This window comes from Micromonospora wenchangensis (assembly GCF_002210435.1).
In the GTDB taxonomy this organism is placed as follows: Bacteria; Actinomycetota; Actinomycetes; order Mycobacteriales; family Micromonosporaceae; genus Micromonospora; species Micromonospora wenchangensis.
The window spans coordinates 57,672-114,167 of record NZ_MZMV01000019.1; the positions used below are offsets into that span (position 1 = coordinate 57,672).

At 73.6% G+C, this 56,496-nt stretch carries 48 protein-coding genes and 1 pseudogene (1 of these 49 cut by a window edge); 20 read left to right on the top strand and 29 right to left on the bottom strand.

Features of this window, described 5'->3' with window-relative positions; all coding sequences use genetic code 11:
• Positions 1–64, bottom strand: the start of a protein-coding gene (locus B5D80_RS13700; RefSeq protein ID WP_088644240.1) for an MFS transporter. Its footprint begins 1,214 nt before the window's first position; 64 of the gene's 1,278 nt are visible here — the first part of the coding sequence; the start codon lies at positions 62–64; its stop codon lies off the left edge, out of view.
• Positions 65–295: 231 nt separating this feature from the next.
• Here B5D80_RS13700 and B5D80_RS13705 point away from each other — a divergent pair, with 231 nt between their 5' ends.
• The 3 genes from B5D80_RS13705 to B5D80_RS13715 all read left to right on the top strand — a co-directional run bounded on the left by B5D80_RS13705 (position 296) and on the right by B5D80_RS13715 (position 2,063).
• Positions 296–1,270 (top strand): helix-turn-helix domain-containing protein, encoded by a 975-nt coding sequence (locus tag B5D80_RS13705; RefSeq protein WP_088644284.1) that lies wholly within the window; start codon positions 296–298, stop codon positions 1,268–1,270.
• A 73-nt stretch (positions 1,271–1,343) separates the two neighbouring features.
• Entirely contained in the window at positions 1,344–1,562 is a 219-nt protein-coding gene (locus B5D80_RS13710; protein WP_088644241.1) for a DUF397 domain-containing protein, read from the top strand.
• A 234-nt stretch (positions 1,563–1,796) separates the two neighbouring features.
• Positions 1,797–2,063, top strand: coding sequence for a hypothetical protein (locus tag B5D80_RS13715; RefSeq protein ID WP_088644242.1), 267 nt, complete (start codon positions 1,797–1,799; stop codon positions 2,061–2,063).
• 132 nt (positions 2,064–2,195) lie between these two features.
• Here B5D80_RS13715 and nudC read toward each other — a convergent pair whose 3' ends face one another.
• The 4 genes from nudC to B5D80_RS13735 are packed head-to-tail and all read right to left on the bottom strand — an operon-like array spanning position 2,196 to position 6,912.
• Entirely contained in the window at positions 2,196–3,143 is a 948-nt protein-coding gene (nudC, locus tag B5D80_RS13720) for an NAD(+) diphosphatase (protein WP_088644243.1), read from the bottom strand.
• Positions 3,140–4,465 (bottom strand): M16 family metallopeptidase, encoded by a 1,326-nt coding sequence (locus B5D80_RS13725; RefSeq protein ID WP_088644244.1) that lies wholly within the window; start codon positions 4,463–4,465, stop codon positions 3,140–3,142. Before B5D80_RS13725 ends, nudC begins: the two co-directional genes overlap by 4 nt.
• On the bottom strand, positions 4,462–5,772 hold the full coding sequence (locus B5D80_RS13730; RefSeq protein ID WP_088644245.1) for a M16 family metallopeptidase: 1,311 nt from the start codon (positions 5,770–5,772) through the stop codon (positions 4,462–4,464). Before B5D80_RS13730 ends, B5D80_RS13725 begins: the two co-directional genes overlap by 4 nt.
• A 54-nt stretch (positions 5,773–5,826) precedes the next feature.
• On the bottom strand, positions 5,827–6,912 hold the full coding sequence (locus B5D80_RS13735) for an LLM class flavin-dependent oxidoreductase (RefSeq protein WP_088644246.1): 1,086 nt from the start codon (positions 6,910–6,912) through the stop codon (positions 5,827–5,829).
• Between the two features lie 188 nt (positions 6,913–7,100).
• Here B5D80_RS13735 and B5D80_RS13740 point away from each other — a divergent pair, with 188 nt between their 5' ends.
• Genes B5D80_RS13740 through B5D80_RS13755 form a run of 4 tightly spaced genes read left to right on the top strand, consistent with a single transcriptional unit; the run spans position 7,101 to position 10,317 of the window.
• Positions 7,101–8,168: an ABC transporter substrate-binding protein gene (locus B5D80_RS13740; protein WP_088644285.1), complete on the top strand. Its 1,068-nt coding sequence runs from the start codon at positions 7,101–7,103 to the stop codon at positions 8,166–8,168.
• Positions 8,165–8,944: an ABC transporter ATP-binding protein gene (locus B5D80_RS13745; protein WP_088644247.1), complete on the top strand. Its 780-nt coding sequence runs from the start codon at positions 8,165–8,167 to the stop codon at positions 8,942–8,944. Before B5D80_RS13740 ends, B5D80_RS13745 begins: the two co-directional genes overlap by 4 nt.
• Positions 8,934–9,818: an ABC transporter permease gene (locus tag B5D80_RS13750; RefSeq protein ID WP_088644248.1), complete on the top strand. Its 885-nt coding sequence runs from the start codon at positions 8,934–8,936 to the stop codon at positions 9,816–9,818. The genes B5D80_RS13745 and B5D80_RS13750 overlap by 11 nt, the downstream gene beginning before the upstream one ends.
• 1 nt (position 9,819) lies before the next feature.
• Positions 9,820–10,317: an RrF2 family transcriptional regulator gene (locus B5D80_RS13755; protein WP_088644249.1), complete on the top strand. Its 498-nt coding sequence runs from the start codon at positions 9,820–9,822 to the stop codon at positions 10,315–10,317.
• A gap of 80 nt (positions 10,318–10,397) precedes the next feature.
• Here the strand turns inward: B5D80_RS13755 and B5D80_RS13760 are convergent, their stop codons facing one another.
• From B5D80_RS13760 to B5D80_RS13790, 7 genes are all read right to left on the bottom strand, one after another.
• Positions 10,398–10,598, bottom strand: coding sequence for a hypothetical protein (locus tag B5D80_RS13760; protein WP_088644250.1), 201 nt, complete (start codon positions 10,596–10,598; stop codon positions 10,398–10,400).
• Between the two features lie 315 nt (positions 10,599–10,913).
• The gene (locus B5D80_RS13765) at positions 10,914–12,311 is read right to left on the bottom strand and encodes a DEAD/DEAH box helicase (protein WP_088644251.1); all 1,398 of its coding nucleotides are present in this window, start codon (positions 12,309–12,311) and stop codon (positions 10,914–10,916) included.
• Between the two features lie 225 nt (positions 12,312–12,536).
• Complete coding sequence (locus B5D80_RS13770; protein WP_067374184.1) at positions 12,537–12,740, bottom strand: cold-shock protein; 204 nt, start codon at positions 12,738–12,740, stop codon at positions 12,537–12,539.
• 200 nt (positions 12,741–12,940) lie between these two features.
• Positions 12,941–16,438, bottom strand: a complete 3,498-nt coding sequence (locus tag B5D80_RS13775) for an ATP-dependent helicase (RefSeq protein ID WP_088644252.1) — start codon at positions 16,436–16,438, stop codon at positions 12,941–12,943.
• A complete protein-coding gene (locus B5D80_RS13780; RefSeq protein ID WP_425437208.1) occupies positions 16,435–20,193 on the bottom strand; it encodes an ATP-dependent helicase in 3,759 nt (1,252 codons plus the stop codon). The genes B5D80_RS13775 and B5D80_RS13780 overlap by 4 nt, the downstream gene beginning before the upstream one ends.
• A gap of 147 nt (positions 20,194–20,340) precedes the next feature.
• On the bottom strand, positions 20,341–20,886 hold the full coding sequence (locus tag B5D80_RS13785) for an LOG family protein (RefSeq protein ID WP_088644253.1): 546 nt from the start codon (positions 20,884–20,886) through the stop codon (positions 20,341–20,343).
• 4 nt (positions 20,887–20,890) lie between these two features.
• Positions 20,891–21,814, bottom strand: coding sequence for an LOG family protein (locus tag B5D80_RS13790; protein ID WP_245854549.1), 924 nt, complete (start codon positions 21,812–21,814; stop codon positions 20,891–20,893).
• A 155-nt stretch (positions 21,815–21,969) separates the two neighbouring features.
• Here B5D80_RS13790 and B5D80_RS33350 point away from each other — a divergent pair, with 155 nt between their 5' ends.
• On the top strand, positions 21,970–22,137 hold the full coding sequence (locus B5D80_RS33350) for a hypothetical protein (RefSeq protein WP_158224170.1): 168 nt from the start codon (positions 21,970–21,972) through the stop codon (positions 22,135–22,137).
• A gap of 276 nt (positions 22,138–22,413) precedes the next feature.
• Here B5D80_RS33350 and dapE read toward each other — a convergent pair whose 3' ends face one another.
• Positions 22,414–23,487, bottom strand: a complete 1,074-nt coding sequence (gene dapE / locus B5D80_RS13795) for a succinyl-diaminopimelate desuccinylase (RefSeq protein WP_088644254.1) — start codon at positions 23,485–23,487, stop codon at positions 22,414–22,416.
• Between the two features lie 81 nt (positions 23,488–23,568).
• On the opposite strand from dapE, the gene dapD reads away from it, so the two are divergent.
• Positions 23,569–24,525, top strand: a complete 957-nt coding sequence (dapD, locus tag B5D80_RS13800; RefSeq protein ID WP_088644255.1) for a 2,3,4,5-tetrahydropyridine-2,6-dicarboxylate N-succinyltransferase — start codon at positions 23,569–23,571, stop codon at positions 24,523–24,525.
• 76 nt (positions 24,526–24,601) lie between these two features.
• Here dapD and B5D80_RS13805 read toward each other — a convergent pair whose 3' ends face one another.
• Positions 24,602–27,943, bottom strand: coding sequence for a S8 family serine peptidase (locus B5D80_RS13805; protein ID WP_088644256.1), 3,342 nt, complete (start codon positions 27,941–27,943; stop codon positions 24,602–24,604).
• Between the two features lie 204 nt (positions 27,944–28,147).
• On the opposite strand from B5D80_RS13805, the gene B5D80_RS13810 reads away from it, so the two are divergent.
• Both B5D80_RS13810 and B5D80_RS13815 read left to right on the top strand, forming a co-directional pair.
• Positions 28,148–28,705, top strand: coding sequence for a sugar O-acetyltransferase (locus B5D80_RS13810; protein WP_088644257.1), 558 nt, complete (start codon positions 28,148–28,150; stop codon positions 28,703–28,705).
• Between the two features lie 91 nt (positions 28,706–28,796).
• Positions 28,797–31,367 carry a hypothetical protein gene (locus B5D80_RS13815; RefSeq protein WP_088644258.1) on the top strand — a complete coding sequence of 857 codons (2,571 nt, stop codon included), beginning with the start codon at positions 28,797–28,799 and terminating at the stop codon, positions 31,365–31,367.
• Here B5D80_RS13815 and B5D80_RS13820 read toward each other — a convergent pair.
• The 5 genes from B5D80_RS13820 to fdxA all read right to left on the bottom strand — a co-directional run bounded on the left by B5D80_RS13820 (position 31,350) and on the right by fdxA (position 35,232).
• Positions 31,350–31,991 (bottom strand): nucleoside/nucleotide kinase family protein, encoded by a 642-nt coding sequence (locus tag B5D80_RS13820; protein WP_088644259.1) that lies wholly within the window; start codon positions 31,989–31,991, stop codon positions 31,350–31,352. The two genes, B5D80_RS13815 and B5D80_RS13820, sit on opposite strands and share 18 nt — an antisense overlap.
• The gene (locus tag B5D80_RS13825) at positions 31,991–32,629 is read right to left on the bottom strand and encodes an SIMPL domain-containing protein (protein ID WP_088644260.1); all 639 of its coding nucleotides are present in this window, start codon (positions 32,627–32,629) and stop codon (positions 31,991–31,993) included. Before B5D80_RS13825 ends, B5D80_RS13820 begins: the two co-directional genes overlap by 1 nt.
• Positions 32,630–32,676: 47 nt before the next feature.
• On the bottom strand, positions 32,677–33,681 hold the full coding sequence (locus B5D80_RS13830; protein WP_088644261.1) for a prephenate dehydrogenase: 1,005 nt from the start codon (positions 33,679–33,681) through the stop codon (positions 32,677–32,679).
• A 10-nt stretch (positions 33,682–33,691) separates the two neighbouring features.
• Positions 33,692–34,843 carry a succinyldiaminopimelate transaminase gene (dapC, locus tag B5D80_RS13835; RefSeq protein ID WP_088644262.1) on the bottom strand — a complete coding sequence of 384 codons (1,152 nt, stop codon included), beginning with the start codon at positions 34,841–34,843 and terminating at the stop codon, positions 33,692–33,694.
• A 62-nt stretch (positions 34,844–34,905) separates the two neighbouring features.
• Positions 34,906–35,232 (bottom strand): ferredoxin, encoded by a 327-nt coding sequence (gene fdxA / locus B5D80_RS13840; RefSeq protein WP_007072862.1) that lies wholly within the window; start codon positions 35,230–35,232, stop codon positions 34,906–34,908.
• Between the two features lie 79 nt (positions 35,233–35,311).
• On the opposite strand from fdxA, the gene B5D80_RS13845 reads away from it, so the two are divergent.
• A complete protein-coding gene (locus B5D80_RS13845; protein ID WP_088644263.1) occupies positions 35,312–36,325 on the top strand; it encodes a GNAT family N-acetyltransferase in 1,014 nt (337 codons plus the stop codon).
• Positions 36,326–36,464: 139 nt separating this feature from the next.
• On the opposite strand, the gene B5D80_RS13850 is transcribed toward B5D80_RS13845, so the two are convergent.
• From B5D80_RS13850 to mshB, 3 genes are all read right to left on the bottom strand, one after another.
• Positions 36,465–36,929 carry a hypothetical protein gene (locus B5D80_RS13850; protein ID WP_088644264.1) on the bottom strand — a complete coding sequence of 155 codons (465 nt, stop codon included), beginning with the start codon at positions 36,927–36,929 and terminating at the stop codon, positions 36,465–36,467.
• Positions 36,930–37,010: 81 nt separating this feature from the next.
• Positions 37,011–37,454 carry a hypothetical protein gene (locus B5D80_RS13855; protein ID WP_088644287.1) on the bottom strand — a complete coding sequence of 148 codons (444 nt, stop codon included), beginning with the start codon at positions 37,452–37,454 and terminating at the stop codon, positions 37,011–37,013.
• A 17-nt stretch (positions 37,455–37,471) separates the two neighbouring features.
• A complete protein-coding gene (mshB, locus tag B5D80_RS13860; RefSeq protein ID WP_088644265.1) occupies positions 37,472–38,482 on the bottom strand; it encodes an N-acetyl-1-D-myo-inositol-2-amino-2-deoxy-alpha-D-glucopyranoside deacetylase in 1,011 nt (336 codons plus the stop codon).
• An 86-nt stretch (positions 38,483–38,568) separates the two neighbouring features.
• On the opposite strand from mshB, the gene B5D80_RS13865 reads away from it, so the two are divergent.
• A complete protein-coding gene (locus B5D80_RS13865) occupies positions 38,569–40,713 on the top strand; it encodes a S9 family peptidase (RefSeq protein ID WP_088644266.1) in 2,145 nt (714 codons plus the stop codon).
• Positions 40,714–40,778: 65 nt separating this feature from the next.
• Here B5D80_RS13865 and B5D80_RS13870 read toward each other — a convergent pair whose 3' ends face one another.
• Positions 40,779–41,543 carry a class I SAM-dependent methyltransferase gene (locus tag B5D80_RS13870; RefSeq protein WP_088644288.1) on the bottom strand — a complete coding sequence of 255 codons (765 nt, stop codon included), beginning with the start codon at positions 41,541–41,543 and terminating at the stop codon, positions 40,779–40,781.
• Positions 41,544–41,756: 213 nt separating this feature from the next.
• Between B5D80_RS13870 and B5D80_RS13875 the strand changes: the two genes are divergently transcribed.
• Positions 41,757–42,188, top strand: coding sequence for a DUF5980 family protein (locus tag B5D80_RS13875; protein WP_144081660.1), 432 nt, complete (start codon positions 41,757–41,759; stop codon positions 42,186–42,188).
• A 249-nt stretch (positions 42,189–42,437) separates the two neighbouring features.
• On the opposite strand, the pseudogene B5D80_RS33355 reads toward B5D80_RS13875, so the two are convergent.
• From B5D80_RS33355 to B5D80_RS13900, 6 genes and pseudogenes are all read right to left on the bottom strand, one after another.
• Positions 42,438–42,563 (bottom strand): annotated as a pseudogene (locus B5D80_RS33355) (type II toxin-antitoxin system RelE family toxin); the annotation flags it as partial.
• Positions 42,564–42,565: 2 nt separating this feature from the next.
• Entirely contained in the window at positions 42,566–44,308 is a 1,743-nt protein-coding gene (locus B5D80_RS13880; RefSeq protein WP_088644268.1) for an ABC transporter substrate-binding protein, read from the bottom strand.
• Positions 44,309–44,427: 119 nt separating this feature from the next.
• Positions 44,428–45,414, bottom strand: a complete 987-nt coding sequence (locus B5D80_RS13885; RefSeq protein ID WP_088644269.1) for an ABC transporter permease — start codon at positions 45,412–45,414, stop codon at positions 44,428–44,430.
• Positions 45,415–45,426: 12 nt separating this feature from the next.
• Positions 45,427–46,431 carry an ABC transporter permease gene (locus B5D80_RS13890; RefSeq protein ID WP_088644270.1) on the bottom strand — a complete coding sequence of 335 codons (1,005 nt, stop codon included), beginning with the start codon at positions 46,429–46,431 and terminating at the stop codon, positions 45,427–45,429.
• Positions 46,428–47,486, bottom strand: coding sequence for an ABC transporter ATP-binding protein (locus B5D80_RS13895; RefSeq protein WP_245854551.1), 1,059 nt, complete (start codon positions 47,484–47,486; stop codon positions 46,428–46,430). Before B5D80_RS13895 ends, B5D80_RS13890 begins: the two co-directional genes overlap by 4 nt.
• Positions 47,483–48,526 carry an ABC transporter ATP-binding protein gene (locus B5D80_RS13900; RefSeq protein WP_169733057.1) on the bottom strand — a complete coding sequence of 348 codons (1,044 nt, stop codon included), beginning with the start codon at positions 48,524–48,526 and terminating at the stop codon, positions 47,483–47,485. The genes B5D80_RS13895 and B5D80_RS13900 overlap by 4 nt, the downstream gene beginning before the upstream one ends.
• Positions 48,527–48,841: 315 nt before the next feature.
• Here B5D80_RS13900 and B5D80_RS13905 point away from each other — a divergent pair, with 315 nt between their 5' ends.
• The 6 genes from B5D80_RS13905 (at position 48,842) to B5D80_RS13930 (ending at position 56,370) form a co-directional block, all read left to right on the top strand.
• Positions 48,842–49,390 (top strand): Uma2 family endonuclease, encoded by a 549-nt coding sequence (locus tag B5D80_RS13905; protein ID WP_088644272.1) that lies wholly within the window; start codon positions 48,842–48,844, stop codon positions 49,388–49,390.
• 32 nt (positions 49,391–49,422) lie between these two features.
• Positions 49,423–50,859, top strand: a complete 1,437-nt coding sequence (locus B5D80_RS13910) for a TldD/PmbA family protein (protein ID WP_088644273.1) — start codon at positions 49,423–49,425, stop codon at positions 50,857–50,859.
• The gene (locus B5D80_RS13915; protein ID WP_088644274.1) at positions 50,856–52,298 is read left to right on the top strand and encodes a TldD/PmbA family protein; all 1,443 of its coding nucleotides are present in this window, start codon (positions 50,856–50,858) and stop codon (positions 52,296–52,298) included. Before B5D80_RS13910 ends, B5D80_RS13915 begins: the two co-directional genes overlap by 4 nt.
• 271 nt (positions 52,299–52,569) lie before the next feature.
• Positions 52,570–53,376: a hypothetical protein gene (locus B5D80_RS13920; protein ID WP_088644275.1), complete on the top strand. Its 807-nt coding sequence runs from the start codon at positions 52,570–52,572 to the stop codon at positions 53,374–53,376.
• Positions 53,377–53,389: 13 nt separating this feature from the next.
• Complete coding sequence (locus B5D80_RS13925; protein WP_088644276.1) at positions 53,390–55,303, top strand: fumarate reductase/succinate dehydrogenase flavoprotein subunit; 1,914 nt, start codon at positions 53,390–53,392, stop codon at positions 55,301–55,303.
• Positions 55,303–56,370, top strand: coding sequence for a succinate dehydrogenase/fumarate reductase iron-sulfur subunit (locus B5D80_RS13930; protein ID WP_088644277.1), 1,068 nt, complete (start codon positions 55,303–55,305; stop codon positions 56,368–56,370). Before B5D80_RS13925 ends, B5D80_RS13930 begins: the two co-directional genes overlap by 1 nt.
• The last annotated feature ends 126 nt before the right edge of the window (positions 56,371–56,496 follow it).

Here is a 56,496-nt window from a genome sequence, read left to right on the forward strand (position 1 = left end):
CCATGCTGGCCAGCAGCGCGACGAAGAGCAGACGGAAGTCGGGGCGGCGCAGGACGGTGCGCATGGGTTCCCTCCGGCGGGGGTGGCGTCCGGCTGGACGCGTACGGGGGAACTGCCGCCGGTGGGGACGGCGTCGTCCCGGCCCGGCTGACACGTTCCACAGTCGTCTTTCTGTCGCAAGACACGCCCTCGCCGGGACCTCCGACGCCGGTCGCGCCGTCCATACTGACCGTGGGGGTCGAGTTTCATACAGTTACCGTCGCGTCTCGTGGCGGTCTACGGAATCGAGGACACCGTGCCTCCTGCCGTACCGAGCCCGATCCTGCGTCGCCGCAGGCTCGGCACTGACCTGCGTCGCCTGCGCGAGGCGGCGGGACTCACCGGCGACCAGGTGATCGAGCGGATCGGCTGGGCGTCGGCGTCGAAGCTGTCCCGGCTGGAGAACGGCCGCAGCCGGCCCGACCCGGAGGACGTGGCCGTCCTGCTCGACCTCTACCGGGCCGCCCCCGCCCTGCGGGAGGAGCTGCTGGTCATCACCGAGGAGGCCGGCGACATGCGCGCCTGGCGCAAGTCGTACCCGGTGATGACCCAGCAGCAGCTCGGCTGGGCGGAGCTGGAGGCGGGCTGCGCCCAGATCCGCGAGTACAACCCGGTCCTGGTGCCGGGGCTGTTGCAGACCGAGGGGTACGCCCGGCTGCGGATCGTCTCGGCCAACGCCGCGGCGGCGTCGGCCGACCCGTCCGCCGGGGACGATCCGGAGACCGAGGTCAAGGCACGGCTGGGCCGGCAGTCCCTGCTGGACCGCCCGGACGGTCCCCGCTACACGGCGGTGCTGGAGGAGGCGGCGCTGGGTCGCCGGGCCTGCCCGCCGGACGTGCTGCGGGACCAGCTCGCCCACCTCTGCGAGCTGGCCATGCTGCCGAACGTGACGCTGCACCTGCTGCTGCGCGACACCCGGATCGGCGAGTTCTACCTGCCGCCGACGGCCTTCTCGCTCTACCGGTTCACCGATTCGCAGGACCCGGAGACGCTGGCGATCGAAGGAGGCTTCATCGACGTCATGTCGACCGAGGCATCTACGGTAAATCGCTATAAAGTGACCTTTGAGTGGCTATGCTCGGCGGCGCTCTCCGCATCGGACACCCTTACCTGGCTCTTCGCGGCGACGGGACGGCTGACCGACACGGCGGCCTCGTCCGTGGTGGTTCCGGGTCCGACAGCAGCGCCGGCCCAACGCCGCCGACAACCTGGGCGCCTGACGGAGCGGTGACACACCGACCCGCCGGGGCCGGGCGACCGCCGCTCGTTTCGTCGAAGCAGTTCCAGGAACCAGGAGCAGAGCCATGAACGAGATCCAGACCGTGCCCGCCGACCTGCGCTGGCACAAGAGCAGCCGTAGTCAGACCTCCAACTGCGTGGAGGTCGCCCGGCTGCGTACCGCGACGACCGAGGTGGCGTTGCGGGACAGCAAGGACCCGGACGGCCCGGTGCTGCTGTTCCCGCGGGCCGACTGGCTCGGCTTCCTCCGGGGCACCCGGGACGGCCAGTTCACCCTGGACTGATCCGGTCACCGAGCGGGGTCGTCGGCAGCCTGCCGGCGGCCCCGCGTCGTCGCGCCACCACCCCCGTCACCTCCGCCCGACGACCCGCCTGAGCAGGCATCGGATGATCGGACAGGACCCGGTCGAAGGCCGGCGTTTCGCTTGCCGGGAACACCGGCGGGCGTAACATGACGATCCAGTGACATGGAAGTTCCACAACGTACCCGGCCACCCGCGGTCCGTCCGGAGACCACCATGCGTTACCTGATCGTCCGTACCGACATCCGCACCGCCGCCGACATCGACCTCGCCGCCGCCTGGGCGGGCGGAGGTTGCCTACGCAACGAGACCACCACCCCCGAACTGCGCCGCCAGACCGTGCACGCCGAGGACCGGGACGCGGCCCTGCTGCTGGCCCGGGCCCTGTCCACCGTGGGCGCGGTCCGCGCCGGCCGGCAGCGGATCAAGGTGCTGCCGCTCGGCGAACCCGGCCGACGGCACCGGAACCGGCCACCCGGCTGACCGACGTCCGTCGTGGTCGCCACCGGCCCCCGCCGGGTCGACTCCCCGTCCGGCCACGACGGCCCGTGTTCCCGGCCCGGGGCCGTCGCGGCAACGACGGCCCGGGGCCGGGACCGCAGCCGCCCCGGGCGGTCAGCAGTGGCCGTCGAGCCAGCGGTGGATCAGGAACAACGCGATCGACGACGGCGGCGGCAGGATCACCCGGTCGCCGTCCCCGGCGTCCACCGCCCGACCGGCCAGCACCGCGCCGATCTCCCGCCTGGTGAACCAGCGCGCGTACGCGATCTCCGTCGGGTCGACCCGCACCGGCTCCCCCGGGTCCGCCTCGGCCAGGTAGCCGAGCATCAGCGAGCCGGGGAACGGCCAGGCCTGGCTGCCCGCGTACGTGATCCGCTCGACCCCGACGCCGACCTCCTCGCGGACCTCGCGCAGCACGGCCGCCTCGGCGGACTCCCCCGGCTCGACGTACCCGGCGAGGCAGGAGAACCGCCGCTGCCCCGGGGTCCGTGGCCAGGTGGCGTTGTTGCCGAGCAGGCAGCGCCCGTCCGGGCCGTCCACCCCGTCGTGCACCAGGACGATCATCGCCGGGTCGGTACGCGGCCACATCCGGTGGCCGTCCGCGCCCACCCGTGACCAGCCGCCCTCGGCGACCTCGGTCCGGTGCCCCGACCGGGGCGACCAGCCGTGCCCCAGGTGCCAGTTGACCAGGGCGAGCGCGGTGGTGAAGATGCCCGCGTCCCGGTCGTCGAGCAGGTGGCCGACCTCCCGCAGGTTGGCCTCCCGGGTGCCCGGCAGCTCCGGCAGCGGGGCGTCCACCGCGAAGACCGGCACCCCGTCCGGCTCCACCCCGAGAAAGAGCGGGTACGCTTCCCCCGGCGGGCCCAGCTCGGCGGCGTCCCGCAACACCAGCACCGGCGGGTTAGCGTCGGCACGGACCAGCGCCCGCCCGTCCCGGGTCGAGTCCAGCACCAGCACCCGGGCCCGCTGCCACGCCTGCGCCAGCCACTGCGGGTCGGTACGCCGGTGCGCCGCCCGGTCCAGGGTGGACCGGGCCAGCGGCGGCGCGGTCTCCCCGCTCACACCGGCTCCGTCCGGACCGGGGTGAGGGCGGACAGCGGGCCGGCGATCCGTTCGGCGTCACCGAGCACCACGAACACCGCCCGCGCCGGGGCGAGGTAGCGGGCACCCACCTCGGCGACGTCGTCGACGGTGACCTTCGCCAGCCGGGCGGCGTGCTCGGCGAGGAAGTCCAGCCGCAGCCGGTTACCCGCGTACGCACTGGTCAGCGCGGCCAGCCCGGCCTGGGTGGAGATGCCGAGCTGGAGGGTGCCCAGGGCGTACTGGCGGGCCTGCTCCAGCTCGTCCGCCCCGGGCGGCACCGACGCCAGCCGGCCCAGCTCGTACGTGGTCTCCAGCAGGGCCGGCCCGGTCACCTCGGTGGCCACCTCGGCCCCGGCGACCAGCACCGACCCGGCCACCGAGTGCTCGACCGACGAGTGCGGGCCGTAGGTGTACCCCTTGTCCTCCCGGATGTTCTCCGTCCAGCGGGACGAGAAGTACCCCCCGAAGATCAGGTTCGCCAGTTGCAGCGCGGCATGGTCCGGATGGGTACGCGGCACCGCCGGCAACGCGATCCGCAGCGAGGACTGCACCGAACCGGGCCGGTCCACCAGCAGCAGCGGACCGGGTTCCAGCGGCGGCGCGGGCGGCAGCTCGACGCCCCGGCTGTCCCCCGTCCAGGCGCCCAACGCCTTCTCCGCCGCGTCCAGCGCGCGTTCCGGCTGCACGTCGCCGACCAGCACCAGCACCGCCTCGGCCGGGTGCACCCGCTCGGCGTGCAGCCGGCGCAGCGCCGCCGGCCGGACCGCGCGCACCTGGTCCGGCTCCGGGGTCTGCACCGCGTACGGGTGCCGGCCGTACATCCGCCGCAGCAGCGCCGTCCGGGCCAGGTGGGCGGGCTGGCTCAGCGCCACCTGGATGCGGTCCACCAGCCGGTCCCGCTCGGTCTGCACCCAGTCGGCCGGGTAGCTGGCGTCGGTCAGCACGTCGGCCAGGATCTCCAGCATCCGGTCCAGCCCGGTGACCAGGCCCGCGCCGGAGAGCATCAGCCGGTCCGGGTCCGCCCCGGCCGAGAGCCCGCCGCCGACCTTCTGCAACTCGGCGGCGATCTCGGTGGCGGTACGGGTGCCGGTGCCGGCCAGCACCGTCTCGGCGAGCATCGCGCCCCGGGCCAGGTGGGTCCGGCCGAACGGCATCCACAGCCGCAGCTCGACCAGGGGTACGGCGGGCCGGCGGACCGCGATCACGGTGAGCCCGTTCGGGAGCCGCCGCTCGGCCTGCCGGGGCAGCTTCAGCCGCCGGTTCGGACCCAACGGCGGAAGTGCCCGGTTGGCGGTGGTCATTTGGCACCTCCGGGGATGACCTCGATGGAGGCGCGGCGTTCCGGGCGCAGGGTGGCGGCGGCGGCGCGAACCTGGTCCTCGGTGACCTCGCCGACCAGCCGGGGCAGGTCGTTGAGCAGGCCCGGCTCGCCGCGCTGCTGTTCCAGCACCGCCATCCGCAGCGCCCGGCCGAGCACCGCGTCGGTGTCCCGGAGCAGGTGGGTGGCCATCCGTGCCTGGGTGCGGGCCAGTTCCCCGTCGGTCAGCCCGTCGGTGGCCAGCCGGTCCAGTTCCTCGTCGATGGTGCGCAGCGCCTTGTCCACGTCGCCACCGGGCGGCAGGTGCGCCTGGAGCAGCAGCGCGGTGGGGTCGCGGACGTCGAACGGGTCACCCATGAAACCGAGGTAGCCGCCGAGACCGGTGACGCTGCGGTCCCGCTGCACCATCCGCTCGACCAGCCGGGAGGCGTCCCCGTCGGTGAGCACCTCGGCGAGCACCACGTAGGGCAGGTAGCCGGCGAAGTCGCCGACCGGGTCGGGCACCCGCCACGCCGAGGCCACCGCCGGCAGCGGCGCCAACTGGTCGGTGTACGAGGTGCGCCGTTCGACGGTCAGGTCGGGCTCGGTGAAGTCGGGGCGCTCCGGGGCGGGCCGGGCCGGCACGTCACCGAAGTGCCGTTCGACCAGGGTGGTCGCCTCCGCGACGTCGACGTCCCCGCTCACCGCGAGCACGGCGTTGCCGCTGGCGTAGTAGCGGCGGAAGAAGTCGGCGGCGTCGGCGACGGTGGCCGACTCCAGGTCGTCGAAGGAACCGTAGCCGTCGTGCGCGTTGGGGAAGGTGTCGAACATCACCGGCGGTAGGGTCAGCCAGGGGAACCCGCCGTACGGCCGGTTGAGCACGTTGACCCGGATCTCCTCCTTGACCACGTCGACCTGGTTGCGCAGGTTCTCCTCGGTCAGCCGGGGGCCGCGCATCCGGTCGGCCTCCAGGAACAGCGCCCGTTCCAGGGCGTTGCCGGGCAGCGTCTCGTAGTAGTCGGTGTAGTCCAGGTGGGTGGAGCCGTTGAAGGTGCCGCCGGCACCCTGCACGTGCCGGAAGTGGGCCAGCTTCTCCAGGTTCTCCGAGCCCTGGAACATCAGGTGCTCGAAGAGGTGGGCGAAGCCGGTACGGCCCTGCGGCTCGGAGCGGATGCCGACGTCGTAGACCACCGCCACGCCGATCACCGAGGCGCTGCGGTCCGGGGTGAGCACCACCCGTAGGCCGTTGTCGAGGGTGAACCGCTCGACCGGGTACTTCGTCGCTGGGATTCTCGCTCTCCGGGTCGGCACGTGATCGACCCTAGCGTGTCGTCACCGGTGACACGGCCGTCCTCGGCCTGCGTCTCAGTGCGACACCGCGACGGGCAGCGCGGTGACCCGGGGCAGCACCTCCGCGCCGACCCGTTCCGCCTCCTCGCGGTGCGGCCAGCCGGAGAGGATGAACTCGTCGACGCCGTTGTGGGCGTACTCGTCGATCCGGGCCGCGACCTCGGCGTAGCTGCCGACCAGGGCGGTGCCCGCGCCCTCGCGGACCAGGCCGATGCCGGCCCACAGGTTGGTCGCGACGGCGAGGCGTCCGCTGCCGCCGCCGTGCAGCGCGGTCATCCGGGCCTGGCCGACGGAGTCCATCCGGCCGAACCGGGCCTGGGCGGCGGCGATCCGCTCCGGGCTCATCCCGGCCCGCAGCCGGTCGGCCTCGGCCCACGCCTCGGCGGCGGTGTGCCGGGCGATGACGTGCAGCCGCAGCCCGGTGCGCAGGGTGCGCCCCAGCTCGGCGGCGCGGGCCCGGACCCGGGCCACCCGGGTGGCGATCGCCGCCGGCGGCTCGCCCCACATCAGGTACGCGTCGGCCTGCCGGGCGGCGACCGCCTCGGCGGCCGGGGACGCGCCACCGAGGTAGACCGGTGGCGGGTCGGTCAGCGGGCTGGCGAGCCCGCCGCCGTCGACCCGGTAGTGCTCGCCGGCGAAGTCGAATGGGCCGCCGCGCCAGGAGCGGCGGAGCACCTCGATGAACTCACCGGTGCGGGCGTAGCGGGCGTCGTGGTCGAGGAAGTCGCCGTACGCCCGCTGCTCGGTGGGGTCGCCGCCGGTGACGACGTTGAGCGCGAGCCGCCCGCCGGAGACCGCCTGGAACGCCTCGGCCTGCTGGGCGACCAGGGTGGGCAGGGCGAAGCCGGCGCGTACGGCGACCAGCAGGCCGATCCGCCCGGTGTGCTGGGCGACCGCGGCGCAGATGATCCACGGATCGGGGCAGCCGGAGCCGACCGGGGTGAGCAGCGCGCTGAACCCGCCCGCCTCGGCGGCCCGGGCCACCTCGGTCAGATATCCGACGGTGGCGGCCCGTGTGTGCCGGGCCGCGCCGGCGGTGACGGTGGCCGCGCCGACCTGGTCGCCGTCGCCGGAGGTGGGGAGGAACCAGTGGAAGGTCATGTCGGCCGCCCTCTCGCCGTGTCCCGCCCGGTCTACCTCGCCGGGGGCAGCTAAACCTATCAAGAAGGTAGGAAAACCAGGAATATCCGAGAACCGACCTCCCACGATGTGGACGGCGCTTGACGCCACTGGACCCCTGGCCCACTCTTCCTACCAACTAAATAGGAATACTGCGGATTGGACAGATGATGAGACGGCTCCCCTTCCGTCGGCTGATCTCCCTCGCCACCCTCGCCGCCGTCGGCGTGGCCACGATGGGAACCACCGCGGCGTGCGGTGACGACGACAGCGCCACCGGCGGCGGCGACTCCGGCCCGGTCACCCTGCGGCTGGGCTACTTCCCCAACATCACGCACGCCCCGGCCGTGGTCGGCGTCGAGAAGGGCATCTTCGCGGAGAAGCTCGGCAGCGACGTCAAGCTGGAGACCAAGACGTTCAACGCCGGCCCGGCCGCCATCGAGGCGATCTTCTCCGGCGCGCTGGACGCCACGTACATCGGCCCGAACCCGACGGTGAACGCGTTCTCCAAGTCCAAGGGTGAGGCCGTCCGGGTCATCTCCGGCGCCGCCTCCGGCGGGGTCGCCCTGGTGGTCAAGCCCGGGATCACCTCGGTCGAGCAGCTGCGCGGCAAGAAGATCGCCACCCCGCAGCTCGGCAACACCCAGGACGTCGCCATCCGCTACTGGCTCAAGGAGAAGGGCCTCAAGACCACCAAGGAGGGCGGCGGCGACGTCAAGATCGTCCCGCAGGAGAACGCCCAGACGGTCGAGACCTTCTCCAGCGGCTCGATCGACGGCGCGTGGGTGCCTGAGCCGTTCGTCTCCCGGCTGGTCAACGCCGGCGGCACGGTCCTCGTCGACGAGCGGGACCTCTGGCCGGACAAGAAGTTCGTCATCACCAACCTGATCGTCTCCACCAAGTTCCTCAAGGCCCACCCCGAGACGGTGAAGAAGCTGGTCGAGGGGCAGGTCGCGGCGAACGACTTCGTCAACACCAAGCCGGACGAGGCCCAGCAGGCCATCTCCGACCACATCGGCAAGATCACCGGCAAGCCGCTGGACCTCAAGCTGATCAAGCAGGCGTGGCCCACCCTGCTGTTCACCAACGACCCCATCGCGTCCTCGCTCAAGACCGGGCTCGACCACGCCGTCGCGGTCGAGTTGACCCAGCCGGTCGACCTCGACGGCCTCTACGACCTGAAGTACCTCAACGAGGTGCTCAAGACGCAGGGCCAGGCCGAGGTCACCCAGCCGTGACGTCGACCACGACGCCGCCGCAGAGCGCGACCGCCGCGGTCGCGCTCTCCGGCGTGACCAAGGTGTACGGGCGCGGGACGAACGCCGTCCTCGCCCTGGACGGGGTCAGCCTCGACGTCCGGCCCGGGGAGTTCGTCTGCCTCGTCGGCGCGTCCGGCTGCGGCAAGAGCACCCTGCTCAACCTCGTCGCCGGGCTGGACCGGGCGCAGGGCGGCACCATCACGGTGGCCGACGACGCCCACCCCGGCCTGATGTTCCAGGAGCCGGCGCTGTTCCCCTGGCTGACCGTCGAGGCCAACGTCGAGGTGCCGTTGAAGCTGCGCGGGCTGCCCCGGGCCGAGCGTCGGGAACGGGTGGCGGAGCTGCTGCGCACCGTCCACCTGTCCGACTTCGGCCGCAAGCGGCCGCACGAGCTGTCCGGCGGCATGCGGCAGCGGGTCGCCCTGGCCCGCACCCTCGCCCTGGACACCCCGGTCCTGCTGATGGACGAGCCGTTCGGCGCGCTCGACGCGATGACCCGGGACATCCTGCACGACGAACTCGAACGCATCTGGGCGGAACGGCAGCTCACCGTGCTGTTCGTGACGCACAACGTCCGGGAGGCGGCCCGGCTCGCCGACCGGATCATCCTGCTCAGCAGCCGGCCCGGGCGGATCATCTGGTCCACGGAGGTGAACGTGCCCCGACCCCGGCGCATCGACTCCCCCGAGGTCGCCGCGATCGCCTCCGAGGTCACCGACCGACTCCGTACCGAGGTGGGCCGCCATGGCAAATGACACCCTGACCGGCGCGGCCCGTACCGACGCGGAGATCTCCGGGCTCGACGCCCTGGAGATCGCCGGCCGGGAGAAGGAGGTCTCCCGGGGTGCCCGGCTCTGGGCGTCCACCTGGCCCAAGCTCGCCGCGCTCGCCATCGCCATCGGGCTGTGGCAGGTGGTGGTCTGGAGCGGGTGGAAGCCGCCGTACTCGCTGCCCGGCCCGGTCACCGTCGCCGAGGAACTGGCCCGGCAGGCCGGCGGGCGGCAGCTCTGGGACGGGCTCGCCACCACCCTGCAACGGGCCGCGCTCGGCTACGTCTTCTCGGTCGCGGTCGGCCTGCTCGTCGGCCTGGCGGTGGCCCGGTCGAAGGTGCTGCGGGCGGCGATCGGCTCGATGATCACCGCGTTGCAGACGATGCCGTCGATCGCCTGGTTCCCGCTGGCCATCCTGCTGTTCGAGCTGAGCGAGAAGGCGATCTTCTTCGTGGTGGTGCTCGGTGCCGCGCCGTCCATCGCCAACGGGGTGATCAGCGGCGTCGACTACGTGCCGCCGCTGCTGGTCCGGGCCGGACGCAACCTCGGCGCGCGCGGGCTGAACCTCTACCGGTACGTCATCGCGCCGGCCGCGCTGCCCGCCATCGTCGCCGGGCTCAAGCAGGGCTGGGCCTTCTCCTGGCGCAGCCTGATGGCCGGTGAGCTGCTGGTGGTCGGCATCTCGCAGACGTCCCTGGGAGCCCAGCTCACCTACTCCCGGGAGTTGTCCGACGCGCCCTGGCTGCTCTCCACGATGATCGTCATCCTGGTCGTCGGGTTGGTGGTCGACGCCGCGTTCGGGGCGGCCGACCGGGCGATCCGCCGCCGCTGGGGCGTACTGGACCAGGCTGGTCAGTGACGTGTACATCTCCGCGCGCAGCGACTACGCGCTCCGGGCCATGCTCGCCGTCGCCGCGGGCGGCGGCGGGACCACCCGCCCCGACGGCGGGACCACCCGCCCCGACGGCGGCGACGGCAGCCGACCTGACGGCGGTGGGGAACTGGTCAAGGCGGCGAGCCTGGCGCGGGCGCAGGGCATCCCGCTGAGCTTCCTGCAGGGCATCCTGCTCGACCTGCGCCGCGCCGGCCTGCTGCACAGTCACCGGGGCACCGAGGGTGGCTACGCGCTGACCCGTCCCGCCTCGCAGATCAGCGTCGGGGACGTGCTGCGCGCCGTCGGTGGTTCCCTGACCACCGTACGGGGGCTGCCCGCCGAGGACGCCGGCTACCACGGGGTGGCCGCCGGCCTGCGCGACGTGTGGCTCGCGGTGGACGGTGCGATCGCCGTGGTGGTGGACCGGACCACGCTGACCGACCTGCTCACCCACCAGGAGCAGGAGCAGGCCCCGGCCCGCTGACGGGTTGCCCGTCCGGCCGTCGGTCCCCCAGGACCCGGCGGTCGGACGGGACGCCCGGACCTAACTCTCCCGCGGGAGCCTCAGCCGGCGGTCAGCTCGACCGTCGGCGGACGCCCCTCGTCGGGGCTGTGCAGTTCGACCAGCCCGGCCGGGGCGGCGCGCCCCGGCCTCGGGTGCCAGGGTGCGAACGCCGCGACCATGGCGAGCAGGAGCCCGGCACCCGCCACGGCGAACACCACCAGTAGCTCGCGCCCCGCCCCCGACTCGGCGTCGCCCCCCATGGTCACCCCTCCCGTGCCCGACCGTGCCGGCCGGTTCTTCCCCCGGGAGCAAGCTTCGACCAGCCGGACCGCATGGAACAGTCACCGATCGGACGCAATAGAGCCGGCAAGCCGACCCAACCCGACGCATGATCACCGAGGGTCCGCACCCGACCCCGCACCGTCCCCGAACTGCGACGACACGCGACCGCACCGACTCAGGTGAGCCGATGTCGCGGCATCCGCAACACGCCTACACCCGCAACATCGGCCCCGTTGAGTCGATCTCCGCCGAGCGGTCGCGGTGCCGCCAGCGGCGGACCGGGAACGCGACGGTCAGGCGGTACGGGGGCGACGCGGGCGACGGGACCGGCCCGACGTCCGGTGCGGGCGGCCACCCTCGCCGCCACCACCGACGGCGGCCCGCGAACGGCCGCCCTCACCACCGGCAGCGTGAGACCGACCGCCCTCACCGCCGGCGGTACGGGACCGACCGCCCTCGCCACCGGCACGGGACCGGGCGGCCGGGGCGGGCGTCGGGGCGACGATGGTCACCGGCACGCCGGACGGCTCACGGGCCCCGGTCACCCGGGCCAGCGCGCCGTCGCCGAGGCGTACCTGGGTCGACTGCGGGGTGATACCGGCGACGCTCATCAGCCGGGAGACGTCCCGACGCTGCTCCGGCAGGACCAGGGTGACCACCTGACCGGCCTCACCGGCCCGCGCGGTCCGGCCACCCCGGTGCAGGTAGTCCTTCGCCTCGGTCGGCGGGTCCACGTTGACCACCATGTCGAGGCCGTCGACGTGGATGCCCCGGGCCGCCACGTCGGTGGCGACCAGCGCGGTCACCTGGCCGGTGCGGAACTGCTCCAGGATGCGGGTGCGCTGCGGCTGGGACTTCCCCCCGTGCAGCGCCGCGGCACGTACGCCCTTGGCGAGCAGTTGCCGGGCCATCCGGTCGGCGCGGTGCTTGGTCGCCATGAACAGGATGGTGCGGCCCTCACGGGCGGCGATCTGGGTCAGCGCGGCGGGCTTGTCGGCCGCGTCGACGTGCAGGACGTGGTGGGTCATCGCGGTCACCGTGGCGGTGCCCGGGTCCACCGAGTGCGACACCGGGTTGCTGAGGAACCGGCGCACGAGGCGGTCCACCCCGCCGTCGAGGGTCGCCGAGAAGAGCATCCGCTGGCCGTTCGGGGCGACCTGCTCCAGCAGCTTGGTCACCTGCGGCAGGAAGCCCATGTCGGCCATCTGGTCGGCCTCGTCGAGCACGGTGACGGCGACCTGGTCGAGCCGGGCGTCACCCCGGTTGATCAGGTCGTGCAGCCGGCCCGGGGTGGCGACCAGCACCTCGGCCCCGGCGCGCAGCGCGTCCGCCTGCCGTTGCAGGGACAGGCCACCCACGACGGTGACACAGCGCAACCCCAGCGCCCGGGCGTACGGGGTCAGTGCCGTGGTGACCTGGGCGGCCAGCTCCCGGGTGGGGACCAGCACCAGGGCGAGCGGCCGGCCGGGGCGGGCCCGGTGTCCGGCGGTGCGGTGCAGCAGCGGGAGCCCGAAGGCGAGGGTCTTGCCGGAGCCGGTGCGGCCCCGGCCGAGCACGTCCCGGCCGGCCAACGAATCCGGCAGGGTGGCCGCCTGGATCGGGAACGGCTCGGTGATGCCCTGCGCGGTCAGCTCGGCGAGCAGCGCCGGCGCGAGGCCGGTCGCGGCGAAGGTGGGAACGGTCATGGTCATGCGGAAATGGCCTTCCTCGACGCGGCACGTGTCGAGGGAGGGCGCCGGGAGCCGGCGCGGTCGCCGACGGAGCTGTCCGTCGGGGACTCACAAGCACGAACCGATGGGTTACGGGAGCCGGTCCGCCGCAGCACGCCGCGTCCCGCCGGAGCGGGGGGCGGCGCGGCGGACCGGTCCGTCACCGGGTCCGGAGGACCCGGAGGGTGTTACCGGACGATCCGAAGATCAGAGCGGACGGATGTTCTCCGCCTGCGGGCCCTTCTGGCCCTGGGTCACCTCGAACTCGACCCGCTGGTTCTCGTCCAGGCTCCGGTAGCCGGAGGTCTGGATCGCCGAGAAGTGGGCGAAGACGTCGGCGCCGCCGCCGTCCGGGGTGATGAAGCCGAAGCCCTTGTCAGCGTTGAACCACTTGACGGTGCCAATTGCCATCTGTTTCGTCTCCTTGACGGAACGTCGGACCCGCACCTGTTGCGGGCCCGAAGAGTAGCGCTCCGCGCGGGATGCGCGAATCGCCTGTTGTTTTTGGTCGCCCCGCCCGGAGAACTCCGGACACAACAAAGAGCGCCTGGGGCCACAATCCGCCAGGCGCACACAGAGTCTCTGGAAACCAAAACTGCAACAAGAGCAACTTACCACGGATCTGCCGCCGCGCCACCCCCCACCTGATTTTCCGGCAACCCGGCGATGATCGCGGTCAGCCCGTCGGCGTCCAGCAGGTCGGCCGGGCGCACCGTCACCCCCTCCCGGACGTAGTGGAAGGCGGCCCCCACCCGGTCCACCGGCACCCCGGCCAGCTCCGCCCAGGCCAGCCGGTAGACGGCGAGCTGCACCGCGACCACCTCGGCCTCCGCGCCGGTCGGCTGCCGTCCGGTCTTCCAGTCGACCACGTCGTACCGGCCGCCGGGGCGGGAGAAGACGGCGTCCATCCGGCCCCGGACCACCACCCCGGCCAGCACCGTGGCGAACGGCACCTCCACCTCCACCGGCACCCGATCGGCCCACTCGCTGGCCAGGAAGCGTTCCTGGAGCTCGGCCAGCGCCCCGTCGGGCGCGGCGTCCGCGTCGGCGGCACCCGGCAACTCGTCCACGTCGAGCAGCCGGTCGATGCCGAACCGGGACTCCAGCCAGGCGTGGAAGGCGGTGCCCCGCCTGGCGTACGGGCTGGGTGGGGTGGGCATCGGCCGGCGCAGCGTACGGGCCAGTTGGGCCGGGTCCCGGCGCAGGGCCACCAGCTGGGTCACCGACAGGTGGTCGGGCAGCGTCACCTCGACCGCCTCGGCCTGCCGCAGCAGCTCCGCCCGCTCGGCCAGCAGCAGGTCCGCCTCCCGCCGCCACCGCACCACCTCCGGATCGGGCTCCGGAGCAGCCCCTTCCCCGCCCGCCGGCTGCGGATCAGCCGCCTGCGCACCCGTCGCCGGTGGGCCCGCAGCCGCCTGGTCCACCGACTGTGGACCCGTCGCCGCCGGGGTGCCGGGGGCGGGAGCACGGTGGGCCGCGTCGGGATCGGCGAGGAAGCGGCGGACCAGGGCCGCCGCCTCGGTCAGCGCCGGTCGGCGCGGGCCCAGCGGGTCGGCCGGCCACTCCGCCCGCAACACCAGCGCGGTGGTCGGATTGACCGCGTCACCCGCCGGTTCGGGCGCCCACTCGTCGATCAGCAGGCCGTCCCCACCGGCCAGGCAGGCGTCGTACACCTCGCGGAGCAGCACCGACGGGCCGCGGAACCGCTTGGTCCCCTCCCCCCACCAGTACCCGGAGCAGAGCAGCAGCCGCCGGGGCCGGGTCACCGCCACGTACGCCAGCCGGCGTTCCTCGCGTTCGTCGTGCGCCCGCCAGGCGTCGGTGAAGTCGGTCACCGCCCGCGCCACCCCGCGCTGGTCGGTCACCTCCGCGAGGTCGAGCACGGGCAGCCCGTCGGCGTCGCCGCGCAGCGGGAACGGCAGCACCCCGAGCCCGCCCAGCCAGTGGTCGGAGTTGCGGACCTGACCGGGCCAGCCGCCCCGGGTCAGCCCGGCGACCGCGACGACGTCCCACTCCAGGCCCTTGGCGGCGTGCGCGGTGAGCACCTGCACCGCGCCGTCGACCACCTCCACCTCGCCCGGGGACAGCCCCCGCTCCTCGTCCTCGGCGGCGGCCAGGTAGGCCAGGAAACCGGCGAGCGTCGCCGCCGGGGTCTCGCCGCTGAACCGGGCCGCCACGTCACCGAGCGCGTCCAGGTGCCCCCGGGCCAGTCCGGCGTCGCCGGTGCCGTCCCGGCCGGCCCGGACCGCCACCTCGACGTCCAGCCCGATGGTGCGTTCCACGTCCGCGATCAGCTCCGGCAGCGTCTGGTCCAGCCGGTAGCGCAGCAGGGCCAGTTCCATCCCGTACGACCGCAGCCGCGCGTAGCCCTCCGCCGAGTACGCCTGCGCCGGCCCGAGATCGGCCAGCGCCTCCACCAGGGTCGCCTCGTCGAGGGCGTCCACCACGATCTCCGGCCCGTCGTCGCCGGTCACCTCCCGGCGGGCGCGGGCGATGGCGCGCGCCCGCCGGTGCAGGGCCACCAGGTCACGCGGCCCGATCCGCCAGCGCGCCCCGGTCAGCAGGCGCAGCAGCGCCGCGCCGTCGGTCGGGTCGGCGAGCACCCGCAGGGTGCAGACCACGTCCCGTACCTCGGGAGTGTCCAGCAGCCCGCCCAGGCCGACCACCTCGACCGGCAGCCCCCGGGCCCGCAGGGCCGCCTCGATCGCCGGGATCTGGCTGCGGACCCGGACCAGCACTGCGGTGGAGGGGCGCTGCGGCACCGGGATGTGCTCGGGCAGCGCGCCGGGCATCCGGGCCGCCCCCCGCCAGGCGGCGAGCACGCTGTCGGCGATCCAGTCCGCCTCGTCGACGTACGTGGGCAGCAGCGCGCAGTGCACGGTGCCGGCGGCCCGCCCGCGCGGGCTGCGGTGCGGGATCGGGTCGCGGACGCTCAACGCGGCGTGCAGCTCCGGCACCCGGGCGCCGGCCGCCCGCAGCGGCACCGACAGCGCGTTGGCCACCCCGAGGATCTCCGGCCGGTTACGCCAACTGGTGGTGAGGCTCATCGCGTCGGCGGGGGTGCCGTCGGCGCGGGCGAAGTCGGTGGGGAACCGGTCGAGCGTGCCGGCGCTGGCCCCCCGCCAGCCGTAGATCGACTGGCAGGGGTCGCCGACGGCGGTGACCGGGTGACCGCCGCCGAAGAGGTGGTTGAGCAGCACCACCTGGGCGTGGCTGGTGTCCTGGTACTCGTCGAGCAGCACCACCCGGTAACGGTCCCGCTCGACCGCGCCGACCGCCGGGTGGTCGCGGGCCACCCGGGCGGCGCGGGCGAGCTGGTCGGCGAAGTCCATCGCCTCGAAGTCGTCCTTGCGCCGGGCGTACGCCCGCACCAGCGGCAGCAGCTTGAGCCGGGTCCGCTGGAGCTGGAGCGCCCTGCGCACGTCGGCGTAGACGCGGCCCGGGTGGGACTGCACCTCGGCGAAGAACCGGCCCGTCCAGGCGGCCAGCGTGTCCGGGTCGACCAGGTGCTCGTCCAGCTCGCCGGCCAGCGCGAGCACGGCGTCGGTGATGGTGCTGGGCATCCGGTCGACCTCGGACATGTCGCCGTCGTAGTTGCGGACCAGCAGGTCGACGAGCTGCCAGCGGGACGCCTCGGTGAGCAGCCGGGTGGTCGGCTCGTAGCCCGCCCGCAGCCCGTGCTCGGTGACGATCCGCCCGGCGTACGAGTGGTAGGTGGCGACGGTGGGCTCGCCGGCCAGCGGATCGTCGAGCGGGTTGCGGGCCCGCCGGCCGAGCCGCCGCACCAACTGGTCCAGCCGGGTACGCACCCGGTGCGCCAGCTCACCGGCCGCCTTGCGGGTGAAGGTCAGCCCGAGGATCTGCTCCGGGCGCACGTACGAGTTGGCGACCAGCCAGACCACCCGGGCGGCCATCGTCTCGGTCTTGCCCGAACCGGCGCCCGCCACCACCAGCAGCGGCGCGACCGGCGCCGCGATGATCGCGGCCTGTTCGGCCGTGGGGGCGGGCAGTCGCAGCAGCCGGGCCAGCTCCACCGGCGTGTAGCGCGGCCCGGCGTCGGCGGCGCGCGGCGCGGGGGTGGCGGCGCTGAACAGGGTCGGCTGGGTCACCGCTGCACCTCATGGCCGGTGGCCGGCGGCTCCACGACCTGCCGGCCCTGCCCGGAGACCGGGCAACTGGTCCGCACCGGGCAGACCCGGCACTTCGCGTTGGCGACGGCGGCGAAGGTCGAGGCGGCCATCGTATCGGCGGTGCGCCGGACCAGGGCGGTGGCCCAGCCCGCCTCGGGACCCTGCCCGGCGGCGGGCTGGGTCTGCTCGCGCGCGTCCTTCGCGCCGGTGCCGAGCTGCACCAGCGCCGCGCCCCCGGCCTCGTCGCCGAACTCGGCGAACCCGCCCGCCTCCACCGCCGCCTGGTACGCCCCGAGCTGCGGATGCTCGGCCATCTCCCGCTCGGTGACCGCCGTCGACTTGCCGGTCTTGAGGTCGATCACCACGAGCCGCCCGTCGGCGTCGACCTCCAGCCGGTCGACCCGGCCGGTCAGCTCGACCGGGCGGGTCGGGTCGTCGAGGCGGACCGCGAACTCGTGCTCGATGGCGAGCAGCCGGCGCGGGTTGCCGGCCAGCCAGCGCAGCAGCTTGTCCACCATGGCCTCGGCGCGTTCCCGTTCCGGGCCGACCATCCAACGCGCGGCCAGCTCGATCGCGTCGAACCGGGCGGCCACGTACTCCAGCAGGGCCGTCCGGTCGGCGCTGGCGTCCTCGGCCAGCATCGCGGCGGCGTGCACCAGGTTGCCGACGCCCTGCGCGGCGCTGGCCGGCCCACTGCCGCCGTGCCGCTCCAGCAGCCAGCGCAGGCTGCACCGCAGCGCGCTCTCCATCCCCGACGGGGTGACCCGCACCGGTTCACCCTCATCCACCAGCGGCCGGTCGTCGGAGAGGCTGCGCAGGCCCCACCAGTCGTCCGGGTGCGCGCCGGGGATGCCGGCGGCGGCCAGCCGGGCCAGTTCGGCCGCCGCCGCGCGCCGCCGGGCCACCGACGCCGCCGGATCGACGATCGCGGTACGCAGCTCCGCCACCAGCGCGGAGAGGGTGAGCGCCCGGGGCGGCCGCCCGACGGGAAGTTCCCGGGACGCCCCCTCCCCCGGTTCCCCGGACACGTCCTCACCCGGCTCCCCGGGTTCCCCGTCGGATGACCGGCCCGCTTCGCTCCCGCCACGGTGGGCAGCACCCGGATCCTGGAGGGAAAGTGCCCCTCCGGGGGCCGTTTCCTGCCAGGATCTCTGATCCTCCACGCCGACGGCGGCGACAGCGGGGCCGGGTGGGGTGGTGGGGCCACCGTCGGGGGTGACCGGGGTGGGGCCGATTCCGGCAGGGCCGTCTCCGGTGGGGCCGTCTCCGGTGGGGCCGTCTCCGGTGGGGCCGTCTCCGTCCTGGTCGGTGACGCCGAGTTCGTGCAGGAAGCGGCTGGGCTGCTCCTCGTGGTCGTCGCCGCCGACCGCCGCCGAGGCGACGGCGGTGACCAGCAGCCGCCGCCGGGCCCGGGTCACCGCGACGTGGAACAGCCGGCGTTCCTCGTCGAGCAGCGCGGAGGTCTGCCCGACCAGGCTGGCCCGGGTGCCGGTGCCGTCCGCCCGGCCGACCAGCACGTCGACCAGCCGTTCCGAGCCGAGCAGGCTGCCCCGCAGCCGCAGGTCGGGCCAGACGCCCTCCTGCACGCCGGCCACCGCGACCAGGTCCCACTCCAGGCCCTTGGCGGCGTGCGCGGTGAGCAGGCGCATCGCCTCGCCCCGGTCGGCGCTGGCCGCCAGGGTGTCGGCCGGCAGGTCCTGGCCGAGGACGTGGTCGAGGAAGACCTCGGTCCGCGCGCCGGGCAGCCGGTCGACGAACCGGGCCGCCGCGTCGAAGAGCACGAGCACCGCGTCGAGGTCCCGGTCGGCGGCCTCGGCCCGCCAGCGCTGGGCGGTCTCGTGCTCCCCGGTGGCCGCCCGCCCCCGGTTGATCGCCCCCGCCCAGCGTTCGGCGAGCCCGCTGGCGTCCCACACCGCCCACAGCACGTCCTCGGCGGTCGCCCCGGGCACGGCCGCCGCCGTCCGCGCGGTGGCGAGCAGCTCAGCCACCGTACGGGCCGGTTCGACCCAGCGCCGTTCGATGCCGGCCAGCTCCGCCGGGTCGGCGAGCGCCTCGACGATCAGCTCGCCGGAGGGCCGCCGGTCGCCCCGGGCCAGCGCGAGCGCCCGCAGCCCCTGGCGCAGCCGCCGCTCGGCGAGCGGGTCGGCCCCACCCAGCGGCGAGTGCAGCAACGCGATCGCGGACTCCTCGTCGAGCCGGGCCGGTTCGAGCGCGCAGCGCAGCAGGAGCAGCAGCGGGGCGACCGCCGGTTGCAGGTGCAGCGGCAGGTCCTCGCCGTGCACGACGGTGGGCACCCCGGCGGTGTGCAGCGCCCGGCGCAGCGACGGCAGGTGCAGGTGGGTCGAGCGGACCAGCACCGCCATCGCCGACCAGGGCACCCCGTCGAGCAGGTGGGCGGAGCGCAGCGCGTGGGCCAGCCAGGCGGCCTCGCTGGTGGCCGAGCGGAAGGTGCGCACCTCGACGCTGCCGGGCGGCGCGTCGGGCAGGGGTCGCAGCCGCCGGTGCCCGGCCGGGCCACGCAGCCGCCGGGCGAGTCGACCGGTGGCACCGAGCAGCACCGCACCGGCCCGGTACGAGGTGGTGAGGGTGACCTGCGCCGCCGGTGCCCCCGAGGCCGTCCGGAACCGGTGCGGAAAGGCGGTCACCACGGCCGGGTCGGCACCCCGGAAGGCGTACGTGGAGGAGTCCGGGTCGGCGAACGCCACCAGGGAACGGCCGCCCCCGGCCAGGACGGCCAGCAGGTCCTGTTGGGCCGGGTCGGTGTCGGCCAGCTCGTCGACGTAGACGTGGGCCAGCCGACGACGCTCGGCCGCCAACAGCTCCGGATCGTCGAGGAGCATGCCGGTGGCCGCCCGCACCAGCTCGGCCGGGTCGTACGCCACGGAACCCCGGTTGCCGACGTCGCGCAGGGCGAGGACGGCGACGTACTCCCGCAGGAACCGGGCGGCGGCCGGCCAGTCGGCGCGGCCCAGCTTCTCCCCCAGCCGGGCCAGCTCGACCGGTCCGACGCCGCGTTCGGCGGCCCGCATCAGCAGGTCACGCAACTGGGCGGCGAACGCCCGGGTACGCAGGGCGGGGAGCAGGTCGTCCGGCCAGCCGACCGGGTCGTCGTCGGATTCGCCGCCGACGACGTCGAGCAACTCCCGGATGATCAGATCCTGTTCGGGGCCGGTGAGCAGCCGGGGGGACGGTTCACCCCGCTCGGCGGCGGCCCGGCGCAGCAGCCCGAAGGCGTACGCCGGGAAGGTGCGGACCAGCGGCTCCCGCAGCACCCGGTGGCCGTCGGCGGCGATCCGGGCCTCGATCCGGTGCCGCAGCCCGGTGGCCTGCCGGCGGCTGAAGGTGAGCACCAGCAGGCGTTCCGGGTCGACCCCCTCGGCGACCCGGGCGGCGACCGCCTCGACCAGCGTGCCGGTCTTGCCGGTGCCCGGCCCGCCGAGGACCAGCATCGGCCCGTCGGTGTGCGCCACCACCTGCGCCTGGAGCGGATCGTGAAGTCGCCCGTCGGGGCGCAGGTCGTCGCCCGCCGGACCCCGGACCGGTGGCCTCTCCTCGGGGCGCGCGACATCACCCGCCGACCCCCCGGGCCGCGGCTCCCCCTCGACGCCCGCACCGGCCCGCACCGGCCCCTCGGCCGGCCCGCCGTGCCGACCGTCCCCCCGAACGCTCGCGGCGGACCGCCCGTCGTGCGGGCCCGGTCCGGCAGGTCGGCGCACCAGCCGGTACCCCTGCACCCCCACATCCCACCATGTCGGTACGACACCACCCACCGCACCACCCCGCCAGGTTCCGACGCGGCGCGGCCCGGCCTGTCCCGGCGCGGACCGACGCGGCGTGACCCGGCCCGGCCCGGCGTGACCCGCCCCGGCCCGGCCCCTCGGTCAGGGCAGCCGGGCTTCCAGGGCGTCGATCGCGGTGGCGACGGTCGGGGTGACCGCGAGCAGGTCCAGGCCGGCCGGCTTCAGGAAGGTCTGGTCGGTGATCGTGCCCAGCCAGTCGAGCAGCGGGCGGTAGAAGCCGTCGGTGTCGACCAGCACCATCGGCTTGGCGTGCATGGCCAGGGTGGCGGTGGTCCAGACCTCGAACAGCTCGTCCAGGGTGCCCAGGCCGCCGGGCAGGGTGAGGAACGCGTCCGACTTCTCGATCATGACGGTCTTGCGGCTGGCCATGCCGTCGGTGACCAGCAGTTCGTCCGAGGCCAGGTCGGCGACCTCCAGGTCCACCAGCGCCTGCGGGATCACCCCGACGGTACGCCCGCCGGCCGCCCGCGCCCCGTCGACGAGCGCGCCCATCATGCCGACGCAGCCGCCGCCGCTGACCAGCGTGTGCCCGCGCCGGGCCAGCTCCGCCCCGGTCTCGGCGGCCAGATCCAGCCAGCGCTGGTCGAGGGTGCGGGAGGACGCGCAGAACACACAGATCGCCGCCACCGGCTCAGTCCTCCCCACCGTCGACGACGCCCCGGCCCGCGCCGCCGGACCCGGTGCCGTTGGACGCCGTACCCGGGGAGGGGGTGGCGGTGTCGGCGGCCCGGCGGGCGGCCTGCTGGTCGGCGGCGGTACGCGCCACCGCCGCCTCGCGGACCGCCTCCTGGTCGGCGGCGAGCGCCGCCTCGGCCTCGACGATGTGCCGGACCGCGGCGTCCACGTCGTCGGTGAGGCAGATCAGCTCCAGGTCCACCGGGCCGATCTTGCCCTCGGCGGCCATGCTGTCCCGCAGCCAGTCGAGTAGGCCCCGCCAGTAGTCGGTGCCCATCAGCACCACCGGGAACCGGGTCACCTTGCCGGTCTGCACCAGCGTCAACGCCTCGAACAGCTCGTCCATGGTGCCGAACCCACCCGGCAGCACGACGAACGCCTGGGCGTACTTGACGAACATGGTCTTGCGGGCGAAGAAGTAACGGAAGTCGATGGCCAGGTCGACCCAGTCGTTGAGCCCCTGCTCGAAGGGGAGTTCGATGCCCAGCCCGACGGAGAGGCCGCCGGCCTCGCTGGCCCCCCGGTTGGCCGCCTCCATCACACCGGGTCCACCGCCGGTGATCACCGCGTATCCGGCCCGGGCGAGACCCGCGCCCAACTCCTCGGCCAGCCGGCACTCCGGACTGTCGGGTTTACTACGCGCGGAGCCGAAGACGCTCACGGCGGGCGGCAGGTCGGCAAGCGTGTCGAAGCCCTCGACGAACTCGGCGAGGATGCGCAGCGCGCGCCAGGCGTCCTTGGTCTTCCAGTCGCTGCGTCCCCGGGAGTCGAGCAACCGCTGGTCAGCCGTGCTGGTGGGGATCGCGCCACGGCGCAGCGTGACCGCCCCCCGGTGCCGCTCCGGATCGCGGCCAGACTGCCGCCCGTTGGTCTGACTCATGACAGCCACCGTAGTGGAGACGCACGTCAGGGCGGTGCCGGCCGACGGGTCGGAGAAAAAGTTCGCGATCTTGGGCAACTAATTCTGTCGCCCGTACGTCTTACTATTCACATACCGGGTATGGCCCGGCGCGCGCCTTCGGGGGAGGAGCAAGCGTGATCAGCAACAACGAACGGATGCGGATCCGTCGGCAGATGCAGCGAAGGATCAACGAGGTGGTGGCCGAGCGCCGCCGCGCCCGACAGTTGGAGGTGCCGGTGGAGCCGGCAGCCCCGTCCGTCGAGCCCACCGAGCCCGACAGTCCCCGTCTCACCACGGTCTGACAGCACCGGCCCGACCCGCGTCACCCGGCCGGCCGCCGCCTCACACCCCTGGCCGGCCATCCGGACCTTCACCCGTACGAACCGAGGCCCCCGCGGTCCCCCGACCCCGGGGGCCTCACCACACCCACCGCACCCTGCCGGCCCCGCCGCCCGACGCCGTTGCCCCCCGGTGATCAAGAGGTTTGCGTCACGGGAGAGCGCTCTCGATGACGCAAACCTCTTGATCACCGGGGCCGGCCGAGGCCGGGCGGGGCGGGACCGGCCGGGGTGGGGTGGTCAGGCGGGGGCCAGCCAGCGGTGGAGGGTGGCGGCGCCGTCGCGGATCTTGGTGAGTTCGACGTGTTCGTCCCTGTGGTGGGCGAGGTTGGGGTCGCCGGGGCCGAAGTTCAGCGCGGGGATGCCCATCGCCGCGAACCGGGCCACGTCGGTCCAGCCCAGCTTGCCGATCGGGGCGGCACCCACGGCCGCCAGGAACTCCTGGGCCACCGGCGCGTCGAGTCCCGGGGCCGCGCCGGCCGCCGCGTCGGTGATCGCCAGGTCGTAGCCGGCGAAGACCTCCCGCAGGTGCGCCTCGGCCGCCGCCGGGTCACGGTCCGGGGCGTACCGGTAGTTGATCTCGATCTCGCAGCGGTCGGGGACGACGTTGCCGGCCACGCCGCCGTCGATCCGTACCGCGTTGAGGCCCTCGCGGTAGTCGCAGCCGTCGATGGTGACCCGCCGGGCCCGGTACTCGCCGAGGCGGCGGAGCACCTCGCCCGCGCCGTGGATGGCGTTGACCCCGCGCCAGGACCGGGCCACGTGGGCGCGTTCGCCCGGCACCGTGACGATCGCCCGCATGGTGCCCTGGCAGCCGGCCTCGACGATGCCGTACGTCGGTTCCAGCAGCACCGCGAAGTCGGCCCGGAGCCACTCGGGGTGGGCCTCGGCGACCAGGGTGAGCCCGTTGTACCGGGACTCGATCTCCTCGGCCTCGTAGAAGAAGTACGTCACGTCGTACCGGGGGTCGGGCAGGGTCACCGCCAGGTGCAGCGCGAAGGCCACCCCGGACTTCATGTCGGAGGTGCCGCAGCCGTACATCAGGTCCCCGCGCATGGTCGACGGGAAGTTGTCGTTGTGCGGCACCGTGTCCAGGTGCCCGGCGAGCACCACCCGCGAGGACCGGCCGAGATCCGTCCGCGCCATCACGGTGTTGCCGTGCCGGAAGGTGCTCAGGTGCGGCACCCGGCGCAGCACCTCCTCGACACAGTCGGCGATGGCCTTCTCGTCGAGGGAGACGGACTCGATGTCGACGAGGGCGCGGGTCAGTGCCACCGGATCGGCCAGGACCTCGGGGGTCAGCGGGTTCTCCATGATTCGCACGGTACCGTCCTGGACGGTGGGTGTGAGGGGTGAGCCCACCGGCCCCGCAGCCGCGAACGAGAGGGTAGAACAGTGACGTCCCAATCCGCCTGGGGTATCGGCCTGGCCACCGTGACCGCCGCCGAGCAGGTGCTCGACACCTGGTACCCGACCGGCAAGCTCGGTCTGGGTGAGCTGCCGCTGGTCCCCGGCGAGGACCAGGCCGACGTGCTGGACCTGCCGCCCGGCGCGATCGGCGAGCGGGCCCTGCCGGGTCTGCGTACGGTGCAGGTGGTCACCGTGATCGGCGCGCTGGACGAGCCGATCAAGGACGCCGCCGACGCGTACCTGCGGCTGCACCTGCTCTCCCACCGCCTGGTGCGGCCCAACGAGCTGAACCTCGACGGCATCTTCGGCCACCTGGCGAACGTCGCCTGGACCTCGGCCGGCCCGTGCCCGCCCGGCCGGGTGGACGAGCTGCGGGTGATCGAGCGGGCCGCCGGCCGCCACCTGGCCGTGTACGGGGTGGACAAGTTCCCCCGGATGACCGACTACGTGGTGCCCGCCGGGGTGCGGATCGCCGACGCGGACCGGGTCCGGCTCGGCGCGCACCTCGCCGCCGGCACCACCGTGATGCACGAGGGCTTCGTCAACTTCAACGCCGGCACGCTTGGCGCCTCGATGGTCGAGGGCCGGATCGTGCAGGGCGTGGTGGTCGGTGACGGCTCCGACATCGGCGGCGGCGCGTCGATCATGGGCACCCTCTCCGGCGGCGGCACCGACCGGGTGCGCATCGGGGCACGGAGCCTGATCGGCGCGAACGCCGGGGTCGGCATCTCGCTCGGCGACGACTGCGTGGTCGAGGCGGGCTGCTACGTCACCGCCGCCTCGAAAATCACGCTGCCGGACGGTCGGGTGGTGAAGGCCCGCGAGTTGTCCGGCGTCGACGGCCTGCTGTTCTGGCGCAACTCGGTGACCGGGGCGCTGGAGGCGAAGCCGCGCACCGGCCAGGGCATCACGCTCAACGCCGCCCTGCACGCCAACGACTGACCGGGGTCGGGGCGCACGCGCCCCGACCCCGGCCACCCCGCCGGGCCCGCCTGGGAGCGGACCCGGCGGTTCCGGCTCACTTCAGGCGGTACGCCTGGATGATCCGGGTGCTCGCGGTGTTGCCCTCGGTGTCCCGGGCGGTCGCCCGCAGGGACGCGTAGCCGGCCCCCGCCGGGTGCCTGACCAGCGCCACCGTGCCCTGGCCCGGCACCTTCACCACGGTCGCCCGTCGCCAGGTCCTCCCCCCGTCGTACGACACGTCGACGCCGAGCTTCGCCAGCTTGGCGGTGCCGGCGCCCGGCTGCCGTCGTACCTGCACCGGGACGGCGAAGACCTGCCCGGCCGGGGCGGTATTGTCGGCCCTGAGCTGCGGGGTAAACCGGATCTCCGACAGCGGCAGCGGCTTCGGCGTGTCACCTGCCACGTGCCCGGAGCGGAACGTCCAGCTCGCCTCCACCTCGGTGCCGAGGTCGGTGAGGCTCCGCGTCGCCGCGACGGTCAGCTTGTAGTCGCCGGCCGCCTTCGGCACGGTGAACTCGCCGTACCCCGGGTTGTCGGTCTCCTCCACCAGCGTGCCGTTGCGCCACAGCGCGGTACGTGCGCTGTCGGTCAGTGACCCGCCGGGGTGCCCGGCCGCGTCGGCGTGCAGCGCCACGCTCACCAGGATGGTGTCCCCGGTCCGGGTGACACCGTCCCCCGGCCAGCGCGGGGCGGGCAGGGACGGCCCGAGCGGCGCCGCACCCCAGGTCTCGGTGGCCCGCCGGCCGGGCTGGTACTTCGTGGGCGGGGTCACCAGGACCGCCTGGACGTCGAGCCAGCCCGCTTCCGGGTCGCGGACGCCGAAGTCCAGCTCGGACTCCCAGCGCATCCCCCTGGTGCTGTAGTGCTCGGTGCGCTGGCCGGGCAGGTCGGTGGGCAGGACGACCGCCCAGCCGCCGAGGTTGTAGCCGCTGTCCGGGAAGACCAGCCGCTCGGCTTCCATCTTGGGGTACGGGTCACGGAACTTGTGCACCACCGTGGCCAGGTCGCCCCGCCGGTAGTCGCGTACCAGCCCGCTGGGCAGCTTGCCCGGCACGACCTCGCCCAGCGCGTACAGGTAGGGGCTGACCTCGGCCTCCCGGTCGGCCCACTGGCTGTTGAAGGTGGCGACGAACTCGTCGGCCGGCACCGCCCTGCCGAGTTGCCCGGTGGACAGCCCGTCGAAGGTGTCGAAGGAGACGATGCCGAAGCCGTAGCTGCCGTCGTCGGGCAGCAGGTAGTTGGCGCTGATGTCGACCAGGGAGACCTTGGCGTCGGCCTGCGGCACGGTCATCCGTACCGGCTTGGCCTTCCGCAGGTCGACGGTGACCGCGGTGTCGCCGTCGACCACCAGTTCCGGCTGGGCGAGCATGGCCAGGCCGCCCGACTCCCCGTCCGGGCCCGGCTCGAAGAAGACGCTGCCCAGCCCGTACCTGCCCTTGGGGACCCGGAGTTCGACGACGCCGTCGGCCTCGAACACGTCGCGCACGTCGCCGTCGGCGAGGTCGACCAGGGTGGTCGAGTAGTCGCCGCCCGGCTCGCCGCTGCGGTCGAGGTGGGTGAGCGTGACGGTGTAGCTCTCCACCTCCCGGTGCACGGCCAGCGGGGTCACCGCGACGGTGCCGCCGGAGCGGGCCACCACCCGGCCGGTCCAGTAGCCGTCGACGCCGAGCCGGGTGTTCGCGGTGACTGTGGTCTCGGCCCGGCCGCCCGCCGGCACGGTGATCCGGTTGACGCCGAGGGTGAACATGCCGGCCGGCGCGGCGGCCCCGCCCGGCCCCTTGACCTCGACGGTCAGGTCGAGGGTGAGCGGCGTGGTGCCGCCGTTGTGCCAGGCGACGGTCCGGGTGATCGGGGCGTCGTCGCCGTGCGGCCACAGGGCCCGGCCGAACGAGACGCTTACCGGGTCGGTGGTGACCTGCTCGGTGATGGCCCGGGTCAGGTCCACCCGGCCGGCGCCCTGCTCGTAGGCGGTCTGCGTCGGGTGCGGCTTCGCGGCGGCCATCAGGGTCGCCTTGAGCTGCCCGGCCTTCCAGCCCGGGTGCTGCTGGGCGAGCAGCGCCACCGAGCCGGCCACGTGCGGGGTGGCCATCGACGTGCCGGAGAGCGCGACGTACCTCGTGCCGACCGGGTCGCCGATCTGGCCGTCGACCGAGCGGGCGGCCACGATGTCGACGCCGGGGGCGGTGATGTCGGGCTTGAGCGCGTCGTCGCCGACGCGGGGGCCCCGGCTGGAGAAGTCGGCGAGTTCGTCGTCCCGGTCGACCGCGCCGACGGCGAGCGCGGCGTCGGCGGTGGACGGCGAGCCGACCGAGCCGTCCGAGCCGTCGTTACCGGCGGCGATGACGAAGAGGCTGCCGGTCTGGGCGGTCAGCGTCTGGACGGCCTCCTCCAGCGGGTCGACCTCGGGGGTGTCGCCACCGCCGAGGCTCATGTTGACCACGGCGGCCTTCTTCTCGGTGGTGGCCCACTGCATCCCGGCCAGGATCGCCGACTCGGCGCAGCCGAACTCTTCGCAGACCTTGCCGTCGAGCAGCGTCGCGTCCGGCGCGACGCCCCGGTACTTCCCGCCGGAGGCGGCACCGCTGCCGGCGATGGTGGAGGCGACGTGGGTGCCGTGTCCGACGGTGTCCCGCTGGTCGGGCGTGTCGCTGAAGTTGCGGGCCTCGCCGACCTTGCCGGCGAGGTCGGGGTGGGTGGCGTCGATGCCGGTGTCCAGCACCGCGACGGTCACCCCCTTACCGGTCCAGCCGGCCGCCCAGGCGGTGGGCGCGCCGATCTGGGGCACGCTGTGGTCGAGGGAGAGCGCGCGCCGTCCGTCCAACCAGATCCGCTCGACGCCCCCTGCCGCGTCGAGCCGGGCTCCGGCGTCGCCGCCGGTCAGCGTCGACCAGACCGCGCCGGTCGAGGACTTGCCGGCGGTCAGCGCCGCGCCCTGGATCGCCGGCAGGTCGCGGGTCACCCGGGTGCCCGGCAGCACGGCCGCGCCGCGCCGGGCCTGCCCCTCGCGGTACGACACCAGCAGCGGCAGGTTGTCGCGGTGGGCGTCGTCGTAGCGGGCGGCGATCAGGCCGGTGACGTCGAACAGCCGCCTGTCGACCTGCCCGGAGCGCAGCAGCGGCACCGCGTCGCGGGGCACCACGGAGAGGTGGCCGCGTTCCCGGCGGACCAGGAACTGCTGGTGTTCCCGGCCGACGCCGGGGCGCACGGCGGCACCGCCGGTGCGGGTGACGGTGACCTGGTCCCCGGTGATCAGGGTGACGGTGCTGGAGCCGGCGGCCGGCGTGGCGGGCCGGGGCGCGGCGGGGCCGGTGGGCGCGGCGTGCGCGCCCGTCGCCGGCAGACCGAGGGCCAGGGCGAGCACCAGCCCGCCGGCCGCGGTTCTTCTGCTTCGGTGCAACGGAACCTCCTTCTGGGACGTCTACAACACAGGAGCCCATCGAGATGACCAGTCACCTCACGACGACCGAGTCACATCGACGCCTCAGAATTACATACCGAGTATGTAAAAAGAAGTCCGAGGGATGACCGTCCGGACACATTGCCGAGACACGACCGACCCGATTCCGTCCCGTCGGCCCGCCCGATCGGCGACGATCACCTGGTGACGTCCATGAGGGAACGGATGCTGGCCGGCGAGCGGTACGTCGCGGACGATCCCGAGATCGTCGCGGACCTCGACCGCGCCGCACGGCTGGCCGAACGCTTCAACCGCAGCCCCGCCGACGACCCGCAGGGCCGGCTCGCCGCCCTACGCGACCTGCTCGGCAGCGTCGGCGAGGACGCCCAGGTACGCCCACCGCTGCACTGCGACTACGGCTGGCAGACCCATCTCGGGGACCGCAGCTTCGTCAACTTCAACGCCGTCCTGCTCGACGTCGCCCGGATCACCATCGGCGCGGACGTCCAGATCGGACCGAACGTGCAGTTGCTCACCGCCACCCACCCCGTCGAGGCCGGGGCGCGGAGAGCCAAGTGGGAGGCCGCCCAGCCGATCACCATCGGGGACAACGTCTGGCTCGGCGGCGGGGTGATCGTCCTCGCCGGAGTGACGGTCGGGGAGAACACGGTCGTCGGCGCGGGCGCGGTGGTCACCCGCGACCTGCCCCCCAACGTGGTCGCCGTGGGTAACCCCGCACGGGTGATCCGCACCCTGCAATAACAGCTTGAGCTGCGAAAACACCGACGCAACCGTGGGCGAACGGCAAATTCCGATGCACTCTGGGTAGTGACTTCGTCACCAGGGAGCACCGATGGCCGAGCGGGTACTCGAACTCCGGGTACACGGCGTGTCCAACACCCCGCCCGACCAGATCCTCGGCCTGCCCGCCGACCCGACCGGCACCGGCCCGCAACCCCGGCTCGTCTCCGGCGGCGACGTCACCGGCTTCTACCGCGCCAGCGACTCCGCCCCGGACGACCCCGTCGTCGTCGAGGCGTACAGCTGGGGGCAGTTGACCTCGGGGGCGCGGACCGCGCGGGACGTCGAACGCGCCCTGTGGACGCTGCTGCTGCCGTTCACCCTGGCCAACGTCGCCCTGTACGCCCGCCCCGGCATCCCGCCCGACCCGGACACCGAACGCTGGGGCAGCCGCTCCGGCATCACCGCCTGGCTGATCCGGCTGTTCTGCCTCAGCCTCACCGGCACCCTGGTGCTCGCCGCCACCGGCATCGGGGTCGACCTGATCGCCTGGCAGTGCGTCGACCAGGAGTGCCTGCGGCAACTGCCCGGCCCGTGGGAGTTCCTCGGCCGGGGCTGGTGGCGCGCGGACGCCCACGCGCTCGCCGTCGGCCTGCTGGTGCCGTTGGCGATGCTGCTGGTGCTCGGCGTCGTGTCCTGGCGCACCTACCAGTACGAGGCCGAGATGCCCGCCGAACCCCGCCCCCCGGCCGGCGACGGCGAGCACCCGGCCGAGCCGGCACCCGACCCGGCCAACCCGTTGCAGGACCCCACGTTCTGGGGCGGTGAGGGGCAGCTGCGCCGGGCCGCCGTGCTGCACCTGTGCGTCGGCGCGGCGCTCGCCGCGGCGGTGCCCGTCGGCGCGGTGCTGGTGCTCGACCCGGCCCGGGGCGTCCGCGCCGTGGTCGCCGTCCCGACCGTCACCGCCCTGGTCACGGTCGTGGTGATCGCGGTGGTGGCGGTGGGCCGTCCCTGGCTGACCCGACGCAGCGGGGCCGCCCCGCTCGGCCGGTGGAGCCTCGCCGTCGGGGTACTCACCGGCCTCGCGCTGGCCGGCACCTTCACCCTCCTGCTGCTGCCGGACGGCCCCGCCGGCACCCCGCTCGCGCAGTTCCGCCCACCGGCCGGCTGCATCCGCGACCCCGGCCTGGCCGGCTGCCGCGCCGACCACTCGCTGCCCGGCTACGACGGTCTCGTCGCCTGGCTCGCCACCTACCAGGTGCTGCTGCTGATCGCCATCGGCACGGTCGCCCGCTCCGGCCGCCGCGCGCTGCCCGTCCCCGGCACCGCAGCCGTGCTGCTGCCCCTCGGCATGGCCTGGCTCGACGGCCGGCTGCCCGGCCTCCCCGCCGCCCCCGACGGGCTGCGGATCTGGATGCTCGCCGCCCCGGCCATCGCGCTCGCCGCAGCCGGACTGCTGCTGCCCCGCACCGGCAGCGACGCCGGCCAGCAACCACTCGGGGTGCACACCGACGTCGCCTGGGGCGGACGCGGGGCCGCCGTGATCGCCGGCTTCGGCTGGATGATGGCCATCGCCTACTGCGCCGGCCTGCTCTACTGGGTCACCGACCGGCTCAACGGGGCCGCCTCACCCAGCGGGTTCTCCCCGATCGTGCCACCCCTGCCGGTGATCTGGGCCGGACTGGCCTTCACCGTCGCCACCGCCGCCCTGCTCGGCACACTGGTCCGCGCCGTGGTGCTCTTCCACCGGCTGCGCCGCGTCGAGTACCTCCGGCTCACCGCCGCCGGGCAGGCCCTGTCCGCGCACGACCTGCGCCGCTGCCGGCACGTCAGCACCTTCCGCGCGCTGCACCGCCTGGTCGGCGAGCACGCGGTACGGCTGATCGGCTGCTACGCCACCATCGCGGCGGTGCTCGTGACACTGTCCTGCGTGGCGGCGCTGAACCGGACCCGCCCGGCACCGGCCGGCGCGTCGGGCTGGCCGGGGCTGGTGCACGCCGCCGCCGACCTCGGCGACACCCTGCTGGGCTGGCTGCCGCTGGTGGTCGCCGGTCTCGGCATGCTCGTCTACCGCAACGACACCGTCCGGCGCAGCGTCGGGGTGCTGTGGGACGTCGGCACCTTCTGGCCGCGCGCCGCACACCCGCTGGCCCCACCCAGCTACGCCGAACGCGCCGTCCCCGAGCTGCAGACCCGGATCGCCGGCATCCTGGCGCTGACCGAGCGCGACCCCCGCCGGATGGACGGGGTGATCCTCTCCGGGCACAGCCAGGGCACGGTGATCTGCGCGGCGACCCTGCTCCAACTGCCGACCCGGTGGCGGCGTCGGATCTGGTTCCTGTCGTACGGGTGCCAACTCACCCGGCTCTACGGGCGGGTCTTCCCCGCCTACTTCGGCCCGCCCCGGCTCCGGGTGCTCGCCGATGCCCTGACCTGGCCCTCCGGCCACGTCGCGTGGACCAACTTCTGGCGGGACACCGACCCGCTCGGCTGGCAGGTCAACGCCGGGGAACGGGACGTGCCGGTGACCGACCCGGAGGCGCTGCACCCCAGCGGGGGCGAGGTCGCCGACCCGCCGATCCGCAACCACAGCGGCTACCCGGAGGCGGTGGAGTTCCACCGGGAACGGGCCCTGGTGGCCCGGCTGCTACGGCGTACCGTCCCGTCACCCCGGGTCGGTTGACCGGATCACCAGGTCGGCCCGGTCGGCGGTACCCGCCACCAGCGCGGCGTTCGCCTCGTCGCTGCCGTACGCCCAGGCCTGCGCCGCCTCCGGCGACCGCCCGTACGCGACGTGCCGGGCCACCAGCCGGCGCAGCCGTGCCCCCGCGTCCAGGTCGAGGAACCACGCCTCGTGCAGCAGCGACCGCACCTCGTCCCAGGGCGGGTCGGCGAGCAGCAGGTAGTTGCCCTCGGTCACCACCAGCCGGACCGAGGGCGGCACCTCCACCGCCCCGGCCACCGGCTCCTCCAGGTCGCGGCGGAACAGCGGCGCGTAGACGGCGGTCGGCTCCAACCTGCGCAACCGGCGCAGCAACGACACGTACCCGTTGGCGTCGAAGGTGTCGACCGCGCCCTTGCGGGCTGCCCGGCCCAACCGGACCAGCTCCGCCTGGGCGAGGTGGAAGCCGTCCATCGGCACCAGCCGGGCGCTCGGACCGACCGCCGCGACGATCCGCTCGGCCAGGGTGGACTTGCCCGCCCCGGGCGCGCCGGCGATGCCCAGCAGTTGCCGGGGGCCGGCGTCGGCGAGCGACCGGGCCCTGGCCACCAGGTCGTCGAGGGAGAACGGACGCGCCCCGGGCATCAGGTCAGGACCGGCTCGCCGATGGTGAACCGGGCCCGCACCACCGCGTGCACCGACTGGGGACGGGGGTCCAGGTCCAGCTCCGGCGGGCCACCCTGGCGGGCCTGCCGGGCGAACATCGCCCCGCCCATGCCGGAGCCCTCGTCGGTGTCGGCCAGTTCCAGCAGCGCGGTCACCCGCGTGCCGAGCGCCTCGGCGTACTCCCGGGCCCGGCGCAGCGCGTCGGCGATCGCCGCGTGCCGGGCCTCCCGGTGGGCCGGGCTGTCCGGGCGCAACGACCACCAGGGGCCGGCCACCTCGACGTGGTCCTGCTCGGCCAGCCGCAGCATCAGCTCGGCCAGGGAGCCGAAGTCGGTGACGGTGACCGTCGTGGAGACGCTGCCCAGGTAGCCGACGACCCGCTCGCCGGAACGGTTCGTCTCGGGGCGGACCCGCAGCTCACCTGCCTCCCGGCGGTCCACCGCCGGCTCGTGCTCGTCGAGCAGCACCCGGACGGCGGCGGCCCGCTCGGCGAGCCGGGCCAGCGCGACCTGACGGTCCCGCTCCCGGGCCGTCGCGGTCACCTCGAAGCGGGCCAGTTCGGGCGGCACCTCCCGGTACGCCTCACCGCGCACCGCCACCACCGGTCCGTCCGCCACGCATCCACCCTAGCGGCGCGACCGGGGTGCCGCCGGTTTCCGCGCGGTCAGGCCGGCCGCAGCCCGGTGTACGTCACCGTTCCCCGCGCCACCGCACAGCCGGTGAGGTGCCCGCCGGACTCGCCTACCGACCTGACGAACGCCAACTCCCCGGCGGGGTCGGCGTCGAGGTCGAACACCCGGTGGACGGGCTGTTCCCGGCCTGACCCGGCCGGCCGCACCGCGCCGGCCCGCTCGTAGTGGGCCACCAGCGTGGGCAGGTCGTCGTCGCGGACGGCCTCGGCGAGCGCGTCGAGCGCGGCCCGCACCTCGGCCAACTGCCGCAGCACCTGGTCCCGGTTCGACAGCAGCATGGCGGCGGTCCGCCGGGCCGGGGTGGTCGCCACCCGGGTGCCGTCGCGGAAGCTGCCGGCCGCGAGCCGGACCACCGCGTCGCGCACCGTAGAGTCGGCGGCGGCCCCCGCCAGACCGCCGGCCAGCAGGTGCGGCACGTGCGAGGACAGCGCCACGACCCGGTCGTGCACCTGCGGCGACATGGGTACCACGTGCGCGCCCAAGACGTCGACGACCAGCCCGACCAGCGTCCGGAACGGCACCAGCCCGTCGGCGCTCGGGCAGAGCACCCAGGCCGCGTCGGTGAACAGGCCGGCCTGGGCGGCGGTGAGCCCGGCCCGTTCGGTGCCGGCCATCGGGTGCCCGGGGACGAACCGGCCGGTCAACCCGTGCGCCGCGGCGAACCCGGCGACGGCCTCCTTGGTGCTGCCCACGTCGGTGACGATGCACCGGTCACCGGTCAGCCCGGCCACCGTGAGCAGGGTCTCCGGCAGGCTGGGCAGCGGGCCGCCGAGGAACACCACGTCCCGGTCGCGGACCGCGTCGCCGAGCTCGTCGGGGAAGTCGATGCCCCGGCGACGGCCCTCGGCCCGGGTCGCCGGGTCCGGGTCCCAGCCGGTCACCCGGACGCCCGCCTCGTGCAACCGCAGCAGGATCGACCCGCCGATCAGGCCGGTGCCCACCACGGCGACCCGGAGCCGGCCGACGTCCTCACCCACCGCAGGCGTCCTACGGCTGGGCGAGCCGCTGCGCGACCGCCCCGACCTGCGCGTCGGACCCGGTGAGCGCCACCCGGACGTGCCGCTGCCCGGCCGGGCCGTAGAAGGCCCCGGCGGCGACCAGGATGCCCCGGCGGGCCAGCCAGTCGACGGTGTCCCAGCAGTCCTCGTCGCGGGTGAGCCAGAGGTAGAGGCCCGCCTCGGAGTGTTCCAGCCGGAACCCCGCCCCGGTGAACGCGGCGAGCAGCGTCTCCCGCCGGGCCCGGTAGCGTTCCCGCTGCTCGTCGGCGTGTTCCTGGTCGCCGAGCGCGGTCACCATGGCGGCCTGCACCGGCGCGGGGACGATCATGCCGGCGTGCTTGCGGATCTTGAGCAGCTCGGCGACGAGCGCCGGGTCACCGGCGACGAACCCGGCCCGGTAGCCGGCCAGGTTGGACCGCTTGGACAGCGAGTGCACCGCCAGCACCGAGTCGTACGAGCCACCGCAGACCTCCGGCGCGAGCACCGACACCGGGGCGGCGTCGGCCGTCCAGCCCAGCGGGAGATAGCACTCGTCGCTGGCCACCACGGCACCGCGCTCCCGCGCCCAGTCCACCACCTTGCGCAGGTGGGCGGCGGGCAGCACCCGGCCGGTCGGGTTGCCCGGCGAGTTGACCCAGACCAGGCGTACCCGCGAGGTGGGGCCGACCGCGGTCAGCGCGTCGGCCCGGACGACCGTGGCACCGGCCAGCCGGGCCCCGTCCTCGTATGTCGGATAGGCGATCGTGGGCACCACGACCACGTCGCCGGGGCCGATCCCGAGCAGGGTGGGCAGCCAGGCGACCAGTTCCTTGGAACCGATCGTCGGCAGCACGCCGAGCCCGTCGACACCGGCGGCGCAGGCGCGCGCCACCCAGCCGGCGATGGCCTGCCGCAGCGCCGGGGTGCCCGCCGTCAACGGGTAACCCGGCGCGTCGGACGCGTCGGCCAGGGCCTGCCGGATCACCGTGGGCACCGGGTCGACAGGCGTACCCATGGAGAGGTTGATCAGGCCGCCCGGGTGCGCCGCGGCCAGGGTGGCCGCGGCGTCCAGGGTGTCCCAGGTGAACTCGGGCAACCGGGCCGACACCGGCACGGGCCGACCCGGCGACGCCGGTACGGGCCCGGCCGGGCGCTCCGGCACCGCCCCGGCCGGTACCGCTGCGGGCCCGGCCGGTGCCCCCGGTGTCACGGCGGCGGGCCGGTTCAGTGGCCCTCGCCGCGCGGCGGCTGGCCGGCGACGAACGTCGCGTCCTTCTCCACCTTGCCGATCTTCGACGCGCCACCCGGCGAGCCCAGGTCCTCGAAGAACTCGTAGTTGGCGCCGGTGTAGTCCTTCCACTGCTCGGGGACGTCGTCCTCGTAGAAGATGGCCTCCACCGGGCAGACCGGCTCACAGGCACCACAGTCGACGCATTCGTCGGGGTGGATGTAGAGCATCCGGTTGCCCTCGTAAATGCAGTCGACCGGGCATTCCTCGATGCATGCCTTGTCGAGCACATCCACGCACGGCTCGGCGATGATGTAGGTCACCGGTCTTCTCCTCCGCAAGACTCGTCGCGATCACCCGCGACGCTAAGAGCCTAGTATCTCGCCGGGGAGGAGGTCGATCGTGCTCCGACAGCAGGATGTGGGACACCGGATCGTGGTTCGCCGCATTGTGGGGATTCGTGAGGGCCGGCCCCTCTTCTCGGACGCCCTCGGCGAACTCGTCGAGCTGAGCGAGACCCATCTCACCATCGCCACCGCGCAGGGCCGGGTCCGAGTGCCGGTGGCCGAGGTGCACCGGGCCAAGCGGGTGCCGCCCACCCGCCGGCCCACCGCGTCGGCCGTGGTCGAGCTGGAACTCGCGGCCGACGAGGCGTGGCCCGCGCCGGTACGCGGCCGGCTCGGTGACTGGCTGCTGCGTTCCGCCGACGGCTGGACCGGACGCGCCAACTCGGCCCTGCCGGTCGGCGACCCGGACCGGCCGCTGCCGGCGGCGGTCGACGCCATCGAACGCTGGTACGCCGGACACGGCCAACCCGCCATGGTCAACACGCCGTTGCCGCTGGCCGTGCCGGTCGGTGCCGAACTGGACGCCCGGGGCTGGACCGCCCGCCCGCTGACCCTGGTCCAGACCGTCCCGCTGACCACCCTGCTCAACCCGGAACCGCTTCCCGGGCCGGCGTCCCCGGGGCCCGGCCCGGCCCCGCACGACGCGGACCGGGACGGCGACGGCCCGCCCGTGGCGCTCGACGTCGTGCCGTCCGAGGAGTGGCTCGCGGTCGCCGCCGGGCGCAAGGGCGGCCTGCCCGACTCCGCCCGGCACATCCTCACCGCCGTGGCCCGGGTCCGCTTCGCCCAGGTGTACGCCGACGGCAGGCTGCTGGCGACGGGCCGGGGCACGGTCACCGGGCAGGGCCGCTGGCTGGGGCTCAGCCTGATCGAGGTGACCCCGTCGGCGCGCCGCCAGGGGCTTGCCGCCCGGGTGGTCCGGGCCCTGGCCGCATGGGGCGCGGCCGAGGGGGCGACGCGCGCCTTCCTCCAGGTGGAGCAGCGCAACACCGGGGCGGTGGCGCTCTACCGCAAGCTCGGCTTCACCACCCACCACACCTACCTGACGCGGGTCGCCCCGCCCACCTGACCCGCCCCGTCCCATCCCGTAACCTGACCCGGCCTGGGCACCTTGATCGACTCCTGTGGGCCGATGTTGCGACATCGCACCGGTCCGGATACCGCTATGTGCGCCCCCATGAGTTGATCAAGCCCGGCGGGCGCGCGGGTCAGCGCCGGACCACCCGGCGCGGCTTGCCCACGTTGCGCTCGGCGTACCGCCGGAGCTGCTGCGAGCGGTAATCACGGCCGAGCGCGATCAGCACCAGGTAGCCGAGCGCCACCCCGGCCCCGGCGGCGACGAGGTAGAGCCAGATCTGGGCGAAGAACAGCCCCGCACCGCCGCCGAACGGGTTGTTCCCGACCAGCAGCGGGCCGACGAGCACCGTCAGCAGCAGCGCCACGGCCACCGCGGCGGACACGTCGGCACCCCACCGCGCCGCCGGAACAGCCTTACCCCAGGTGAACACCACCCCGGCCAGGATCAGCCCGACCACGACGAACATGCCCAGCGAGACCCGGTCGGCGGCGGTGTCGTTCCCGTCGAAGCCGAGCTTGATGATCACCCGGGCCACCACGTTGACCGCGAACAGGGCCGCCGCGAGTACGCCGACCGCCCGCCACCGCTGTGTCATCACACGCCTCCCGCCGTACCACCCGCCCCGTCGGCGGGTCTCCTGGCAGGAATATCTACCACCGCAGGCTGTGTGTCGTCATCACCCGTCGTGGCGGCGCGGCTGCGGGCTGAGCATCTGCCGGAACGCCATCACCGCGAACGTCATCGCCCCGGTGGTGATCATCGCCAGCCCGACCCAGTTGTCCCCGGCGACCAGCAGGTCACCCTCGGCGGTACGGACCGCCGCCACCGCCATCAGCACGAACCACGGCAGCGCCGGCAACGCCACCGCCCACCTACGGCCGACCGTGGCGTACGCGAACCAGCTCACCGCGACCGCGCCCAGGATGGTGACCACGACCGACACCCCGATCAGCTGCCCGCCGGCCCGGACGGTGGACAGCAGCAGCCCGATCAGGGCGGTGAGCACCCCACCGGCCACGGCGACCAGCCCGCCGGCCACCCGCAGCACGACGTCGAGCAGGTGGACCATCCAGCCGGGCGGCGGCGGGACGGCGGCGGTCTCCTCCTCGACGACCGGCATCGGCGTGGCGGGCAGGGTCACCGGAGCCCGGCCGTCGCCGTGGCCGCCGACGCGTCACCCGCCGGGGCGTCCCGCTCCGGCCGGCGCGCCGACGCCACCGGTCGCCCGGCCGACGGATCGGGTCGACCGCCCGACAGGTCCGCCGGGTCCGGGTCGATCCCGGCGAACAGGTCGCTCTCCCAACCGTACGGACCGTCCCCCGGGCCGGGCTCCCCCACCGCCAGGGTGAAGTACTCCACGCCCATGAACTCCGCGCCGAAGTTGCCGGCGATCGCGTACAGCCAGGAGTTGGCCGGGATCTGGGTGGCGTGCGCCCGCATCGCCGCCTCCTTGGCGGCGTGCTGGTCGGTGCCGTCGATCCGGGCGGCGATCTGGTCGTCGGGGGTACCGAACGGCAGGTCGTCGACGCTGTCGATGGCGGCGAAGGGGTTGTCCGCCGACTCGGTGAAGTGGCTCATCCCGGCCTCCAGGACGCTGCGCGGCATCGCCGTCCAGTAGACCTTGGCCGGGGCGATGCCCTCCGCGCCGGCCAGCTCGTGCGCGCGCATCGCCACCCGGTGCGCCTGGATGTGGTCCGGGTGCCCGTAGAAGCCGTTCGGGTCGTAGGTGACCATGACCTGCGGGCGGATCTCCCGGATCACCTCCAGGAGCAGCCCGGCGGCCTCGTCGAGGTCGGCCGCCCAGAACGCCCGCGGGTGCCCGTTGGTGGGCATGCCCATCATCCCCGAGTCCCGGTAGCGGCCCGCGCCGCCGAGGAACCGGTGGTCGGTGACGCCGAGCGCGGCGCAGGCGGCGGCCAGCTCACCGATCCGGAACCCGCCGAGCTGGTCGGCCTCGGCGGCGGCGAGCTGCGCCAGCGCCGGCACGTGGATCTCGCCCTCCTCGCCGAGGGTGCAGGTCACCAGCGTGACGTGGGCCCCGGCGGCGGCGTAGTGCGCCATCGTCGACCCGGTGCCGATGGACTCGTCGTCGGGGTGCGCGTGGACCAGCAGCAGGCGTCGGTCGGGCAGCGTCGTCACGACCGTCACTCTAACCGGCGGTCCCCGGGCCCCGGGGCGTACGCGTCCAGGCAGGTCGGCCACATCACGCCCGGCCCGGCTCTACGATCCGGGTTGTGGACTTTCCCGAGCTGGCCGCCCGTACCCGTCGGTTCAGCCACGGGGCGCCGCGCGCCGTTTCCGTGGCCGACGACGGTTCCCGGGTGGTCTTCCTCCGCTCGGGCGGCCCGGAAGACCCGGCCGACGCGCTCTGGGCGCTGGAGACCGCCTCCGCCGAGGAACGACTGATCGCCGACCCGGCCGTGCTGCTCGGCGAGGACGCCGACCCGACGGCGCTGGCCCCCGGCGAGCGGGCGTTGCGTGAACGCCGCCGGCTCACCGCCGCCGGCATCGGCTCGTACGCCCTGGACGGCGCGGGCCGGGTGGCGGTGTTCGCGCTGGCCGGCCGGTTGTTCCGGGCCGACCTGGTGCACGGCGACGTGATCGAGGTGACCACCGTCGGGCCGGTGGTCGACCCCCGCCCCGACCCGACCGGTCAGCGGGTGGCGTACGTGACCGACGCCGCCGACGGGGTACGCCGGGGCGAGCTGCGGGTGGTCGCCCCGGACGGCACCGACTCCCTGCTGGCCGGCGAGGACGGCGGGGTGACCTGGGGGCTCGCCGAGCACGTGGCGGCGGAGGAGTTCGGCAGGTTCCGGGGCTACTGGTGGGCCCCGGACGGGCGGATGGTGCTCGCCGCCCGGGTCGACGAGTCCCGGCTGCCCCGCTGGCACCTGCACGACCCGGCGGACCCGGCGACCCCGCCGACCACCGTCGCGTACCCCCGGGCGGGTGGGCCGAACGCGGAGGTCAGCCTGCACCTGCTCGACCTGGACGACGGCTGGGTCGACGTGCACTGGGACCGGGAGACCTACCCGTACCTGGCCTCGGTCGACTGGGCCGACGGCAACCCGCTGATCACCGTGCTGCGCCGGTCGCAGCAGCACGGCCTGGTGCTGGCGGTGGACCCGCGTACCGGGGAGACGCAGGTGCACGCCGAGCTGGCCGACCCGCGTTGGGTGGAGCCGATCCCCGGCACCCCGGCGCACCTGCCCGACGGCCGGGTGCTGGTCGGCGGCGAACTGGCCCACGACGGGTACGACGCCCGCTGCCTGTTCGCCGACGGCACCCTGCTCACCCCGCCCTCGCTGTACGTGCGGCGGGTGGTGGGCCGGCTGCCATCCGGCCCCGGCCCGGCCGACCTGCTGGTGGAGGCGAGCGAGGGCGAACCGAGCCAACGGCACCTGTACCGGGTCCGTACGGTGATCGGCGGTGGCGTGGACGCCCGCCGGATGAGCAGCACCCCCGGCTGGCACACGGCGGCGGTCGGTGGGGACACCCTGGTGGTCGGGACCGCCTCGCTTGACGACGCGGGGACGACCTGGTCGGTGTGGCGCGGCGACGGGGAGGTGGCCCGGCTGCGGTCGCTGGCCGCCACCCCGTCGTCGGCGCCCCGGCCGATGCTGGTCCGGGTGACCGACAGGCGGTTACCGACGGCGGTGCTCTACCCGTCGGAGCACGTCAAGGGCACCCGGTTGCCGGTGCTGCTGGACGTCTACGGCGGCCCCGGCCACCAGGAGGTGGTGGCCGCCCGGTCGGCCTGGCTGGAACGGCAGTGGTGGGCGGACTCCGGGTTCGCCGTGGTCACCATCGACAACCGGGGTACGCCTGGCGTCGCGCCGTCGTTCGAGAAGGCGATCCACCGGCGGGTGGCCGACGTGATCCTGACCGACCAGGTGGACGCGTTGACCGCGCTCGCCGGCAAGCACCCCGACCTGGACCTTGCGCGGGTGGCGATCCGGGGGTGGTCGTTCGGCGGCTGGCTGGCCGGGCTGGCGGTGCTGCGCCATCCGGAGCTGTTCCGGTGCGGCATCGCCGGTGCCCCGGTCAGCGACTGGGCGCTGTACGACACCGCGTACACCGAGCGCTACCTCGGCCTGCCCGACGACGGCATCGACGTGTACGGGCACCACTCGCTGGTGGAGCTGGCGGCGGAGCCGCTGCATCCCGGCGAGCCGGCCCGGCCGCTGCTGCTGGTGCACGGCATGGTCGACGACAACGTGGTCGCCGCGCACACGCTGCGGCTGTCGGCGGCGCTGCTGTCGACCGGCCGGCCGCACGCGGTGCTGCCGCTGACCGGGGCCACCCACATGGCGGCCGGGGGGCTGTCCGAACGCCTGCTCCGCCTGGAACTCGACTTCCTCCGTACCCACCTGGGCTGAGCCGTCGCCGGACCGGGTCGGGGGTCGCCGGGCCGCCGACCGGGCTGGATCGCCGGCCGGGCGGGTCAGCCGGCGGTGGGGCGGCGGGCCAGCAGGGCGAACGCGTTCGGCAGGCGGCCCCGGAAGGCCGCCGCGTCGACGTCGCCCATCCGCCAGAACGGCTCCGCGTACTCGTCGAGCTGCCGGATCTCCAGGCCGGCGGTGACCACGGCGGTGACGATCCGGCCGAGCGTCCACTGCCACATCACCGCCCCGTGGGCCGGGAAACTGTCGTCGGGGCAGACGAACGAGCGGCCGAAGTAGCTGCGGTCGGGTCGGATGCGCGGTTCGTCCAGGTCCCAGGTCCACAGGTCGGTGGCCGGGTGACCGTCGTGGACGAACAGGTGGCCGCCGGGGCGCAGCAGTCGGGCCATCTCCGCGGCCCAGGCGTCGATGTCGGGCATCCAGATCAGCGCGCCCTTGCCGGTGTAGACGAGGTCGACGCAGCCGTCGCGCAGCGGCACTCCGGGAACCGTCCCGAGCAGGTAGTGACAGGCGGCACCGAGGGCGTCGGCACGCCCCCGCGCGCCGTGGATCGCGTGCCCGCTGTAGTCGACGCCGATCACCATCCGGGCGCCGGCGTCGACCAGGGCGACGTCGTCCTGACCGTTGCCGCTCTGCGGGTGGACCACCAGCGGTCGGGTCGCCAGGATGTCGCGCAGCAGCGCACGTTCGCTGGGGACGAGCGTGACGCCGGCCGCCGCCTCGGCCGTCATCTGGTCGTTGGCCCAGACCCGCTCCTGGTGGGCCAGTTCCCACGCGGTCCGGTTGGCGCGCGACGTCGGGTCCATGCCCTGCACTCTCCCGACCGGCCGACCGGCGGTCAATCGATTTGCGTCTCTGCCTGACGGTCGGCGCGGGTGGCGCGACGCCGGCCCGGCCTTCGGCCGCGGGGTGACGGGCGACGGTGACGGCTTATTCCGACGTTCTTCTCAGAACCCTCTGAAATCGCCCTGTCACCCTGGTCGGCGACCGCGTCATGCCGGACAGGTAAGGAGCCGATGATGAAGTTCCCCCGCACCGCCCGCCGGATCACCGCACCCCTACTGGCCGCGATGCTGCTCGCCCTCGCCGGCGGCAGCCCGGCCACGGCGTCGCCCGCCCCGGTCACCTCGTCGACCTGGACCCTGACGGACCTGCCCCAGCGGATCTGCGCCACCCCCGACGACCCGCGCGCCCTGTACTTCTTCGTCGTCCTCGACGGCACGTGGACGACGACGATCACCGCCGGCTACACCGGGATGCCCGCCGGCACCGAGGTCTACAGCCCGCAGAGCACCCCGCCCGGGTCCGGGGACGGCCACGTCGTGCAGATCCTGGCCGCGTTCCGCCTGCACAGCGCCCCGATCGGCCACTACGTCCCACTCCTGCAAGCCTCGGACGGCACCGTCACCCAGAGCGTCCCCGTCACCCTCGACATCCAGTCCTCCTGCTGAGCCCCCACCCTCCTTGCCTTCCTTGATCGACTCAACCTCCCCGCCATAGCGGTATCCGAACGGCCGGATGCAGTACATCACCCCAAGAGCCCCCACCCACCCCACCCACCCCGTCGCCCACCCAGCCCGCCCCGGTGATCAAGAGGTTTGCGTCAACGTGCGGCCAGGAACGTGACGCAAACCTCTTGATCACCAGGGCCGGGACGGGGCTGCGGGAGCTACGACACCCCGCCCGGGTAGGCGCTGCGGTCAGAGCGTGTCGTAGACGTCGCTGCGGTGACCGAGGTGGACCACGAGGGCGATCAACTCCTGATCGCGGACCGTGTAGCCGATGCGATGGTTGCCGACGCGGATTCGGAGCAGCCCGCAGTGTGACGTCACTGCTTGACGTGGGCGTTGACGAACGAGGGGTAGCCGAAGACGCTGGAGATGAACACCCCGCCCACCTTCGAGCCGTGCACCGTGTAGGCCACGTCCACGAAGAGCGGCACCACCGGGGCGTACTCGGTCATGATCCGCCGGTCGAGCTTGCCCCACTCGGGGCCCTGGTCGGCCGGGGGCATGGCCTGGATGCGGTCGATCTCGGCGTTGACCGCCGGGTCGTTGAAGTACGCCTGGTTGCTGTTGCCCTCGGCCCTGATGGTGCGGCCGTCGTAGAGCACCGGCAGGATCGACGCGCCGCTGGGCCAGTCGGCGGCCCAGTTGCCGATGTAGAGGTCCCACGGGTTGTTCTTCTTCTTGACCTCGTCGAGTTTCGCGTCGTCCGGGATGTTCCGCAGCGTGATCCTGAACCCGGCGCGTTCCAGGTTGGCCTTGAGCTGGGTGCCCATCTGCTGCTCGGTGGTGTTGTCGGCCACCCCGAGGACCAGCTCCGGGGTCTTGCCGGCGAGCAGTTCCTTGGCCTTGTCGACGTCGCCGTTGGCGCCGGCCGGGTAGGCGTCGTACGCCTGGTAGCCGATGGTGGACGGCGGCATCAGGGTGGTCATCGGCTGGGCGACGGTCTGCCCGCCGAGCGCCTTGACCAGCCCGTCGCGGTCGATGGCGTAGTTGAGCGCCCGGCGGACGGCGAGGTCGGTGACCCGCTGGTTGTTGATGACGAGCTGGTTGGCGCTCGGCGTCGGCGACAGGATGCTGCGCGACTTGAGGCCCCGGTCCTGGGCGACCCGGGCGACCAGCGAGGCCGGCACGTAGTTCCAGGCCAGCGCGCTCTGGTCGGCGCCGTTGTCGGCGATCACCCGGTTGACGGCCGCGTCGGCGGTCGGCCCGAAGGTCCAGACGAACTGGTCCGGGTACTGGTGGCGGACCGGGTCGGTGGCGGCGTCCCAGTGCGGGTTGCGGTCCAGGGTGAGCTGCACCCCGGCCTGGTTCTTGGCGATCTTGTACGGCCCGGAGGAGAACGGCCGCTGGTCCAGGTTGACGCCGGTGTCCTGGTCCGGCCGCAGCGGCGCGGTGGTCGGCAGCGAGACCGCGAACGGCAGGTCGCAGCGGGGCCTGGCGAACTCGAACCGCAGCGTCTTGGCGTCCGGGGTGGTCAGCCCCGGCGGCAGCGACGTCTTGTTCTTCTTGAAGTCCCACTTCGTGTCGTACTGCGGGGTGTCGGCGAGCCACTCCTGGAGGTAGGTGGGGCCGCCGGTCAGGTCGGGGTCGAAGGAGCGGGCGATGCCGTACGCGATCTCTTTGGACGTGATCGGGCTGCCGTCCTCGAACTTCACCCCGTCCTTGATGGTGAACTCCCAGACGCGGCAGTCGCTGTTCACGTTGTTGCCCGGGTTCTGCGCCAGGTCACCGACCAGGACCAGGCCACCGTTGCCGTCGTCCTTCCAGGTGGTCAGGTAGCGGGCGAACAGCGGGTTGGCCATCAGACCGGCGAACGAGTACGTCCGCTGCGGGTCCAGGTGGGAGATAGGAGTCTCCCGGATGATGGTGAAGGTGCCGCCCCGGGTCGCCCCGTCGACCTCGGCGGCGGGGCCCTGGGAGTCCTTCGGGTCGGTGGCGATCACCCCGGTCTGCTGCCGGTCGGTGTCCACGGTGGTGCCCTCGCCCGTGTTCTCCGAGCAGGCCCCCAACGCCACCACCAGGGCGATCGCCCCGCCCATGGCGGCTGCTGCGCGTGGTCGCATCTCCTACCTCCTCCACCCGGTCGCCGGCGGCGGTGACCGCCGACGTCCGGGGATCGTCAAGAAGAAAAACTTCGGACTGTTTAGCAGGTTCCGGTAACTTCCGCCGCCCGACGGGCCGGTCAGCGCAACCGCACCCGGGGGTCGATCGCCGCGTACAGCAGATCCACCAGCACGTTCGCCAGCACCACGAAGACCGCCGCGATCAGCACGGTCGCCATGATGGTGGGCAGGTCACCGGCGCGTACCGCGTCGACCGCCGTACGCCCCATGCCGCCCAGGCCGAAGGTCGTCTCGGTGATCACCGTGCCGCCGAGCGCGCCGCCGACGTCCAGGCCGGCGATCGTCACCACCGGCGTGATCGCCGCGCGAAGCGCGTGCCGCCCGTACACCGTGCGTCTGGACAGACCCTTGGCCCGCGCGGTGCGCACGAAGTCCTCCGACAGCGTCTCCAGCATCTGCGCCCGGGACAGCCGGGCGTAGATCGCGGAGAACAGGAACGCCAGCGCCAGCCAGGCCAGCACCAGCCCGCCGGCCCACCGCAGCGGGTCGTCGGACAACGGCGTGTAGCTCGGCACCGGCAGCCAGTGCAGCGTGTAGACGAACACCAGCAGCAGCACCGCCCCCACGAAGTAGAGCTGCAACGACGCCCCGGCCAGCGAGAAGCCGATCGCCGCCCGGTCCAGCCAGGTGCCCCGGCGCAGCGCCGAGACCATGCCCAGGCCCACCCCGAGCAGCAGCCACAGCACCGCCGCCGGGACGACGATGCTCAACGTCACCGGCAGCACCCGGGCGATGGTGTCCGAGACCGCCTCGTTGGACACGTACGACCAGCCCAGGCAGGGTGCGTCGCACCTGCCGCCCTGGGCGCTGCCGAGATCCCGGCCGGTCACGATGCCCTTCATGTAGCCGGCGTACTGGCTGATCAGCGGGTCACGCAGGCCCAACTCCTGCCGGACCCGCTCCAGCCGCTCCGGGTTGCAGTTCTTGGGACACATGCCGGTGACCGGGTCGCGGGGCAGGGCGAAGAACATCAGGAAGCTGAGCACGCTCACCGCGAAGAGCGTCAACGCCGCCGAGAAGAGCCGCTTGACCAGGAACCGCGCCATCGCCGGGCCCTCCTACCGGGACGACTTCGGGTCGAGCGCGTCGCGCAGCGCGTCGCCGAAGAGGTTGAAGGCGAACACGAGCGCGAAGATCGTGATGCCGGGGAAGAAGACGTACGCCGGGTCGGTCTGGAGGTAGTCCAGGCTGCGGTAGATCATCCGGCCGAAGCTCGGGGTGGCGTCGGTCAGCCCGACCCCGATGAACGACAGCGCCGCCTCGCTGGTGATGTACGCCGGCACCGCCAGCGAGAACGACACCAGGATCGGCGCCCAGAGGTTCGGCAGCAGTTGCCGGAACAGCATGTGCCCCAGCCCCGCGCCGCTGGCCCGCGCCGCCTCCACGAACTCCCGCTCGCGCAGCGCGATCACCTGCCCGCGTACCAGCCGGGCGGTGCTCGTCCAGCCGAACAGCGCGAAGATGGCGATCAGCACCCCGATCTGGAAGGCGGCCGGCACCTCCTCCCGCTGGCCGTAGAAGCGCAGCGCGATGGTGGGCGTCAACGCCAGCGCGATGATCAGGAACGGCATCGCCAGGGTCAGGTCGGTGACCCAGTTGACCACCGCGTCCAGCCAGCCGCCCAGGTAGCCGGCGACGGTGCCCAGCACGACACCGATCGCCGCCGTGGTCACCGCCGCCGCGAAGGCGATGAACAGCGAGGTACGCAGCCCGTGCACCATCCGGATGAAGATGTCCCGGCCCAGCGCCGGCTCCAGTCCGAACCAGTGTTCCCCGGTCACCCCGCCGGCGTAGCCGAGCGGCATCCCGAACCCGTCCAGCCGGGACTGGAACTGCTCCCGGGGACCGATCCCGTACGCCCACTCGATCAGCGGCACGGCGAGCGCCACCAGCACGAAGAAGACCAGCATCCCGCCGCTGACCAGTCCGGTGCGGTCCCGGCGCAGCCGGGCCCAGGCGAGTTGGCCGGGCGAGCGCCCGACGAAGCCGGGACCGGGCCGGTCGCCACCCGTCGCGGCCTCGGCCTCGGCCAGCGTCGCCGGGTCGACCGGGGACACACTCATGTCGCCACCTCCTCGGCGTCGCCGCCGGCCCGATCCGCGCCGGCAGCCGCCACGGCACCGCCCGGCCCGGCCGGCGGTGGTCCGGTCTCCGGGAAGTGGCAGGCGGTGGCGTGCCGGCGGTCGCCGTCGACCACCAGCGGCGGTTCCTCGCGGGCGCAGACGTCCCGCGCCCGGGGACACCGGGTCCGGAACCGGCAGCCCGACGGCGGGTCCAGCGGCGTGGGCACGTCCCCGGTCAGCCTGGTCCGCCCCGCCCCACCCGGCGCGGTCACCTCCGGGACCGCCGACAGCAGCGCCCGGGTGTACGGGTGCCGGGGCCGCCGGTAGATGTCGTCCCGGTCGCCGATCTCGACGATCCGGCCCAGGTACATCACCGCGACCCGTTGGCAGAAGTGCCGCACCACGGCCAGGTCGTGCGCGATGAACACGAACGCCAGGCCGAGGTCGCGTTGCAGGTCCCGCAGCAGGTTCACCACCTGCGCCTGGATCGAGACGTCGAGGGCGGAGACCGGCTCGTCGGCGACGATCAGCTTCGGCCGCAGGGCCAGCGCGCGGGCGATCCCGACCCGCTGCCGCTGCCCGCCGGAGAACTCGTGCGGGTAGCGGTTGTAGTGCTCCGGGTTCAGCCCGACCAGCTCCAGCAGCTCGCGGACCCGCGCCTTCACCCCGCCGGGCGGGTCGATCCCGTTGACCTGCAACGGCATCGCCACGATCCGCCCGACGGTGTGCCGGGGGTTCAGCGAGGCGTACGGGTCCTGGAAGATGATCTGGAGGTCCTGCCGTAGCGGACGCAGCTCACGCCGACGGGCGTGGGTGATGTCCCGGCCGGCGAACTCGATCGTCCCGGCGGTCGGCTCCAGCAGCCGGACCAGCATCCGGCCGGTGGTGCTCTTGCCGCAGCCGGACTCCCCCACCAGGCCCAACGTCTCGCCGGGCCGCACGTCGAAGTCCAGCCCGTCCACCGCCCGCACCAGCCCCCGGGACCACAGGCCGGTCCGGACCGGGAAGTGCTTGGTCAACCCCCGCACCCGCAGCAACGGCTCGGCCTCGCTCATGGCAGCCGCCTCTCGCCCAGGGGCACTGTGGCCAGGCGGGCGCGGTCGTCGGTGGGCAGGTGACAGGCGACCAGGTGGCCGTCCGCGCCGGCCGGGACGAGCTGCGGCACCTCGGCGCGGGAGCGGTCGCCGGCGTACCGGCAGCGGGGGTGGAACGCGCAGCCGGCCGGCAGGTCGATCAGCGAGGGCGGGTTGCCCGGGATGGGCACCAGGTCCGCGTCCGGGTCGCCGTGCAGCGACGGCACGCTGGAGAGCAACCCCCAGGTGTACGGGTGCTGCGGCCGGCGGAGCACCTGCGTCACGCTCCCCCGCTCGACCACCCGCCCGGCGTACATGACCAGCACGTCGTCGGCGACCTGGGCGACCACCCCCAGATCGTGGGTGATCAGCACGATCGCGGTGCGGAACTCGGCCTGGAGGTCGGCGAGCAGGTCGAGGATCTGGGCCTGCACCGTCACGTCCAGCGCGGTGGTCGGCTCGTCGGCGATGACCAGGGCCGGGTCGTTGACCAGCGCCATCGCGATCATCGCCCGCTGCCGCATCCCGCCGGAGAACTCGTGCGGGTACTGGTCGTAGCGGCGGGCCGGCTGCGGGATGCCCACCCGGTCGAGCATGTCCACCGCACGGGCCCGCGCCGCCCGCCGTCCCGCCCGGGGATGGTGCACCCGGTACGCCTCGGCGATCTGCCGCCCCACGCTGTAGTAGGGGTGCAGCGCGGACAGCGGGTCCTGGAAGATCATCGCCACGTCCCGGCCACGCAGCCGGCGTACCCGGTCCTCGGGAAGGCCGACGAGTTGCCGCCCGCCGACGCTGATCGTGCCGGTGACGGTGCCGCGTCGGGGGTCGTGCAGGCCGAGCACGGCCAGCGCGGTGACGCTCTTGCCGGAGCCCGACTCGCCGACGACGCCGAGCGTCCGGCCGCGCGGCACGGTGAAGGACACCCCGTCGACCGCGCGTACCACGCCGTCGGCCGTGTCGAACCGTACCCGCAGGTCGTCCACCCGCAGGTACGGGTCGTCGCCACCGCGCGGCTCCGGCACGGCCGGGCCGGCGTCCGGCGGGCCGGGTGGCGCTGCTTGCGGACTGTCCACGACCGCCTCCCTCGGGTTGTAGGGAACCTACAACAAACAGCCGAGGCTGAAAATAAGCTACGGACAGCGAGCTGGCGCCGGACCACAGCGTAGCGAGTCGATGACCCCGCCGCGCACCCTCGACCGCCCCGTCCGAACCGGCCCGGACCGTCGCGGTCCGCGTCGTCGTGCGGTGTCGTCGCCCGCCGGTCGCACCAGGGGTGCGAGCATGGCCCTGGTGCCCGACGGAGGATGCCGGACGACACGAGGTGGAGGTGACCGACCATGACCGCAGCGGTGTTCGGCCACGACGGACCGTGGACCGAAGAGGAGTACCTCTCCCTCGACGAGACATCTCAACGCGTCGAACTCTTCGACGGGAGCCTCCACGTGACCCCAGCCCCCACCCCCCGCCACCAGCGCATCTCGCGCAAACTGGGCAACATACTCGAACCGGCGGCCGAGCAGGCCGGTCTGGAACTGCTGGAGGCGGTGAACGTCCGACTTCGCCCCGGCCGCATCCCCATCCCCGACCTCGTCATCACCGACCCCGTGAATCTGGACGAGCCGATGATCGAGGCGGACGAGGTGCACCTCGTCTGCGAGATCATCTCGCCGAGCAACGCGTCCACCGACAAGGTCCTCAAGATGCACTACTACGCGGCCGCCGGCATCGGGTGGTATCTGCTGGTGGAGCAGAAGACCGGCGCGCTACGCCTCTACCGTCGGCGGGGACGCCACTACACGGAACACTCCGCCACCAAACGGGGCGAGGCCCTGCGCCTACTCGAGCCGGTGCGGGCCACGATCCGGCCCGAGGATCTGGTGCCCTGACGGATGTCGGTGGACTGGCCTAGGGTCGGTCCATGACCGAGTTCGACGCGGCGGCCGCAGCCGTACAGGCCGCTCTCGACGCAGGTGCCCGGTATGCCGACGCCCGGGTGATGCACCTGCGCTACGAGTCGATGTCCGCGCGCAACGGCGCGATCGAGGAACTGACCCAGGACGAGAGCCTCGGCCTGGGCGTACGCGCGCTGGTCGGGTCGGGGTGGGGCTTCCACGCCGTACCCGAGCTGTCCGACGCGGCGGCCCGCGCGGCCGGCCGGCGGGCCGCGGAGGTGGCCGCCGCGAGCGCCCGGGTGGCCGGCCCGCCGATCACACTGACCCCGGCCGAGCCGGTGGTGGCGAGCTGGGCGTCCGACTGCGCGGTCGATCCGCTCGGCGTGCCGCTGTCCGACAAGGGTGACCTGCTGGTCCGGGCCACCGAGGCGGCGCGCGGGCAGGGGGCCGACCTGGCCCAGGGGCTCTACCAGGTCTGGGACACCCGCAAGTGGTTCGTCTCCAGCGAGGGGCACCGCATCGACCAGCACATCCGCGAGTGCGGCGGCGGCATCTCGGCCACCTCGATCGGCGAGCACGAGACCCAGCGCCGCTCCTGGCCGAGCTACCGGGGCCAGTACGGCACCACCGGGTGGGAGCTGGTCGAGTCGCTCGACCTGACCGAGCACGCCGCCCGGATCGCCGACGAGTCCCGGGCGCTGCTCACCGCGCCGGAGTGCCCGGCCGGCGAGACCGACCTGATCCTGGGCGACGAGCAGCTCGCGTTGCAGATCCACGAGTCGGTCGGGCACGCCATCGAGCTGGACCGCATCCTCGGCTGGGAGGCCGCCTTCGCCGGCACCTCGTGGCTCGACCTGGCCCGGCTCGGGTCGCTGCGCTACGGCTCCGAGCTGATGAACGTCACCATCGACCCGACGATCCCCGGCGCGCTGGGCAGCTTCGGCTTCGACGACGAGGGCTCCCCGGCGGTCAAACGCGACGCGGTACGCGAGGGCCGCTGGGTCGGGGTGCTCGCCGGCCGGGACTCGGCCGCCGTCGCCGGCCTCGGTTACGGCGGCAGCGTACGGGCCGACGGCTGGGCCCGGCTGCCGATGGTGCGGATGACCAACGTGGGCCTGGAACCCGGTCCGCACACCCTCGACGAGATCATCGCGGCCACCGACGACGGGGTGCTGATGGACGTCAACCGGTCCTGGTCGATCGACGACCGGCGGCTGAACTTCCAGTTCGGCTGCGAGATCGCCTGGGAGGTGCGTAACGGCCGGCGTGGCCGGATGCTGCGCAACCCCACCTACACCGGCATCGGTCCGCTGTTCTGGCGGTCGATGGACATGCTCTCCTCCGAGATCGTCCCGTGGGGCACCCCGAACTGCGGCAAGGGTCAGCCCGGCCAGATCGGGCACACCGGGCATCCGGCCGCGCCGGCCCGGTTCCGGGGCGTCCGGGTGGGGGTGCGGGCATGACCGGCCTGCGGGAAACCGGGGCGACCGAGCTGGACGTCGCCGCCCGGGTGGTGGAGCTGGTGCACGAGGTCGCCGGTCCGACCGCCGAGGCCGAGGTCACCGTCGTCCGGCACGATCTGGCGTTGACCCGGTTCGCCAACTCGTTCATCCACCAGAACGTCGCCGAGTCACAGGTGACGGTCCGGCTGCGGGTGCACGTCGACGGTCGGACGGCCGCCGGGGGCGGCAGCCTGGTCGACCCGGACGGGCTGCGGGCCCTGGTCGGGCGGACCCTCGCCGCGGCCCGGCTCTGCCCGCCCGACCCGGCCTGGCCGGGGCTGACCCCACCGTCGGCGGTGCGTTCCAACGGCCTGCTCGACGAGGCGACCGCCTACGCCGAGCCGGCGGCCCGCGCCGAGCGGGTCCGGGCCTTCGTCGACGCGGTGGGCGGGTTGGAGGCGGCCGGGTACTGCCGCACCTCCTACCGGTCGGGGGCGTTCGCCAACTCGGCCGGCCAGGCGGCGCAGGGGCGCACCACCGAGGCGGCGATGGACGGCATCGCCCGCACGGCCGGCGCGGACGGGGTGGCCCGGCTCTGCGCCGGCCGCCTCGACGAGGTGGACGGCTCGGTCCTGGGGGTCCGGGCGGCGGCGAAGGCACGGGCCGCCGCCGACCCGGTCGAGCTGCCCCCGGGCCGGTACGAGGTGGTCCTCGAACCGGCCGCCGTGGCCGACCTGTTGCAGAATCTCGCCTGGTACGGCTTCAACGGCAAGCGGCACGTCGAGGGCCAGTCGTTCGCCCGCCCCGGCACCGCCCAGTTCGATCCGGCGGTGACCCTGGTCGACGACCCGACGTACGGCGGGGCGATGCCGTTCGACCTGGAGGGCACCCCGCGTGCGGCGCTGACCCTGGTCGAGGCGGGCACCACCCGCGCGGTTGCCCACGACCGGCGCAGCGCCGCCGGTGCGGGCACGGCGTCGACCGGTCACGGGGCGCCGGGCGGCGCGACCTTCGGCCCGATCCCCCGCAATCTCCGGATGGCCGGCGCGGGCCCGGCGACGGCCGGCGGGGGTCCGGGCGGCGGCGCGGCGGGCCCGGGGAGCGGGGGCGGCCCGGTCGCGGGGGCGGTGGCGGACGCGGACACCGCCGCGCTGGTTGCGCCGATGGCCCGGGGGCTGCTGGTCAGCGACTTCTGGTACACCCGGGTGCTCGACCCGAAGAGCCTGGTGATCACCGGGTTGACCCGCAACGGGGTGTGGCTGGTCGAGGACGGCGTGCCGGTGCGGGCGGTGCGGAACTTCCGGTTCACCGAGGCGTACCCCCGGGCGTTGGGGCCGGGGGCGGTGCTCGGCCTCGGCCGGCGGCCGGTCCGGCAGCCGGACCGGCTCGACGGCGGCTGGTGGGAGGGGCCGCCACTGCGGCTGGCCTCGTGGAACTTCACCGGCGGCGCGTCGGGCTGACGGGTGCCGCAGCGCACGCGGGCCACCTGACACCTGCGGAAAACTGGTTACGGCCCGGGTCTTTCCAAGGTGCGGGACACACGGGACACTGCGTTGCGCGGCCCGACCGTGATGATCGGCGTAACGTGTGTCACTTAGCTGCGCCGATGTCCCGGCGTGGTCGCCTGCTTGCGCACGACGCGGCAGTGGACACGGTCCGGCCGGTCCACTGACCGGCACGGAACGAGAACCGCCGCCCGCGAGGGCCCGTCCCGTCAGGAAGACGACTCGAATGACATCAACGGCAACGAAGCCGCGGGGGGCGCGGGCGCGCGCCGCCATCGCGGCGAAGACGTTGCGGACCGACCGCTGGTGGTTCGCCCCCCTGATCACCGTCGTCGGGCTCAGCGCCTGGGTGGCGTACGCGACCGTCCGGGTGTTCATGCACAAGTGGTACTGGGTGGACCAGTACCACTACCTGACGCCGTTCTACTCCCCCTGTGTGACCGACCGGTGTGTCGAGGGCTCCTCGCACTTCGGCAGCTTCCTGCCCGGCTGGTGGATCATCCCGGACGCGGCGCTGACCCTGCCGTTCCTGCTGCTGTTCCGGTTGACCTGCTACTACTACCGCAAGGCGTACTACCGGTCGTTCTGGTTGTCGCCGCCGGCCTGCGCGGTGCCGGACGGGCACAAGTCCTACTCCGGGGAGACCCGGTTCCCGCTGCTCGGGCAGAACCTGCACCGCTACTTCTTCTACGCCGCCGCGATCATCTCGCTGATCAACACCTGGGACGCGGTCCTGGCCTTCCACTCGCCGGAGGGCTTCGGCTTCGGGCTGGGCAACATCATCCTGCTGGGCAACGTGGTGATGCTGTGGGCGTACACCATCTCCTGCCACTCCTGCCGGCACATCATCGGCGGGCGGCTCAAGCACTTCTCCGCGCACCCGGTGCGGTACCGGGCCTGGACGTTCGTGTCCAAGCTGAACACCCGGCACATGCAGCTCGCCTGGATCACCCTCGGCACGCTGGCCTTCACCGACTTCTACGTGATGGCCATCGCCGCCGGCTGGTTCAGCGACCTGCGGTTCATCAACTAGAGGGCGCGGCGACATGACCACTACCACTCGCATCGAACGACACCACTACGACGTCGTCGTGATCGGGGCCGGCGGCGCCGGCCTGCGCGCGGCGATCGAGGCCCGGCTCGCCGGCAAGAAGACCGCGATCATCTCCAAGTCGCTCTTCGGCAAGGCGCACACCGTGATGGCCGAGGGCGGCGCGGCGGCCGCGATGGGGAACGTGAACAGCCGGGACAACTGGCAGGTGCACTTCCGCGACACCATGCGCGGCGGCAAGTTCCTCAACAACTTCCGGATGGCCGAGCTGCACGCGAAGGAGTCGCCGCAGCGGATCTGGGAACTGGAGACGTACGGGGCGCTCTTCGACCGGACGAAGGACGGCAAGATCTCCCAGCGCAACTTCGGCGGGCACGAGTACCCCCGGCTGGCGCACGTCGGTGACCGTACCGGCCTGGAGCTGATCCGCACCCTCCAGCAGAAGATCGTCTCCCTCCAGCAGGAGGACAAGCGCGACCTCGGCGACTACGAGGCCCGGATCAAGGTGTTCTCCGAGACCACGATCACCGAGCTGCTGCTCGACGGGGACCGGGTGGCCGGCGCGTTCGGCTACTACCGGGAGTCCGGCGAGTTCATCCTGTTCGAGGCCCCGGCGGTGGTGCTGGCCACCGGCGGCGTCGGCCGGTCCTACAAGGTCACCTCGAACTCGTGGGAGTACACCGGGGACGGGCACGCGCTGGCGCTGCGCGCCGGGGCCACCCTGATCAACATGGAGTTCCTCCAGTTCCACCCGACCGGCATGGTCTGGCCGCCCTCGGTGAAGGGCATCCTGGTCACCGAGTCGGTCCGGGGCGACGGCGGCGTGCTGAAGAACTCCGACGGCAAGCGGTTCATGTTCGACTACGTCCCCGACGTCTTCCGCAAGCAGTACGCGGAGACCGAGGAGGAGGCGGACCGCTGGTACACCGACCCGGACAACAACCGGCGTCCGCCGGAGCTGCTGCCCCGCGACGAGGTCGCCCGCGCGATCAACAGCGAGGTCAAGGCCGGTCGGGGTACGCCGGCCGGCGGCGTCTACCTGGACATCGCCTCCCGGCGTTCGGCCGAGGAGATCCGTCGCCGGCTGCCGTCGATGTACCACCAGTTCAAGGAGCTGGCCGACGTCGACATCACGGCCGAGCCGATGGAGGTCGGGCCGACCTGCCACTACGTGATGGGCGGCGTGGAGGTGGACCCGGACTCGGGGGCCGCGTACGGCACCGTGCAGGGGCTGTTCGCCGCCGGTGAGGTTTCCGGTGGCATGCACGGCTCCAACCGGCTGGGCGGCAACTCCCTGTCCGACCTGCTGGTCTTCGGCAAGCGGGCGGGCGGGCACGCGGCGTCGTACACCGATCAGTTGACCTCGCGGCCGAAGGTGCCGGTGAGCGCGGTGGAGACCGCCGTGGAGACGGCGCTGGCGCCGTTGCAGCGGGACACCGGGGAGAGCCCCTACACCCTCCAGCAGGACCTCCAGGCGGTGATGGGCGATCTGGTAGGAATCATCCGCCGGGAGGGCGAGCTGGTCGACGCCCTGCGCCGGCTGGCCGAGCTGCGCGAGCGGGTGGCGAAGGTGAGCGCGGTCGGCGGCCGGCGCTACAACCCGGGCTGGCACCTGGCGCTGGACCTGCGCAACATGCTGGTCGTCTCGGAGTGCACCGCGAAGGCGGCGCTGGAGCGGCAGGAGTCGCGCGGCGGGCACACCCGGGAGGACTTCCCGACCATGGACCCGAAGTGGCGTCGGGTCAACCTGGTCTGCGCGCTCGACGGTGACACCGTCCGGCTGGAGCACAAGCCATTGCCGAAGATGCGGGCCGAGCTGATCGGCCTCTTCGACCGTACCGAGCTGGCCAAGTACCTGACCGACGAGGAGCTGGCCGACTTCGACGCCCTCACCGAGGAGGCGAACTGATGGGAAGCAAGCGGGAGTTCCGCATCTGGCGGGGCGACGAGACCGGCGGTGACCTCCAGGACTACTCGGTCGAGGTGAACGAGGGCGAGGTCGTCCTCGACGTCATCCACCGGCTCCAGGCCACCGACGCGCCCGATCTGGCCTGCCGGTGGAACTGCAAGGCCGGCAAGTGCGGCTCGTGCTCGATGGAGATCAACGGCAAGCCCCGGCTGAGCTGCATGACCCGGATGTCGACGTTCGAGGAGTCCGAGACCGTCACGGTCACCCCGCTGCGCACCTTCCCGGTGATCCGGGACCTGGTCACGGACGTCTCGTTCAACTACGAGAAGGCCAGGGAGACGCCGGCTTTCGCCCCGCCGGCCGACCTGGCCCCGGGCGAGTACCGGATGCAGCAGGTCGACGTGGAACGCTCGCAGGAGTTCCGCAAGTGCATCGAGTGCTTCCTGTGCCAGAACGTGTGCCACGTGATCCGCGACCACGAGGAGAACAAGCCGGCCTTCTCCGGCCCCCGGTTCTTCATCCGGGCCGCCGAGCTGGACATGCACCCGCTGGACGCGAAGACCGACCGCAAGCAGTACGCGCAGCAGGAGCAGGGACTCGGCTTCTGCAACATCACCAAGTGCTGCACCGAGGTCTGCCCCGAGCACATCAAGATCACCGACAACGGGATCATCCCCATGAAGGAACGGGTCGTCGACCGCAGGTACGATCCCCTGGTATGGCTCGGTAGCAAGATCTTCCGTCGGGGCGAGACGCCCCAGAGCACCGCGAACAGCGGGGGAAAGGGGTCCGTGGTGCACAGCGGCGCCCGTCAGGCCGGAGTCCACTCGCACGCCGGCGGTTCCGGCGACCCGGCCGCAGAGGCCCAGGCGCAGCAGGGCGTGAACTGGCACCGCGAGGTCCCGCACCCGACCATGCCGGCGGTCGACGACCGGGGCAAGCTCCCGCTGACGGAGTTGACCTTCGACCGGGCGGCGGCCCCGTCGCCGTTCGGTGACGACGTCACCTTCCCGCTGCCGCCGGAGCACCTCAACTTCGCCCACCCGAGCCAGGACGAGAAGCACTGAACCGGCACGACTGGCACTGAACCGGCCTGACGGGCACCGGACCGCACGAACGGCACCGGACCGGTACGGGGCCGGCACCGTTGCGGCGCGACGCGCGCCGCAGCGGGCACGACGAGGTCGACGGGG

What these genes read in the sequence shown, in the direction of transcription:
- B5D80_RS13890 (WP_088644270.1), bottom strand. Translation starts at nt 46,431, where the DNA reads ATGAGTGTGTCCCCGGTCGACCCGGCGACGCTGGCCGAGGCCGAGGCC.
- B5D80_RS13880 (WP_088644268.1), bottom strand. Translation starts at nt 44,308, where the DNA reads ATGCGACCACGCGCAGCAGCCGCCATGGGCGGGGCGATCGCCCTGGTG.
- dapE (WP_088644254.1), bottom strand. Translation starts at nt 23,487, where the DNA reads ATGGAGAACCCGCTGACCCCCGAGGTCCTGGCCGATCCGGTGGCACTG.
- B5D80_RS13735 (WP_088644246.1), bottom strand. Translation starts at nt 6,912, where the DNA reads ATGACCTTCCACTGGTTCCTCCCCACCTCCGGCGACGGCGACCAGGTC.
- B5D80_RS13710 (WP_088644241.1), top strand. Translation starts at nt 1,344, where the DNA reads ATGAACGAGATCCAGACCGTGCCCGCCGACCTGCGCTGGCACAAGAGC.
- B5D80_RS13920 (WP_088644275.1), top strand. Translation starts at nt 52,570, where the DNA reads ATGACATCAACGGCAACGAAGCCGCGGGGGGCGCGGGCGCGCGCCGCC.
- B5D80_RS13790 (WP_245854549.1), bottom strand. Translation starts at nt 21,814, where the DNA reads ATGAGTCAGACCAACGGGCGGCAGTCTGGCCGCGATCCGGAGCGGCAC.
- B5D80_RS13930 (WP_088644277.1), top strand. Translation starts at nt 55,303, where the DNA reads ATGGGAAGCAAGCGGGAGTTCCGCATCTGGCGGGGCGACGAGACCGGC.
- B5D80_RS13855 (WP_088644287.1), bottom strand. Translation starts at nt 37,454, where the DNA reads ATGCCGGTCGTCGAGGAGGAGACCGCCGCCGTCCCGCCGCCGCCCGGC.
- B5D80_RS13770 (WP_067374184.1), bottom strand. Translation starts at nt 12,740, where the DNA reads ATGGCAATTGGCACCGTCAAGTGGTTCAACGCTGACAAGGGCTTCGGC.
- B5D80_RS13875 (WP_144081660.1), top strand. Translation starts at nt 41,757, where the DNA reads ATGAAGTTCCCCCGCACCGCCCGCCGGATCACCGCACCCCTACTGGCC.
- B5D80_RS13895 (WP_245854551.1), bottom strand. Translation starts at nt 47,486, where the DNA reads ATGAGCGAGGCCGAGCCGTTGCTGCGGGTGCGGGGGTTGACCAAGCAC.
- B5D80_RS13715 (WP_088644242.1), top strand. Translation starts at nt 1,797, where the DNA reads ATGCGTTACCTGATCGTCCGTACCGACATCCGCACCGCCGCCGACATC.
- B5D80_RS13815 (WP_088644258.1), top strand. Translation starts at nt 28,797, where the DNA reads ATGGCCGAGCGGGTACTCGAACTCCGGGTACACGGCGTGTCCAACACC.
- B5D80_RS13885 (WP_088644269.1), bottom strand. Translation starts at nt 45,414, where the DNA reads ATGGCGCGGTTCCTGGTCAAGCGGCTCTTCTCGGCGGCGTTGACGCTC.
- B5D80_RS13850 (WP_088644264.1), bottom strand. Translation starts at nt 36,929, where the DNA reads ATGACACAGCGGTGGCGGGCGGTCGGCGTACTCGCGGCGGCCCTGTTC.
- B5D80_RS13915 (WP_088644274.1), top strand. Translation starts at nt 50,856, where the DNA reads ATGACCGGCCTGCGGGAAACCGGGGCGACCGAGCTGGACGTCGCCGCC.
- B5D80_RS13740 (WP_088644285.1), top strand. Translation starts at nt 7,101, where the DNA reads ATGAGACGGCTCCCCTTCCGTCGGCTGATCTCCCTCGCCACCCTCGCC.
- B5D80_RS13905 (WP_088644272.1), top strand. Translation starts at nt 48,842, where the DNA reads ATGACCGCAGCGGTGTTCGGCCACGACGGACCGTGGACCGAAGAGGAG.
- B5D80_RS13820 (WP_088644259.1), bottom strand. Translation starts at nt 31,991, where the DNA reads ATGCCCGGGGCGCGTCCGTTCTCCCTCGACGACCTGGTGGCCAGGGCC.
- B5D80_RS13925 (WP_088644276.1), top strand. Translation starts at nt 53,390, where the DNA reads ATGACCACTACCACTCGCATCGAACGACACCACTACGACGTCGTCGTG.
- B5D80_RS13760 (WP_088644250.1), bottom strand. Translation starts at nt 10,598, where the DNA reads ATGGGGGGCGACGCCGAGTCGGGGGCGGGGCGCGAGCTACTGGTGGTG.
- B5D80_RS13910 (WP_088644273.1), top strand. Translation starts at nt 49,423, where the DNA reads ATGACCGAGTTCGACGCGGCGGCCGCAGCCGTACAGGCCGCTCTCGAC.
- B5D80_RS13765 (WP_088644251.1), bottom strand. Translation starts at nt 12,311, where the DNA reads ATGACCATGACCGTTCCCACCTTCGCCGCGACCGGCCTCGCGCCGGCG.
- B5D80_RS13725 (WP_088644244.1), bottom strand. Translation starts at nt 4,465, where the DNA reads ATGACCACCGCCAACCGGGCACTTCCGCCGTTGGGTCCGAACCGGCGG.
- B5D80_RS13870 (WP_088644288.1), bottom strand. Translation starts at nt 41,543, where the DNA reads ATGGACCCGACGTCGCGCGCCAACCGGACCGCGTGGGAACTGGCCCAC.
- B5D80_RS13750 (WP_088644248.1), top strand. Translation starts at nt 8,934, where the DNA reads ATGGCAAATGACACCCTGACCGGCGCGGCCCGTACCGACGCGGAGATC.